The organism is Streptomyces sp. NPDC059828 (assembly GCF_042731955.1).
In the GTDB taxonomy this organism is placed as follows: domain Bacteria; phylum Actinomycetota; class Actinomycetes; order Streptomycetales; family Streptomycetaceae; genus Streptomyces.
In genome coordinates this window covers 1-43,774 of record NZ_JBHWIW010000062.1, presented here as the reverse complement: position 1 = coordinate 43,774, position 43,774 = coordinate 1, and the positions used below count along the sequence as shown (strand labels likewise).

32 protein-coding genes are annotated in these 43,774 nt (G+C 71.8%); 17 read left to right on the top strand and 15 right to left on the bottom strand.

Annotation, left to right across the window (positions count from 1 at the left end; genetic code table 11):
- Positions 1-220: 220 nt before the first annotated feature.
- The 4 genes from ACFV6V_RS28310 to ACFV6V_RS28295 form a co-directional block, all read right to left on the bottom strand.
- Positions 221-595, bottom strand: coding sequence for an RNA polymerase-binding protein RbpA (locus ACFV6V_RS28310; RefSeq protein ID WP_030757047.1), 375 nt, complete (start codon positions 593-595; stop codon positions 221-223).
- Between the two features lie 268 nt (positions 596-863).
- Positions 864-2,231 (bottom strand): MFS transporter, encoded by a 1,368-nt coding sequence (locus ACFV6V_RS28305; protein WP_385570456.1) that lies wholly within the window; start codon positions 2,229-2,231, stop codon positions 864-866.
- A 51-nt stretch (positions 2,232-2,282) separates the two neighbouring features.
- Complete coding sequence (locus ACFV6V_RS28300) at positions 2,283-3,056, bottom strand: glycerophosphodiester phosphodiesterase (protein WP_385570454.1); 774 nt, start codon at positions 3,054-3,056, stop codon at positions 2,283-2,285.
- Positions 3,053-3,796: a YitT family protein gene (locus ACFV6V_RS28295; protein ID WP_385570452.1), complete on the bottom strand. Its 744-nt coding sequence runs from the start codon at positions 3,794-3,796 to the stop codon at positions 3,053-3,055. Before ACFV6V_RS28295 ends, ACFV6V_RS28300 begins: the two co-directional genes overlap by 4 nt.
- A gap of 65 nt (positions 3,797-3,861) precedes the next feature.
- Here ACFV6V_RS28295 and ACFV6V_RS28290 point away from each other — a divergent pair, with 65 nt between their 5' ends.
- Positions 3,862-5,361: a PLP-dependent aminotransferase family protein gene (locus ACFV6V_RS28290; RefSeq protein ID WP_385570450.1), complete on the top strand. Its 1,500-nt coding sequence runs from the start codon at positions 3,862-3,864 to the stop codon at positions 5,359-5,361.
- A gap of 88 nt (positions 5,362-5,449) precedes the next feature.
- Here ACFV6V_RS28290 and ACFV6V_RS28285 read toward each other — a convergent pair whose 3' ends face one another.
- Together ACFV6V_RS28285 and ACFV6V_RS28280 are read right to left on the bottom strand one after the other, a co-directional pair.
- Positions 5,450-7,105 carry a hypothetical protein gene (locus ACFV6V_RS28285; protein ID WP_385570448.1) on the bottom strand — a complete coding sequence of 552 codons (1,656 nt, stop codon included), beginning with the start codon at positions 7,103-7,105 and terminating at the stop codon, positions 5,450-5,452.
- Between the two features lie 46 nt (positions 7,106-7,151).
- Positions 7,152-7,346, bottom strand: coding sequence for a hypothetical protein (locus ACFV6V_RS28280; protein WP_338675385.1), 195 nt, complete (start codon positions 7,344-7,346; stop codon positions 7,152-7,154).
- Positions 7,347-7,870: 524 nt separating this feature from the next.
- Between ACFV6V_RS28280 and ACFV6V_RS28275 the strand changes: the two genes are divergently transcribed.
- The 5 genes from ACFV6V_RS28275 (at position 7,871) to ACFV6V_RS28255 (ending at position 16,603) form a co-directional block, all read left to right on the top strand.
- Entirely contained in the window at positions 7,871-9,289 is a 1,419-nt protein-coding gene (locus ACFV6V_RS28275) for a HEAT repeat domain-containing protein (protein WP_385570445.1), read from the top strand.
- A gap of 192 nt (positions 9,290-9,481) precedes the next feature.
- Positions 9,482-10,597: a glycosyltransferase family 4 protein gene (locus tag ACFV6V_RS28270; protein WP_385570443.1), complete on the top strand. Its 1,116-nt coding sequence runs from the start codon at positions 9,482-9,484 to the stop codon at positions 10,595-10,597.
- Positions 10,594-11,778, top strand: a complete 1,185-nt coding sequence (locus tag ACFV6V_RS28265; protein ID WP_385570441.1) for a glycosyltransferase — start codon at positions 10,594-10,596, stop codon at positions 11,776-11,778. The genes ACFV6V_RS28270 and ACFV6V_RS28265 overlap by 4 nt, the downstream gene beginning before the upstream one ends.
- Before the next feature lie 236 nt (positions 11,779-12,014).
- Positions 12,015-12,941, top strand: coding sequence for an SGNH/GDSL hydrolase family protein (locus tag ACFV6V_RS28260; RefSeq protein WP_385570465.1), 927 nt, complete (start codon positions 12,015-12,017; stop codon positions 12,939-12,941).
- A complete protein-coding gene (locus ACFV6V_RS28255) occupies positions 12,938-16,603 on the top strand; it encodes a hydantoinase B/oxoprolinase family protein (protein WP_385570439.1) in 3,666 nt (1,221 codons plus the stop codon). Before ACFV6V_RS28260 ends, ACFV6V_RS28255 begins: the two co-directional genes overlap by 4 nt.
- On the opposite strand, the gene ACFV6V_RS28250 is transcribed toward ACFV6V_RS28255, so the two are convergent.
- The 3 genes from ACFV6V_RS28250 to ACFV6V_RS28240 are packed head-to-tail and all read right to left on the bottom strand — an operon-like array spanning position 16,588 to position 18,919.
- Entirely contained in the window at positions 16,588-17,487 is a 900-nt protein-coding gene (locus tag ACFV6V_RS28250) for a biotin-dependent carboxyltransferase family protein (protein ID WP_385570436.1), read from the bottom strand. The genes ACFV6V_RS28255 and ACFV6V_RS28250 overlap by 16 nt on opposite strands.
- On the bottom strand, positions 17,484-18,158 hold the full coding sequence (gene pxpB / locus ACFV6V_RS28245) for a 5-oxoprolinase subunit PxpB (RefSeq protein ID WP_385570434.1): 675 nt from the start codon (positions 18,156-18,158) through the stop codon (positions 17,484-17,486). Before pxpB ends, ACFV6V_RS28250 begins: the two co-directional genes overlap by 4 nt.
- Positions 18,155-18,919 carry a LamB/YcsF family protein gene (locus ACFV6V_RS28240; protein ID WP_385570432.1) on the bottom strand — a complete coding sequence of 255 codons (765 nt, stop codon included), beginning with the start codon at positions 18,917-18,919 and terminating at the stop codon, positions 18,155-18,157. Before ACFV6V_RS28240 ends, pxpB begins: the two co-directional genes overlap by 4 nt.
- A 227-nt stretch (positions 18,920-19,146) precedes the next feature.
- On the opposite strand from ACFV6V_RS28240, the gene ACFV6V_RS28235 reads away from it, so the two are divergent.
- The 3 genes from ACFV6V_RS28235 (at position 19,147) to ACFV6V_RS28225 (ending at position 26,886) form a co-directional block, all read left to right on the top strand.
- On the top strand, positions 19,147-20,673 hold the full coding sequence (locus tag ACFV6V_RS28235) for a hypothetical protein (protein ID WP_385570429.1): 1,527 nt from the start codon (positions 19,147-19,149) through the stop codon (positions 20,671-20,673).
- Between the two features lie 121 nt (positions 20,674-20,794).
- The gene (locus ACFV6V_RS28230) at positions 20,795-21,712 is read left to right on the top strand and encodes a hypothetical protein (protein ID WP_385570426.1); all 918 of its coding nucleotides are present in this window, start codon (positions 20,795-20,797) and stop codon (positions 21,710-21,712) included.
- 53 nt (positions 21,713-21,765) lie between these two features.
- A complete protein-coding gene (locus ACFV6V_RS28225; RefSeq protein WP_385570423.1) occupies positions 21,766-26,886 on the top strand; it encodes a hypothetical protein in 5,121 nt (1,706 codons plus the stop codon).
- Here the strand turns inward: ACFV6V_RS28225 and ACFV6V_RS28220 are convergent.
- Positions 26,877-27,296, bottom strand: coding sequence for a hypothetical protein (locus tag ACFV6V_RS28220; protein ID WP_385570421.1), 420 nt, complete (start codon positions 27,294-27,296; stop codon positions 26,877-26,879). The two genes, ACFV6V_RS28225 and ACFV6V_RS28220, sit on opposite strands and share 10 nt — an antisense overlap.
- A gap of 540 nt (positions 27,297-27,836) precedes the next feature.
- Between ACFV6V_RS28220 and ACFV6V_RS28215 the strand changes: the two genes are divergently transcribed.
- Genes ACFV6V_RS28215 through ACFV6V_RS28200 form a run of 4 tightly spaced genes read left to right on the top strand, consistent with a single transcriptional unit; the run spans position 27,837 to position 32,182 of the window.
- Positions 27,837-30,707 carry a nitrate- and nitrite sensing domain-containing protein gene (locus ACFV6V_RS28215; RefSeq protein ID WP_385570463.1) on the top strand — a complete coding sequence of 957 codons (2,871 nt, stop codon included), beginning with the start codon at positions 27,837-27,839 and terminating at the stop codon, positions 30,705-30,707.
- Positions 30,704-31,126, top strand: a complete 423-nt coding sequence (locus tag ACFV6V_RS28210) for a roadblock/LC7 domain-containing protein (protein WP_385570418.1) — start codon at positions 30,704-30,706, stop codon at positions 31,124-31,126. Before ACFV6V_RS28215 ends, ACFV6V_RS28210 begins: the two co-directional genes overlap by 4 nt.
- An 11-nt stretch (positions 31,127-31,137) precedes the next feature.
- Positions 31,138-31,590, top strand: a complete 453-nt coding sequence (locus tag ACFV6V_RS28205) for a DUF742 domain-containing protein (protein ID WP_385570416.1) — start codon at positions 31,138-31,140, stop codon at positions 31,588-31,590.
- Complete coding sequence (locus ACFV6V_RS28200) at positions 31,571-32,182, top strand: ATP/GTP-binding protein (RefSeq protein ID WP_361287807.1); 612 nt, start codon at positions 31,571-31,573, stop codon at positions 32,180-32,182. The genes ACFV6V_RS28205 and ACFV6V_RS28200 overlap by 20 nt, the downstream gene beginning before the upstream one ends.
- A gap of 74 nt (positions 32,183-32,256) precedes the next feature.
- On the opposite strand, the gene ACFV6V_RS28195 is transcribed toward ACFV6V_RS28200, so the two are convergent.
- Positions 32,257-33,447: a lipid-transfer protein gene (locus ACFV6V_RS28195; protein WP_385570461.1), complete on the bottom strand. Its 1,191-nt coding sequence runs from the start codon at positions 33,445-33,447 to the stop codon at positions 32,257-32,259.
- Positions 33,444-33,920 carry a Zn-ribbon domain-containing OB-fold protein gene (locus ACFV6V_RS28190; RefSeq protein WP_385570414.1) on the bottom strand — a complete coding sequence of 159 codons (477 nt, stop codon included), beginning with the start codon at positions 33,918-33,920 and terminating at the stop codon, positions 33,444-33,446. The genes ACFV6V_RS28195 and ACFV6V_RS28190 overlap by 4 nt, the downstream gene beginning before the upstream one ends.
- A 133-nt stretch (positions 33,921-34,053) precedes the next feature.
- On the opposite strand from ACFV6V_RS28190, the gene ACFV6V_RS28185 reads away from it, so the two are divergent.
- Positions 34,054-34,878: a M15 family metallopeptidase gene (locus ACFV6V_RS28185; RefSeq protein ID WP_385570411.1), complete on the top strand. Its 825-nt coding sequence runs from the start codon at positions 34,054-34,056 to the stop codon at positions 34,876-34,878.
- A gap of 56 nt (positions 34,879-34,934) precedes the next feature.
- Positions 34,935-35,474: an NUDIX domain-containing protein gene (locus tag ACFV6V_RS28180; RefSeq protein WP_385570459.1), complete on the top strand. Its 540-nt coding sequence runs from the start codon at positions 34,935-34,937 to the stop codon at positions 35,472-35,474.
- Here ACFV6V_RS28180 and ACFV6V_RS28175 read toward each other — a convergent pair.
- Positions 35,465-37,828: a TIM-barrel domain-containing protein gene (locus tag ACFV6V_RS28175; RefSeq protein ID WP_385570409.1), complete on the bottom strand. Its 2,364-nt coding sequence runs from the start codon at positions 37,826-37,828 to the stop codon at positions 35,465-35,467. The two genes, ACFV6V_RS28180 and ACFV6V_RS28175, sit on opposite strands and share 10 nt — an antisense overlap.
- 256 nt (positions 37,829-38,084) lie before the next feature.
- Here ACFV6V_RS28175 and ACFV6V_RS28170 point away from each other — a divergent pair, with 256 nt between their 5' ends.
- Positions 38,085-40,064, top strand: a complete 1,980-nt coding sequence (locus ACFV6V_RS28170; protein WP_385570408.1) for an acetoacetate--CoA ligase — start codon at positions 38,085-38,087, stop codon at positions 40,062-40,064.
- Between the two features lie 95 nt (positions 40,065-40,159).
- On the top strand, positions 40,160-41,104 hold the full coding sequence (locus ACFV6V_RS28165; RefSeq protein ID WP_385570405.1) for a hypothetical protein: 945 nt from the start codon (positions 40,160-40,162) through the stop codon (positions 41,102-41,104).
- A gap of 95 nt (positions 41,105-41,199) precedes the next feature.
- Here the strand turns inward: ACFV6V_RS28165 and ptsP are convergent, their stop codons facing one another.
- Together ptsP and ACFV6V_RS28155 are read right to left on the bottom strand one after the other, a co-directional pair.
- Positions 41,200-42,870 (bottom strand): phosphoenolpyruvate--protein phosphotransferase, encoded by a 1,671-nt coding sequence (gene ptsP, locus ACFV6V_RS28160; protein ID WP_385570403.1) that lies wholly within the window; start codon positions 42,868-42,870, stop codon positions 41,200-41,202.
- Between the two features lies 1 nt (position 42,871).
- Positions 42,872-43,321: a PTS glucose transporter subunit IIA gene (locus tag ACFV6V_RS28155; protein ID WP_385570401.1), complete on the bottom strand. Its 450-nt coding sequence runs from the start codon at positions 43,319-43,321 to the stop codon at positions 42,872-42,874.
- Positions 43,322-43,774 lie beyond the last annotated feature (453 nt).

Sequence of the window (43,774 nt, the reverse complement as noted above, 5' to 3'; positions counted from 1 at the left end):
GGTGAGGGCCTTCTGGCGCTCGGCGCAACCTGCGGCCCGTTTGGACCGCGTCAACCGGATGACCGCCGCCGCAGGCGCGCCGTCATGCGTCCGGCGGGCAGCCGGGTGCGCCGGGAGAGCCAAAAAGCCGCGGGCTGCGGCACACAAGACGTGTGCGGCAGCCCGCGGCTTTCGGTCGTACGTAGATCCGTACGTGGTGGTTGCGCGTGTACGCGAGTCCTTACGCGGACTTACGGCTGTCGCGCGGGTGCACCGCGATGTTCATGGCTCCGGAGCGCAGGACTGCCAGCCGCTCGGCCAGCACCTCCTCCAGCTCCTCGCGGGTACGCCGCTCCATGAGCATGTCCCAGTGCGTACGCGCAGGCTTGCCCTTCTTCTCCTCGGGGCCTTCCCCGTCCACCAGAAGTGCCTGGGCGCCGCACGCCTTGCATTCCCACTCCGGCGGAATTTCCGCCTCTACCGAGAACGGCATCTCGAATCGATGTCCGTTCTGGCATGCGTACTCCACCGCCTGGCGCGGGGCCAGATCGATGCCGCGGTCGGTCTCGTAGCTGGTCACCACGAGGCGCGTGCCGCGAAGAGCTCGCTCACTCATGAATCGTGCCTCCCGGGCTTGTCGCCCACAGGACAGGTGTCGCTGTCGTCGTCATCCGGTCAACGTCCGGTCGGCGGTAAAGATTCCCGCGCATGTCCGTTGCGGTCCATGCGTCGTTGCCCGTCGTGCCGCCCCTTGTTGTACCCACCAGTGCCCGGTTTGTCACATCTGGCAGAAAGTGTCACCCAGCGTCCTGAGGAATTCAGCGCGCAGTAACGGTCCGCCTGGCAGGCCAAAGGCGTACACTACCGGCCTTTCACTTCAACGTCTAAATCCGATGCGGCACCGGGTTCCCCGCTTCGGCCACGGCACGGCGTACCGGCACCCGGGCGAGCAGCACGAAACCGATCGCGAAGAAGATCACCAGCGAGATGATCGCATCGCGGTAACTGCCGGTGAGCTGGAACGCCAGGCCGAAGACCAGCGGGCCCAGCCAGCTGAGCCCACGGTCGCTCATCTCGTACGCCGAGAAGTATTCGGCCTCCTTGCCGCGCGGCACCAGGTGCGAGAAGAGCGAGCGCGACAGCGCCTGGGTGCCGCCGAGCACCAGGCCGATCGCTCCGGCGAGCGCGAAGAACCAGCCGGGGGTCTGCGCCGGCAGGAAGTAGCCGGCCCCGAGGATCAGCGTCCACACCGCCAGGGACGCGAGGATCGTGTGCTTGGCGCCGTACGTCCTGGCGAGGCGCCCCATGCCCAGCGCACCGGCCACCGCCAGCACCTGCACCAGCAGCACTGCCGTGATCAGCGTCGTCTGATCCAGGCGGAGCTCTTCCGAGCCGTAGATGGACGCCTGCGAGATCACGGTCTGCACGCCGTCGTTGTAGATGAGGTAGGCGAGCAGGAACGCCAGAGTCAGTGGATGCCGGCGCATGTCCCGCAGGGTCGCTATCAGCTGCCGCCAGCCGGCGCCCACCGCACCCTCGGCCGGAGCGTGCCCGTCGGGCGGTGTCAGGGCCCGGTCCCGCAGCCGTCGCAGCGGAATGAGCGTGAACGCGCCCCACCACAGCCCCGCCGTGGCGAGGCAGATGCGCACCGCGTCCGACTCGGAGAGACCGAAGGACTCATGCCCCGTGTACAGCGCCAGATCGGCGACCAGGACGAGCGCGCCGGATGTGTAGCCGAACGCCCAGCCCCGGGACGACACCGTGTCGCGCTCGTCGGGCTCGGCGATCTGCGGCAGATACGCGTTGTAGAGAACCATCGAGACCGACAGCGAGGCATTCGCCACGATCAGGAGGGCGGCGCCCAGGAGATAGCGGTCACCCCCCAGGAAGAACATCCCCGCCGTGGCCGTGGCTCCGGTGTACGCGGAGGCGGCGAGCAACGGCTTCTTGCGCCCCGTACGGTCCGCGACCGCACCCACCAGCGGCATCACCAGCACCGCGACCACCACGGACGCCGACACGGCGTAGGCGAAGAGCGATCCGGCCCGTACCGGAATGCCGAGCGGGTGGACGTAGCCCTCCGCGTCCGCCGCCGCCTTGGCCACAGCGGTGAGATAGGGCCCGAGGAAGACCGTCAGCACGCTCGTCGAATAGACGGAGCAGGCGAAGTCGTAGAAATACCAACCGCGCTGTTCACGCCGGCGGTCGCCGTTGCCTCTTCCGGCGGTCGGGTCCTCTGTCTCAAGGGCCACTGGGCACCCCCATGCTCGTGCTGATGGAGATGCGCCACGGCCCACGGCCGCTCAGTGCCAGACTCCTCGGTCGCTGAGTACCGTGCGCAGGGTCTCCAGATTGTCGGTCATGATGCCATCCACTCCCAGGTCCAGGAGGGTGGCCATCCGGTCTGCGTCATTGACGGTCCAGACATGTACCTGGAGTCCGCGGGCGTGGGCTTCCCGCACGAAGCGGCGGTCCACGATCCTGATGCCGCCCTGCGCCTCCGGGACCTGGGCGCAGACCGCGCCCGCACGCAGCGAGGCCGGGATTCCCAGGGAGCGCAGCCGCAGCCCCAGCACACCGCGCACCCCGAACGAGGTCGCCAGCCGGGGCCCCGCGAGCCGGTACGCCCGGGCCACCCGGCTCTCCGAGAACGAACCGACACAGACGCGGTCCCAGGCGTCCCTGCCGCGGATCAGGTCGACCAGCGGCTCCAGCGCCCCTTCGGCCTTGATGTCCACGTTCCAGCGGGCCTCGGGGAACTCGTCGAGCAGTTCCTCGAAGAGCGGCAGCGGCTCCTTGCCCGCGACCCTGGCCTGGCTCACCTCGCCCCAGGGCAGCTCAGCGATCCGGCCCCGGGCGTCCGTGACGCGGTCCAGGGTCGCGTCATGGAAGGCCACCAGCCTTCCATCGGCGGTCGTGTGCACATCCGTCTCGAAGTAGCGGTAGCCACTGGCCGCCGCCCGGCGGAACGCGGCGGCCGTGTTCTCGAGTCCGTCGGCGGTACCGCCGCGATGCGCGAACGGGATGGGGGACGGGTGGTCCAGGTACGGATGCCTGGGCTGCTGTAGGCGTGTCACCCGGGCAGTATGACCTGATCGGCGGCCCGCCCCGATGTCGGTTCGGCCACTGCACCCACCGTCCGGCTGCCGGGCTCCGTGGCCGCAATGGCGAACACCCTCAGGAAGACCTGGGCGAGTGGCCCGATGGACAGGGCGTAGGCCAGGGTGCCGATGCCGACCGAGCCGCCGAGCGCGAAGCCGGTGGCGACCACCGCGACCTCGATGGCCGTGCGGACGAGGCGGATCGACCGGCCTGTGAGCTGGTGCAGACCGGTCATCAGCCCGTCGCGCGGCCCGGGGCCGAAGCGAGCCGAGATGTAGAGACCGGTGGCGACACCGTTGAGGACGATCGCGGCCACCATCACCGGGATCCGCACCGCGAGGCCGTGCGCATCGGCGACGACGGCCAGGGTGCCGTCCATGGCGACCCCGACGACGAAGACGTTGGAGACCGTGCCGAGTCCGGGCTTCTGCCGCATCGGGATCCACAGCAGCAGCACGACGGCCCCGATGATGATCGAGACGACCCCCATGGTGAGACCGGTCAGCTCGGCCAGGCCCTGGTGCAGCACACCCCATGGCTCCAGACCGAGACCGCCGCGGACCAGAAGAGCGGAGCTCACGCCGTAGAGCGCGAGCCCTGCGTAGAGCTGGAGCAATCGCCGGGGGAGGCGCCTGCCTTTGAGGCGTGAGTGGCCTGTGGTGTCTGCGGTGCTGGTCAAGCTTCCCCCCGGGGTGGTGTGAGTGGACTGGCTCATGACACTCTGTGGCTGGGAAACCCAGGCCATCCATGGCCAATTCGACGAAGGTGGACTGACTTCCTATGGCGCAGTGGACTTCAGCGGTCGGATCGGCTCAGCTCGCGAGACAGCTCAGCGCCCAGCAGTCGCGTCCGGCAGGGCCCGGCACTCGCAAGCCACCCGCCTATCGCGCGCTCGCCGACGGCATCCGGCTGCTGGTCCTGGAAGGCCGGGTACCCGTGGCGGCCCGGCTCCCCGCCGAGCGCGAGCTCGCGCTGTCGCTCGCCGTGAGCCGTACGACGGTGGCGGCGGCGTATGAGGAGCTGCGCACGGAAGGGTTCCTCGAATCCCGCAGGGGCGCCGGCAGCTGGACCGCCGTACCCGCCGGCAATCCGTTGCCCGCGCGCGGCCTGGAACCACTGCCGCCCGAGTCCCTCGGCTCGATGATCGATCTGGGCTGTGCAGCACTGCCCGCGCCCGAGCCCTGGCTCACCCGGAGCGTCAGGGGAGCGCTCGAGGAACTGCCGCCGTACGCGCACACCCACGGCGACTATCCGGCCGGCCTGCCCGTGCTGCGTCAGACCATCGCGGACCGCTACACCGCACGCGGGATCCCGACGATGCCCGAGCAGATCATGGTCACCACGGGTGCGATGGGTGCGATGGACGCGATCTGCCATCTGTTCGCGGGCCGTGGGGAACGCATCGCCGTCGAGTCGCCGTCCTACGCGAACATCCTCCAGCTGATGCGCGAAGCCGGGGCCCGGCTGGTGCCGGTTGCCATGGGCGAGGGCCTGGCGGGCTGGGACATCACCCGCTGGCGCCAGGTGCTGCGGGACGCCGCGCCCCGGCTCGCCTACGTCGTCGCCGACTTCCACAACCCCACGGGGGCGCTGGCCGACGAGGACCAGCGACGCCGGCTCGTGGACGCGGCGCGCTCGGCGGGCACGGTGCTGGTCGTCGACGAGACCATGACCGAGCTCTGCCTCGACGCGGAGCTCGAGATGCCGAGGCCGGTCTGCGCCTTCGACGCGGCGGGCTCCACGGTGATCACGGTGGGTTCGGCGAGCAAGGCGTTCTGGGCGGGGATGCGCATCGGCTGGGTCAGGGCCGCTCCCGATGTGATCCGCTCGCTGGTTGCGGCCCGCGCCTACGCCGACCTCGGCACCCCGGTCCTCGAGCAGCTGGGCGTCAACTGGCTGATGCGGACCGGTGGCTGGGAGGAGGCGGTGGCCATCCGCCGCGCCCAGGCCAGGGAACACCGTGACGCCCTGGTCGCGGCCGTACGACGGGAGCTGCCGCACTGGGAGTTCGAGGTCCCCCAGGGAGGCATGACCCTCTGGGTGCGCGCGGGCGGCCTGTCCGGCTCCCGCCTTGCCGAGGTCGGTGAACGCGTGGGCGTCCGCGTTCCCTCGGGCCCCCGCTTCGGTGTCGACGGCGCCTTCGAGGGCTACGTCCGCCTGCCCTTCACGGTCGCCGGCCCGGTCGCCGACGAGGCCGCGGCCCGTCTCGCCGCAGCCGCCCGCCTGGTGGAAACCGGTGCCTCAACAGGCACAGAGCCCCCGAGGACCTTCGTGGCCTGAGCCCAGCGGCCCAGGGGCCCACCCCGTGGCGGCGGGGCTCCCGGCGCGGGGCACGCCCCGGAGCCCACCGCGCACCCGCAGAGCAGCGTCACCGCCCCGCCGAGGTCTCCACGGCCGGGACGGCCACCCCGGGCACGCCCACCTCGGAAACCTCGGATACCTCGGATACCTCGCGGTCCCCGGAAACCCCGGTAGCGGGGGACACCTCGGGATCCACCGGCACCCCGGACACCGAGTCCTCGCGCTCCGGCAGCAGCGCCAGCACCGCCCGCCGTTCCGCCTCCCCCGCGGCCTCGTCGAACGGATCCGGTGTCGCCGGGACCTGAAGCCGCAGCACCCCGCCCGTGCCCAGCCGTGCATATCCCCGGCCCGGGGGCACCTCGCCGGTCGGCGTCGTGTGGGGAGGCGCACCGAGCACCGACTCGATCAGCGCGGGTGCCATGGGTCCCAGGGCCACCCGGGCCCTGGTATGACCGAGCACCGCCTCGGACAGGGCCTCCTGGGCGCCGTCCGACTGCTCGGCCACGACCACCGTGACCGCTGCCGCCCGTCCGTGCCGCAGCGGCACCTCGAGCAACCGCTGCGGGTCCTGCCGCCCGTCCGCCGCCGCGAGATGGCCGAAGGTGCTCGGCCGGTCGACCAGGATCCACAGCGGCCTGCGGGTGTCCTCGGGGGCGGGGTGCCCCGCCTGGCGGGCCCGGTTCGCGGAGATGAGCCGTCGTTCGGTCTCGTGCGCGGCCCACTCCAGGCTCGCGAGCGCCCCTGACAGCCCGCATTCGACGGCCAGGACGCCGCTGCGTCCGGCCAGGCAGGTGTACTCGCCGGTGCCGCTGCCGTCGACGACCAGCACATCGCCGTGCGGCAGTGCCTGGAGCGCGATCGACCGCAGCAGTGTCGATGTACCGCTGCCGGGAAGACCCACGGCGAGCAGATGGGGCTCCGTCGAGCGCGGCCCGGTCCGCCACACCACCGGCGGCGCGTCGCTCGTGCCGTCCGCGTCCACCACCGGCACGGTGCGCGTCACAGCGCCCGCGTCGGTGAAGCCCAGCACCGTCTCACCGGGACCGGTGACGAACCGCTGAGCGGCGATCGTGGTGGGGAGCGGGGGCAGCACGCTCATCACGAGGTGGTTGTTCTCCTCGTCCCAGACGAAGAGGTATTCACGGCCGCGCCCCGACTTGGCGTGCAGCAGCTGTTCGATCCGGTCGCGCGCTTCAGGCTCGCCGTCGGGGAAGTACGCCGGGTAGCGCAGCTTCAGCCGGGTCAGCCGGCCGTCGCCGTCGAAGGAGTGGTCGCTGAACGCCGTCGACCACTCCCCGCCGTGGGCGAACAGCGGGCTGGGGTCCTCCGGGACCGCGAAGTACGGCACGAGCGCCTCGTAGAGGGCCTTCAGTCGCGTCAACTCCGCCTCGTCCGGCCCTGTCTTCACCGGCGTGCGCTGACGCCCCGTCCATCCGGCCACCCCCATCACCGTGATCAGACCGAGCAAGGGCCCGTACGGGAGGAGCACCACCACCATCAGGCAGGCAGCCGCCAGGAAAAGGGTGGGCCCACGCCGGTCCTTGGGCATGCCGGCCCACTTGCGCCGCCCGGCGACGGCCAGCAGCCGCAGACCACGGCTGACCGTGATGAGCGGATGGAGTACGTCGGTGGCGTTGTCGGCGGCCGTCCGCGCGAACTCTCGGCTGCGGGCGATCCGGTCGGCGCCGCCGAGCGGGATGCGGGGGAGTGGTCGCCGGGCCACGTGGTTCTCCTGCTTCTTGTGCTCTGGGTGCGGTCGGACGGGGGAGTCAGAATTTGATCCCGCCCAGGAGGCTGGCGAGGCTGGCGCCTCCCGCCGTGATGCTCGGCGCGATGGCCGTGCCCGCGAGATAGAAGCCGAAGAGTGCGGAAACCAGCATGTGGGACGCCTTCAGCCCGTCCTTCTTGAAAAAGAGGAAGACGATGATGCCCAGCAGTACGACGCCTGAGATGGACAGGATCATGAGGTGCTCTCCTGGTTGAGGGGACGGTCACCATGAGTTCTTCCAGCCTCACAGGAAGTATGTATGTGATAAAAGCTGCAAATGGGTGAAACTAGGGGTTTTTCACCCGCATGGCCCACGCCGGATCGTTGCCGGAGGCCCGTTGATCTTTGCCGTGCAACGGAGCCGCCATGCCGCGCCACGGGCAGTACCCTGGCGATTCACTCTTAAGGGGCCGATCCGGAGGCACAGACTCCATCCGTCGTGGTTACCGCGCGGATCCTGGGGAAGAGAGCCCCCTTGGAGCCGTTCCCCGACCGGTGAACGGGTGCTGAACACGCAGGTGAGAGCGTTGCCGTAAATGTGGTCGCGGTGGCGGAACGGCTGGGTCATCATGACGTCGGGCCCGCAAGGGGCCACCGACGAGAGGCAGAGGAAGATGGACTTCATCAAGCGGAAGACGACGGGCAGCCGATCATGTTGCCGCGCGGCCTAGGCGAACACACCCCCGGTTGCGTCGACAGCTTGATGTGAGGCACTTTCCCATGTTCGAACCAGTCATAGCGCCGAGTGGCACCCTCCTCGGCCTGCTCCAGAGAGGCCGCGGCGACGGCACCCTGCATGCACTCGCCGCGCCCCGCGCCGAGGCCCTCGAGGCCCTCAACCGCTGTGTGCTGAGCGACCCACGCCACGACTGGCAGGTGGAGAACCGCTCCCTCTACTACGCGCGCCTCTACCTGGATCTGGGCGGCGGCCTCGAAGCGATCGAAGCCCACCTCTTCCAGGCCGAAGACCACTTCGACACGGACGAGACAAGGACCGGGCTGGCCCTCGCGGTGCTCGGCCACCTGGCCTCGTACGGCAGGGACGACGCACTGACCCTGCTACGGCGCTACGCCGCCTCCGGGTCCAACTGGGCCTGGGCGCTGGACGAGCTCGCCCTGCGCGACGACGACAGCGGACTGCGCTTGCTCGCCGGCCCGGTGCTGGCCCGCTTCCCGGCCACTCCCGATGGCGACGCCGAGCTGGCCGCTGCCGTGCGTGATGCCTTCGAGCCCCGGCCGTGGCGGCTGTGGGCGGAGGATCCCCGGGAGGCCGTGGGCGCACGTGTGCGGGCCGCACAGGAGCACGGTTCCTTCGACCGTTGGCAGCGCCAGCTCAGGCCCACAGGGCCGCGCCCCGGCTGGAGCGTGCAGGCAGTCTTCGAGTGGGCGCAGGAAGGGGACGAGCGCGGCACCCCGCTCCATGTGCCGGCGTCCCGCTGCCTCGGCGCGGTCGCCGGACCCGACGACCGTGATGTGATCATCGAGACGGCGCGCAGCGGACCCGACGCGGCCCGCTGCACCGCCCTCCACTACCTGGCCGAGTCACGGGACCCCGCCGTGCTCGACCTCATCGAGGCCGCTGCGGTCGACACGTCCCGTACGGTCGCCGACGCCGCCGTCGCCGCCTTCGAGCGGATGTGCGGAGAGCCGGCCGTGGACCGTGCGCGCCGCTGGGTCCAGCGGCCCGACGCGCTCGGCGCCTCGGCCGCGGGTGTGCTGGCCTGCCGCGGCAGTGCCCAGGACGCCGGACTCGTCCTCGGCGCGCTCCGTGAGGCGGTCCGCGCCCAGGGACCCGACGCCCCCACGCTCTGGTCACTCGTCGACGGCGCGGGGCGGCTGGGCATCGAGGCCGCAGCCCCTGTGCTGCGCCATGTCTACCGCGAAACCGCCTCATCCCATCTGCGGGGCCAGACGGCGCGTGCCCTCGCCGCGACCGACCCCTCCTTCGCCACCGGCTTCGCCGTGGAATGCCTCTGGGACTGCGAGGAGACCACCAGGGAGATCGCCGCCCTGCACGCCGAGACAGGCGACGCTCGGGTGGCCGAGCGACTGCGCAGGCTCGCCGCCGACCCCGCGGAGGAGGCCGAAGTGCAGACAGCGGTCCGCAGCCGGATCGGGCTGGACATGCCACCGGTCTGAATCCGCGTGTCCGAGTAGCAGTACGGGGCCGCGGGTCCCGCCGAACACGCGGGGCGGGAGAGCGCCGGGCCGGCGGCCGGCCCCACCGACGGCGGGCCCTCCCCGGGGCGTGGGACAAACGCTCATGGGACGTTCCCCGCACGGAAAGATCCCCGTTGGCCGCACCACCCCCGGCCCGACGACAACACCCGTATGCGTGTCGTCATCGTGACCGAATCCTTCCCGCCCGATGTCAATGGTGTGGCGCACTGCGCCCTGCAGACCGCCCGGCACCTCGCCGCCCGCGGTCATGATCCGCTCGTTGTCGCCCCGGCCGTCGCCGGACCCGTCGGTGAGGCGCCGTGCCCGGTGGTGCGGGTGCCCTCGCTGCCGCTGCCGGGCTATCCGCAGGTCCGCGTGGCCCTGCCCAGCCGCAGGCTCGCCGCCGCCCTGACCGCGCACAGGGCCGATGTCGTCCATCTCGCCAGCCCCTTTGTGCTCGGGGTGCGCGGCATGGGCGTGGCGGCCAGGCTCGGCCTGCCCGCCGTCGCGGTCTACCAGACCGACCTCGCCGGTTATGCGCGTACGTACATGGGCGCCGGTGAGAACACCGCGTGGCGCCGCATCCGTACCGTCCACAGCGCGGCCGACCGGACCCTGGCCCCGTCCACCGCCGCGCTGCGCGATCTGGAGGAGCACGGAGTGCCCCGGGTACGGTTGTGGCCGCGCGGTGTGGACACCGTGCGGTTCCGGCCCGAGCTGCGCGACGAGACCCTGCGCCGTGAACTGGCCCCTAACGGCGAGACCATCGTCGGATACGTCGGCCGTCTCGCTCCCGAGAAGTGCGTCGAACTGCTTGCCGGTGCCTGCGGGCTGCCTGGCCTACGCGTCGTGGTGGTCGGCGACGGCCCGAGCGGGGCGTCCCTGCGCGAAGCACTCCCGGGCGCCGTGTTCATGGGCCGGCGCACCGGAGCGGACCTGGCCCGGATCTTCGCCTCGCTCGACGTGTTCGCGCACACGGGCCCGTACGAGACCTTCTGCCAGACCGTGCAGGAAGCCATGGCCAGCGGGGTACCGGTGATCGCTCCGGCCGCCGGCGGACCACTGGACCTCGTCGACCACGGCCGCACCGGACTGCTCGTACCGCCCCGCGACACGGGCGCGGTGACCCGGGCCGTGGCGGCACTCGTCGCGGACCCCGCGCGCCGCGAGGCGTACGGGCACGCGGGCCGGGCCACCGTCGAGGGCCGCACCTGGGCCGCGGTCGGCGACCAGCTCATCGGGCACTACGACGAGGTGCTGCGCGAACGTACGGCGGTGGCGGCGTGAACGACACCATCCGCGCGGGCGGCGGCGAAGGCCTGCGGATCGTCCGGCTCGCCAACTTCGTGACCCCCGCGTCGGGCGGGCTGAGGACCGCGCTGCGCGAGCTCGGCAAGCGCTATCTGGCGGCCGGACACGAGCCCGTGCTCGTCGTGCCCGGAGATGCGGAGAGCGACACCATGACCCCGCAGGGGCGGGTCATCACGCTCCCCGGGACCGTGCTGCCCGGCACCGGTGGCTATCGCGTACTCGCGGGCCGCTCCCGGCTCACCAGGCTCCTGGACGAGCTCGCGCCCGACCGCCTGGAGGTCTCCGACCGGACCACCCTGCGGTGGACCGGGGAGTGGGCGCGCCGCCGCCGGGTCCCGTCGCTGATGGTCTCCCACGAGACGGCGGACGGGGTGCTGCGCACCTGGGGCGTTCCGGGCACGCTCGCCGAGCGCACCGCGGACCGGCTCAACCGGCGCAGCGCCTGGTCCTACTCGCGGATCGTGTGCACGACCGAGTGGGCGGAACGGGAGTTCATCCGCATCGGCGCGCGCAATGTGGTGCGCGCACCGCTCGGAGTGGAGCTGGACCGCTGCCGGCCCGGCCGGCGCAGCACCGTGCTGCGCGCGCGCTATGCGGACGGCGCCGATGTCCTGCTGCTGATGTGTTCCCGGCTCTCCGTCGAGAAGCGTCCCGGGATGGCGCTGGATGCCCTCGCCACGCTGCGCGAGCGCGGCGTACGGGCCGCACTGGTCGTGGCCGGGGAGGGCCCGCTGTACAGCAGCCTGACGCGCCGCGCCCGGGAGTCGCGGCTTCCGGTCCACTTCCTCGGCCACGTCGCCGACCGTGAGGCTCTGGCGGATCTCCAGGCGGCGGCGGACATCTGCCTGGCCCCCGGGCCCGCGGAGACCTTCGGCCTGTCCGCGCTGGAGGCCCTGGCCTGTGGCACCCCCGTGGTCGCCAGCGCGTCCTCCGCTCTCCCCGAGATCATCGGCGACGCGGGCATCGCGGCGCCCGACCTGCCCGGCGCCTTCGCCGACGCGGTGCGGGAGCTGCTGTCACGCCCGGAGCCGGCGCGCCGCGAGGCGGCGCGCGCCCGGGCGGAACTCTTCGGCTGGGACCGTGCGGTCGCCGCCTTCCTCGCCGCCCTTGACGCCCACACCAGCCGAATACCCGGACATCCGGAGGTGACGGTATGACGGGAGACCGGAGCCCGCGGGCGGCCGCGCAGGCTCCTCCTGACGACCTGTCCGCCGCTGCCGCTGTGCTCGACGCCCCGTCATCGGGTGCGCCCCCGGCCGAGGCCACCGGGTCCGCCCCCGGCGCGGTCGGCGGCGGCGAGCACGCAGCCGTGCCGCTGACGAGGCTGCCGGGGGAGGCAGTGAGCCTCGCGGACCACGCCGTGGCCGTCATCGACGCCCGTGGCGAAACCACGCTGGCGGCCCACGAGGCCCCCACACCGCACGGCTCGGCCACAGCGTCGCGCCCCGGCCGCACGCTCGCGCGCCCGCTCCGCTTCGCCGCGCTCGGCGATTCGCTCACCGAAGGCGTCGGCGACCGGGTCGACGGAGCGTGGCGGGGCTGGGCCGCGCTGCTCGCCCAGGGGCTGGGAGGGCCCGGCGGACCCGCCGAGTTCCACAATTTCGCGGTCGGCGGGGCCCTGACCCGCGATGTCGACCAGCATCAGACACCCGGGGCCCTCGCCTGCGCACCCGACATAGCCTCCGTCGTCGTCGGGGTCAACGACACCCTGCGCCACACCTTCGACATCCATGACATCGCCGTGCGCCTGGACAGGGTGTGCGCCGCGCTCACGCCGTACGGCACCCGGATCCTGACGGCGTGCCTGCCCGATCCGGGGACGATGCTCGCACTGCCCGGACCTCTCGCGCGTCCGCTCGCCCGGCGTCAGCGGGCCGTGAACGCCGTGGTGCACGCCCTCTCCGAGCGTCACGGTGCCATCCATCTCCATATCGCGGACGCCGCCTGGGTCGAGGACCGCACCATGTGGAGCGCGGACCGGCTGCACCCCGGCGAACGCGGACACCGGATGATCGCCCGCCGGTTCCACGAGCTGCTGGCCGCCGAGGGACTCGCCCTCGGCGCGCCGCCCGGAGCAGAGCCCGAGCAGCCCGTGCCCGGGCCCGCCGCCAAGGCGCTGTGGCTCGCCACCGCGGGCAGCGCGTGGGTGGCGCGCCGGTGCACCGATCTGCTGCCGCAGCTCCTGGGCCTCGCCGGTACGGAGGTGCGCCACTGGGCCCGTGGCACCAGCGTCCGGCTCGACCATGTCGCGGAAACGGCCCTGACCTCCGCCCTCGCCTCCCTGTCCCCGGGCCCGCCGCTTGCCAGAATGGGGGAATGAGCGGGCGCTGGGAGTTCTGGATCGACCGTGGCGGGACGTTCACCGACATCGTCGGCAGACGTCCCGACGGGCACCTCGTCACCCGCAAACTCCTCTCCCACAGCCCCGAGCACCGTCGCGACGCCGCCGTAGCGGGCATCCGGCTGCTCCTGGGGCTCGGTCCCGGCGACCCCGTACCGGCCGACCGCATCGGCGCGGTCAAGATGGGCACCACCGTCGCCACCAACGCCCTGCTGGAGCGGCGTGGCGAGCCGACCGTCCTGCTCATCACCGAGGGATTCCGGGACGCGCTGCGCATCGCGTACCAGAACCGCCCCCGGATCTTCGACCGCCGCATCCTGCTCCCCGAAGCCGTGTACGACCGGGTCATCGAGGTCCCCGAGCGGATCGACGCACACGGCACCGTCGTCACTCCGCTCCGGCTCGACCCCGTCGTCCGGCAGCTCGAAGCAGCCCGCAGTGACGGCTTCACCTGCGCCGCCGTCGTCCTCATGCACGGCTACCGAAACCCCGCCCACGAGTCGGCCGTCGCCGACACCGCCCGCGGCCTCGGCTTCACCCAGGTCAGCTGCTCCCACGAGGTCAGCCCGCTGATCAAGCTGGTGCCCCGCGGTGACACCACTGTCGTGGACGCCTATCTCTCCCCGATCTTGCGTCGATACGTCGACGAGATCGCCACCGAACTCCGCGGCGTCCGGCTGATGTTCATGCAGTCCAACGGCGGACTGCGGGAGGCGGCGCACTTCCGGGGCAAGGACGCCGTGCTGTCCGGTCCCGCAGGCGGTGTCGTGGGCATGGCCCGTACCTCCGGGCAGGCCGGATTCGAGCGGGTCATCGGCTTCGACATGGGTGGCACCTCCACCGATGTGTCGCACTACGCCGGGGAGTTCGAGCGCGAGCTCGGCACCCAGGTCGCCGGGGTGCGGATGCGGTCCCCGATGATGAGCATCCACACCGTCGCGGCAGGCGGCGGCTCCGTCCTCCACTTCGACGGCCAGCGCTACCGCGTCGGCCCCGACTCGGCGGGCGCGGTCCCCGGCCCCGCCTGCTACCGGCGCGGCGGCCCGCTCACCATCACCGACGCCAATGTGATGCTCGGCCGCATCCAGCCCGCCCACTTCCCCGCAGTGTTCGGCCCCGGCGGCGACCAGCCGCTGGACGAGCGGGCCGTACGGGAACGCTTCACGGCGCTGGCCGTCGAAGTGCGCGAGGCGACCGGCACCGAGCGGACACCGGAGGAGGTCGCCGCGGGTTTCCTGGAGATCGCCGTGCTCGACATGGCGAACGCGGTCAAGAAGATCTCCGTGCAGCGCGGTCGCGACATCACCCGCTACGCACTGACCAGCTTCGGCGGCGCCGGTGGTCAGCACGCCTGTGCCGTGGCCGACGCCCTGGGCATCGACACCGTGATCGTGCCGCCGCTCGCCGGAGTGCTGTCCGCGTACGGCATCGGCCTCGCCGATGCGACCGCCATGCGGGAGCAGTCCGTGGAGGCCCCGCTGGACGAGCCCACCGCCGGCCGTGTCACGCGGCTCTGCGGCGAACTCGCGCACCGTACAAGGGTGGAGCTGCGCGGCGACGCCATCCCGGCCGAAGCGATCAGCACTCGCGCACGCGTGCTGATCCGCTACGCCGGTACGGACGCGGCGCTGCCGGTGCCGCTCGGCACGGCCCCCGCGATGCGTGAGGCGTTCGAGTCGGAGCACCGGGCGCGCTACGCCTTCACCATGGACAAGCCGCTCGTCGTGGAGGCGGTGTCGGTCGAGGCGGTGGGGACGGCGGGGGCCCATGGCACGGTGATCGCCGACGAGGCGGCCCGTACCGGCGGGGCTGCGGTACCCCGGGACACCGTGCGTATGTTCCTGGACGGCCGTCGCACCGGTACACCCCTGTACCGCAGGGACGACCTGTCCCCGGGGGACACCGTCGAAGGGCCGGCGATCATCGCCGAGGCCGACGCCACCACGGTGCTCGACCCCGGCTGGCAGTGCGCCGTGGGCGAGCAGGGGCATCTGCTGCTCACCCGCGTCCGGCCCCGTCCCGCCCGCGCCGCCGCCGGGACCGATGTCGACCCGGTGCTGCTGGAGGTGTTCAACAACCTCTTCATGGCCATCGCCGAACAGATGGGTGTGCGCCTGGAGAACACCGCCCACTCCGTCAACATCAAGGAGCGTCTCGACTTCTCCTGCGCGCTCTTCGACGCCGACGGCAACCTCATCGCCAACGCCCCGCACATCCCGGTGCACCTGGGCTCGATGGGCGAGTCGATCAAGGAGGTGCTGCGCCGGAATCAGGGCAGGCTCCGGCCGGGGGATGTCTACGCGATCAACGACCCGTATCACGGAGGCACCCATCTGCCCGATGTGACGGTCGTGACCCCGGTCTTCGCGGACCATGGTGGCAGTGGCAGTGGCAGTGGCAGTGGCAGTGGCAGTGGCAGTGGCAGTGGCACGGACGGGCGGAGTCCCGAGCTGCTCTTCCTGGTGGCCTCCCGGGGGCACCACGCCGAGATCGGCGGTATCACCCCCGGCTCCATGCCCGCCTTCAGCCGCACCATCCACGAAGAGGGTGTCCTCTTCGACAACTGGCTGCTCGTACGTGACGGAAGACTGCGCGAAGCGGAGACCAGGGGCCTGCTCACCGGCGCCTCCCACCCCTCCCGCGACCCGGACACCAATCTCGCCGACCTGCGGGCCCAGATCGCCGCCAACGAGAAGGGCATCAGCGAACTCACCCGCATCGTCGACGAGTTCACGCTCGATGTGGTCCAGGCGTATATGCGGCACGTACGGGACAACGCCGAGGAGTCGGTGCGCCGTATCGTCGCCGGGCTCAGCGACGGCTCCTACCGCTACGAGACCGACGGGGGCGCGGTGATCGAGGTCGCGCTGACCGTGGACCGCCGGGCCCGCAGAGCGGTCATCGACTTCACCGGCACCTCACGTCAGCAGCCCGGGAACTTCAACGCCCCCACATCCGTGGTGATGGCCGCTGTGCTCTATGTGTTCCGTACCCTCGTCGCCGACGACATCCCGCTGAACAGCGGCTGCCTCGAACCCCTGGAAGTGAGGGTGCCCGAAGGCTCGATGCTCGCGCCGGAGTACCCCGCCGCGACCGTGGCGGGGAACGTCGAGACCTCACAGGCCGTCACCGGGGCGCTGTACGCCGCACTCGGAGTGCAGGCCGAGGGCTCCGGAACCATGAACAACGTCACCTTCGGCAATGACCGTGTGCAGTACTACGAGACCGTGGCGAGCGGTTCCGGCGCGGGTGACGGCTTCGACGGTGCCGACGCCGTGCAGACCCATATGACCAACTCCCGGCTCACCGACCCGGAGGTGCTGGAGTGGCGCTATCCGGTGCGGGTCGACGCCTTCGCGATCCGCGCGGGCAGCGGGGGCGCGGGGCGCTGGCACGGCGGCTGCGGGGTGGTGCGCCGCATCCGCTTCCTGGAACCCATGACGGTCGCGCTGCTGACCGGCCACCGCCGTGTCGCGCCTTACGGGATGGCGGGCGGAGAGCCGGCGGAGCGGGGCGCCAACGCCGTGGAGCGCGCGGACGGCACCGTGGAGGAGCTGCGAGGAGTGGACTCGGTGGAGGTCGGCGCCGGCGATGTCCTCGTGGTACGGACACCGGGCGGCGGCGGCTACGGTACGGCCTGACCGCCCGGACGCCCCCTGACAGGGCGCCCCGCGACAAAACGCACCGGCGTTCCCGGCGCGGCCTGAGCCGCCGCTCCGAGATCCGCCTCATGGACCACCGCGACCACCGGATAGCCACCGGTCGTCGGATGATCGGCGAGGAACACCACAGGGCGTCCGTCCGGCGGCACCTGGACCGCGCCCAGGACCATGCCCTCGCTGGGCAGTTCGCCCGCCACGGCCCGCTCCAGCGGCGGGCCGTCGGTACGCAGGCCGATCCGGTTACTGGACGCCGACACCTTGTAGAGGGAGCGCGTCAGCGTCCGCAGCGCGGACGCGGTGAACCAGTCGTCACGGGGCCCGAACCGCACCCGCAGCACCAGTTCCGACGGCGGGGCCGGCCACGGGGCGCCGTCCAGCCGCGCAGGGTGCCCCGCCGGCGCCCCGAGCGGCAGCACCATGCCGTCGGCCAGCGGTGCGGGGCCGAGACCCGACAGCAGATCGGCTGCACGGCTGCCCAGCACCGGATCCACCGCGACGCCCCCGGCGAACGCCACATAACCGCGCACCCCCCGCCGAGCCGCGCCCACCTCCAGCAGGGCGCCGGCTCCGACCCGTACCGGAGCACCCCAGGCCACCGCCCGTCCGTCGACGCGCACCGGGCCGGGCGCCCCGCCCACGGCCACCGTCACCGCACAGTGCGGACGCACCGCGCACCCGGTGAGCGTGGTCTCCAGCGCGGCGGACTCCTCCGGATTGCCCACCAGTCGGTTGACCAGCCGCAGCGCGCCCGGGTCGAGCGCGCCCGAGCGCGGCACGCCGAGATGCGCGTACCCCGGCCGCCCCAGGTCCTGCACCGTGGTCAGGGCACCGGCCCGGACGACCGTCAGAGCCAGGTCGCTCACGCCGCTTCTCCCGTGGCCACCGGCACGAACCGCACGCGCGCCCCCGGAGACAGCAGGGCCGCGGGCTCACGCGCCGGGTCCCACAGCGAGAGGTCGGTCGTGCCGACGAGCTGCCAGCCACCGGGTGACGAGCGGGGATAGACCCCGGTGTACGTCCCGGCCAGCGCTACGGAGCCCGCGGGAACCGAGGTCCGTGGCGTGGTCCTGCGCGGCACCGCGAACCGCTCGCCGAGACCGGCCAGATAGCCGAAGCCAGGAGCGAAACCGCAGAACGCCACACGGAATTCGGCCTCCGAGTGGATCCGCGCGACCTCGTGCGGGCCGACCCCCCACACCGCCGCGACCTCGGCCAGATCCGGGCCGTCGTAGCGCACCGGGATCTCGACCACGGCGCCGGAACCCGCGGTGAGCGGCGGAACGGTCCACCGGGGCAGCTCCGCCGCGAGCCGATCGCGCGCGGCGGTTCCGCCGGTCCCGCCAGCGCCGTGGATCCCGCCGGTCCCGTCGATTCCGTCAATGAGTACGGTCCGCGCCGCGGGCACGATCTCCCGCACAGCGGGGAGCGCGCCCGCGGCCCGCCGCCGCAGCAGTTCGGCATGCAGCGCCGTCGCCTCGGCGTCGCAGCCCAGTTCCACCAGCAGCGCCCGGTCGCCGACGGGCAGCAGCCTCATACGAAGGCCTCCACACGGAGACCCGACGCCTCGAGCGCCCCGCGCACCCGGCGGGCCAGGGCGACCGCCCCCGGCGTGTCGCCGTGCAGACACAGCGACCGGGCGCGGACACCGACGGATGTGCCGCACAGCGAGGTGACGACCCCGGTCCTGGCCATGGCGACCGACCGTTCCACCACCGCCCCCGGGTCGGAGATGACGGCGCCCTCCTGGCGGCGTGGCACGAGGGTGCCCTGCGCCGTGTATGCGCGGTCCGCGAACGCCTCGGTGACGACGGGGAGTCCCGCCTTCTTCGCCGTCGCGTGCAGCCGCGACCCGGGGAGCCCCAGCACGGGCAGCCGTTCGCCGGTGAGCAGGACGCCCTCCACGACCGCCCCGGCCTGGCCCTCGTCGTGCACGACGCGGTTGTAGAGCGCCCCGTGCGGCTTGACGTACGCGACCCGCCCACCGGCCGCGCGCGCGAACACCGCCAGCGCGCCTATCTGGTAGGCGACCTCGGCGGCGAGCTCGTCCGCGGGGACGTCCATCGACCGCCTGCCGAAACCGGCGAGATCGCGGTATGAGACCTGGGCGCCGATCCGCACCCCGCGCTCGACCGCCAGCGCGCAGACCCGCCGCATGGTGGCCGCGTCCCCGGCGTGAAAGCCGCAGGCCACATTGGCGCTGGTCACGACGGAGAGCAGTTGCTCGTCGTCGGTGAGCCGCCACCGGCCGAAACCCTCGCCCAGGTCCGCGTTGAGATCGATCGAGGTCCGGGTCATGGGCGCGTCCGGCTTGTGTGGGTTGCTCTCATCCGTACCTCGCAGACAGGGAGGGGTGCCGTGGGGACGTGGGGTGGCGACGCAGGGATTGTCGAACGATCCCCGGCCGCCCGTCCACCGGCGTCCACCAGCTCGAACGGGTGCGGTCAAGAGCCCAGGACCCGGCCGGCGGGGTGGTTTCGGCGCTGTTTCGACCGTTGTCAGTGCGAGGACCTAGTCTGTGCACCGTGACTTCGCCTGCCTCGACGGAATTCGTTCCGCCCCAGCTCAGCGCGGGGCCGCGCCCCGCGCAGGGCCCGGCCGCCGACGAAGGGCTGGCGCGGCGGCTCCGCGCGCTCGCGTGCACCGCGCCCCTGCACGACCTCGACGTCCGCAAGGCGAATCTGGCGGGGGAGTACTCGGTCTACGCGATGGCCGAAGTCGCCCTCTCCGCCATCGACCTCGTCACGCTGAACATGGACTTCGACACCGGGGCCGACCATGACCAGATAGTGGCCAGGCTGCTTCCGCGGATCGCCGCGCAAGCCCCCCGGCGCCCGCAGGCGGAGCACGAACGTGTCGCGCGATGGGTGCTCGAGAACCTGATCAACGTCGGCAGCGTCGACCGGGGCTTTCGTGCCGTCTACGGCACTTTCGGCCCTGATGGCGTCTATGTCCGACGCGACTACGACTTCAAGCTCATCGAGGAAGTCCCCGGATACGGCGGCAGTGTCTACCTCCGCACGACGGACGAAGCGGTCAATGTGCTCGTCGGTGCCCTGGACACGGACGTCACCAGCGCGCAGATCGCGGCCGAGGTCAAGCTGGAGGTCCTGATCAACCGGGGCCGTCTCGCCGACGCCCAGCTCGCGGCCGAACAGGCCCGCTATCGCACGGTGCAGTACGCCGAGACGCTGCGCAGGACCCTCGAAGCGACTCGGCGCAATGTGCGCGCGGTCGACTGGCTCAATGACGTGCCCGACATGATCGCCGAGGCGCTCGACCATGTCGCCGACCGGTACCGCCACGAGAACGCGATCCTGACCAACATCCGCAAGGCACGGGATGAAGCCGAGGACCCCGAGCACAAGCGCCGCGCGGCCGAACTCGTCGACATAGTCAAGGACTGCATCCGGCGCCACACCCAGCTCCAGTCCCGGCTGCTGGAAGCGGGACCGCTGTTCCGGGCCGAACAGGACCGGCAGGCCTTCGCGACCCCCGCCGCACGGGCCGGGATCGATCTGTACGGACACCTGGTCGCCCCGCTGCTGCCGCTGCCGGTCGAGCACGCGACCCGTGTCACCGACGCGTTCTTCGCCCGGGGTACGGGACTGCGCACCCCGGCTTCGGTGCGCCTCGGCGACCTCGTCGATCTGCTGCTCACCCCTCCGGTCGAGCGCGAGCACCTCGGCGCGGAGATGCCCGAACCCGATCTGATCGCCACACCTGACGACAGCCGCTTCAGCGAGGAGCAGCTGGCGAGCGCGATGGAGCTGCTCGATCTGGAGCACGACGCGCCCCGCAGGCTCTCCGGTCTGCTCGCGGAGGCACGCCGCCGTGACCCGGACCTCCCCTATCTGGTCGCCCTCCTCGCCGTCCACGCGGCGAGCCCCCCGGTCGGCACGGCCTACCGCCAGGGCGAACAGCGGCTGCTGTTCGCCGTCGACGACGGTGCCGCGCTGGACGACCCCGAATTCGGTGGCGCGGACCTGATCGTGGGCACCGCCCTGCTGGACGCGGCCGGTATGGCGGCGGACCGTTCGGAGGCGGCATGAGGGCCACTGTCCGCCCGCAGAGCGGGGCTGGATCTCACACACGGCCCGGCCCGCTCCGCGCCGGGGACCCGCACCACAACGTCAAGATCATCAAGCGCGAGAGCCACAGGGAGCAGCAGTCGTGAGCGACCAGCACGCGGAGCACACCGCCGCGTGGAGCGAGCAGCCGGGAGCAGCGCCGCAGGGCCCACCGGCCGGGCCGATGTCCGTGGCGGCCGCCGTCACGCCCGCGGACGCGGCGGACGCCGCGCGTCTCGTCTCCTTCGGGCTCCAGCCCAAACTGCTGCCCGCGCGTGACGCCGAATACGCGGACCTGCTGCGCCGCTATCGCGAAGAGCCCGCCTTCGGGCGCCTTGCCGATGCCATCGCCACCGGACTCGGGCTGGTCGTCCTCGAAGTGTCCCCGCGCGCGGGGATGGCCGTGACCGCGGGAGAGGACTCCGTCTTCGCCGTCCGCATGGGTGACTACGCCCGCCGGGCCTCCACCGACTCAGCCGACCGCTTTCTGCACGGCCTCGCCCATCTCGCCGTCGCGGCCATGGCGTTCCCGCGCCCCGAAGACCTTGCCGACGACGGCTATATCGGCCGGATCACGATCAATGGCGTCGACGCCTTCGTCCGTCAGGCCTGCCGCCGACTGGAAGCACGAGCCGAAGAGCTGGGCGAGAACACCGACCCCACCTCGGACGCCCCCGGACTGGAAGCGGCCTGGCGGATCTACGCCCGGCGCAGCGCGACCGGGGCCACCAAGGACGCGCGGCGGCTCGCCGGGTCCACCACGGGCATCGTCGGCAAGGCCGTCGCCTTCCTCACGGACTCCGGCTTCCTCCAGCGCACCGGTGACGACGCCGGAGGCGCCTACCGCACCACCGCTCGCTACCAGCTGCAGGTCCGCGACATGGCGGGCAGCGCCGCCATGGCCGAGCTGCTCGAGCTCGGCGTCGTCCCCGTCACCGACGGCACCGCCACGCTCGTGCCCGCGCCCGACGCCGACGACCTGGAGCTGGCCGCCGACGCCGGCCTGCCCTTCCATGCCTGACCAGCCCTCCTGAGCACTCCGAGCATTCCGAGAAACGACGAGAGCCCTCCGCCATGTACGAGTTGTCCCGGGTCCGCCTCTACTCCATCGGGCCTGCCGGTGCTCGCTACGCCGACACCGTTCTGGACCTGCGAGGGGTCGGCGAGCCGGTGCCCAACCCGGCCCCCACGCAGGCCGAGTTCTTCGAGGAGGAACCAGTCGGCCCACCACGCCGCCCCGCCCCCGCGGGTGTCCTCTTCCTGGAGAACGGCGGCGGCAAGTCGGTACTGCTCAAGCTGATCTTCTCGGTGATGCTGCCGGGCCACCGCAACACCCTGGGTGGTGCCAGCTCCGGTGTGCTGCGCAAGTTCCTGCTCGCGGACGACTGCGGCCATGTCGCCCTGGAGTGGCAGCACACCCTCACCGGTGAGCTGGTCGTCGTCGGCAAGGTCAGCGAGTGGCGCGGACGCCAGGTCTCCAACGACCCGCGGAAGTTCGCCGAGGCCTGGTACTCCTTCCGGCCGGGACCGGGGCTCAGCCTCGACTCCCTGCCCGTGGCCGAGGCCACCACGGTCCGCCCGCCGGCCGAGGGAGTATCGACCGCCCGTGGCCGCCGCCGCACCATGAAGGGCTTCAGGGACGCGATCACCGAGGCGGGCAAGGCGTACCCGCATCTCGAAGTGTCCTGGGAGGAGATCCACGACCGCTGGAACGAGCACCTCGGGGACATCGGCCTTGACCCCGAGCTCTTCCGGTACCAGCGGGAGATGAACGCCGACGAGGGTGAGGCTGCCGGTCTCTTCGCGGTCAAGAAGGACTCCGACTTCACGGATCTGCTGCTGCGCGCCGTCACCGATACACGCGACACTGACGGGCTCGCCGACCTGGTCAGCGGGTTCGGCAACAAGCTGGGACGGCGCGCCGAGCTCACCGCGGAGCGCGACTTCACGGCGGGTTCGGCGGACCTGCTCGGGCGGATCGTGGAGGCGGCCGAAGCACGGGGCCGCGCCCGGGACATCCACGCCGGCGCCGAGCGCCGCACCCGCGCCCTCGCCCGCAGGCTCTCCGCCCGCGCCGGCACCGAGCGCGCCCGCACGGCGGAGCTCGCCCGCCAGGTCACAGCCGCGGCCCACACCGTCACGGAGGCGGAGCAGGAGCGCGGCCGCAGCGCCCTGATCGCCGCCGAACTGGCATACCGGCACGCGTCGCTGGCGCTCACCGTGGCCGAGAAGGGTGCCGCCGCGCAGCGCCGCGAGCTGACCGACGCACGCACCCTGCACGCTGCCTGGCAGGCGGCGGAGGCCGTGCTGCGGCACCGCGCCGCCGCGGACCGCTCGGCACGGGTGGCCGCCGCCATCCGTGAGGCCGAGCGTGACGCCGCCCCCGCCCTGGCCGCCCGTGGCAGGGCCGCGGCCGACCTCGTCCGTGCTCTCCACACCGCCGCCGAAGACGGCGAGCGCCTCGCCAACGAGGGCGAGGAGCGCTCCGCCACCCTCCAGGAGGCGGGTGAGACCGCCCACCGTGACGCCACGGCCGCCGCCACCGAGGCCCAGCGCGCCCGCAGCGAGTCAGGCCACCTGCGTCAGCGCCTCACCGAGGTCGAGCAGGAGATGGCGGAGGCCGTCCGTGCGGGCTGGCTGGACGACACGGCCCCAGACGCCGATCCCGCCCGTGCCGCGCTCGCCGCGAGCGACGCGGAGAAGACCGCGGTCGCGGCATGGGACATGGCCCGCGAAAGCGCCAGGACCGCCGCCGACCGTGCCCGCGAGGCCGCCGCCACGGAAGCCCGGGCCGAATTGGCCGCCGCCCGTGCCGCGGACGCGGCCCAGGCCGCCGACCGCGCCCACACTTCGGAGCGCCGGGCTGCCGCCTCCATCGCCGAATCCGAACGCCTGGCGGAACTGCTCAGCCTGCCCCCGGCTCCCGCGACGGCCCCCGTCCCTGGCCCCCGGCGCGCCGACGGCGCCCCAGGAGACATGACCGGTCCGTCGTCGCCTGCCCCGGGACCCGCCGCCGCAGGGCTCGCGGTCGACGGATCCGCCGACGCGGTCCCGGCGACCGGTGGCCCAGGCGCTGCCGCGGCGCCGGGCGCCGGTCCGGCACTGCCGGAGGGTGAGGCGGCCACGGACGCTGCTTCCGGGCCCGGTCATCCCGCCGGGGTCCACGATCCGTCGCCGGACGCCGGTGACGACACTGACACCACCCCTCATGGAGCGGGTGCCAACTCTCCGGCGGCTGGCGCGCGAAGCCCCGAGGGCCCCGCCTCCGGCAGGGGCCCCGGCGCATCCGGGCGGTCCGCGCCGGGCCAGGGCGGCCTCACGGCCGGGCACACGAGTGCCCGCGACGGCGCCGGGCCCGATCGGCGCGAGGCGCGATCGGCACCGCCGCGGGCCGCAGAAGGCCCGCTCACCGCCGAGGAGCTGGACCGGTACGCGGACGAACTGCGTGTGCTGCTCGAGCAGAGCGTCACCACGGCCGAGCGGCAACTCTTCGACCTCAGGACCGCCGCCGCGGACGACGCGCGTATCCTCGGCGCGCTCGGCGACGGAGGGCTGCTGCCCCCGGGCCCCGACGTTCTGGCGACCGTCGAGTTCCTCGGCGAGCACGGTGTCCCGGCTCTGCCGGGCTGGCGCTATCTCGCCCAGGCCGTCGACCCCGCCGACCACTCCGCGGTGCTCTCCGCGCGCCCGGAGCTGGTGGACGGCGTCGTGATCACCGAGCCCCTCTCCTACGCACGGGCCCGCGAGGCGCTCTCCGGAGCCGCACTGCTGCCGCGTTCCGCCGTCGCGGTCGGCACCGCCGCCGCGCTGCTCGCGCCCGTACCCGGGCCCGGTGCGGAAGGAGACGGCCAGGTGTTCCTCGTGCCGCCGAACCCGGCCATGCACGACGAGCACGCGGCGGACGAGGAGCGCCAGGCACTGCGCGCCCGGGCGGCGGCCCGGGACGAGGAGATCCGCGAGCTGGCGGGTCGCCTCGCGGAGGACCGGGCGCTCGCCGCGCGTATCGCGTCCTGGCGTGCGGACTGCCCGGCCGGGATGCTCGCCGATCTCGATGAGGCCGCACAGCAGGCCAGGCAGACCGCCGAAGCGGCCGAGCAGACGCTCGCCGAGGCCCGTGCCGCACGGGCCGAGGCGGACGGCGCCGCCGGCGAGACCGCAGCCCTACGCGATGAGCGTCAGGAGACAGCACAGCGCGCCCGCCGGGCCGCCGACGCCCTCGCCGGGCTGGCGTTCCGGCTGCGGGAGCGGGCCGGCTGGCAGGCGAAGCTGCGTGAACTCGCGGATGACGCCGCCGAATCCGAGGCCAGGGCTGCCACGTGCCTGGATCGGGCCCGGGCCTCGGACGAGGACCGCAGAGCCGCGCAGCGCGCCGCCGACGACGCCCGGCGCACCGCACGGGCCCTGCGTGCCGAGCGCGCCGAGATCGCCGGTGCCCCCGAGCCGCTCCCCGAGGTGGACCCCGAGGCGCCACGCATCCCGTTGCCTGACCTGCGTGAGGCATACCGCGCCGCGTCCCAGCTGTACGAGAAGGTCGGCGTCGGCGCCGATCTGCGGGCCGAGCAGGCCCGCGCCGAGAGCGACGAGAGCGCGGCGCTGGGCGAGCTCGATCGCCTCACCAACAAGGTCCGTACGCGTGCCGCCCAGCTCCTGGAAGGTACCGACGGAGCCGACGGACCCTCCCGGCAGGCCGCCGCGGCCCGCGCCGAGGCACTGGTGCAGATGCTGGAATCCCGGGCTTCCGAGGCGAGCGAGAGAATCGGGCGGCTGCGCGGCGAAGCCGAACGCCTGGCCCCGGGCGACGGCGACGCGCACACCGCACTGCCCGACGAGCTGTTGCCCGCCGACGCCGAGCATGCCCAGATCCTGCTCCGCGCCGCGACGGCCGAACTCGCCGCCCACACCGAGGCGCTGGACACCGCGCGCGCCCGGCACACCGAACTGCTGCGCGCCCACCGCGCCGCCGAGGACGCCGCCGGCGGATTCGACGAGACCGCGGCGCTGTTGCGCGATCTGCTCCGGGACCACACGGAGGAGGAGCAGGAGGACCCGGAGCCCTACCCGGGCGGTCTGGAGGAGGCTCGGCACTCCGCCGCCGAGGCCCGTCGCTCGCTGCGCGGCTGCGCATCCGATCTGGCGGCCGCCGAGTCCGCCGTACGGGAAGCGAGTGATGTGCTCGTACGGCACGCCAACTCCACCCGCTACGAGGCCGTCCGCACCCCGGCGCGTCAGCAGATCCGTGAACTACCCGCTTCGTCCCTGCCCGAGCATGCCGCCAAGTGGGCGGAGGCGTTCGCCCCGCGGCTGCGGGTCCTCACCGACGAGCTCGTCCAGCTGGAGCGCAACCGCGACTCCATCGTGGACCGGCTGCGCGGTCTGGTGGAGTCCGCCCTCACCACGCTCCGTTCGGCGCAGCGGCTGTCCCGGCTGCCCGAAGGCCTCGGTGAGTGGTCCGGCCAGGAGTTCCTCCGTATCCGCTTCGACGAGCCGGACCAGGCGACGCTCGTCGAGCGGCTCGGCGAGGTCATCGACGAGGCCACCCGTGCGGCGGTGCGCAAGAACTCCGACCTGCGCCGGGACGGGATGTCCCTGCTGCTGCGGGGTGTTCAGGCGGCACTTCAGCCGAAGGGCGTGGCCGTGGAGATCCTCAAGCCGGACGCGGTGCTCCGCGCCGAGCGCGTACCAGTCGGGCAGATGGGGGATGTCTTCTCGGGCGGTCAGCTGCTGACCGCGGCGATCGCGCTCTACTGCACCATGGCCGCCCTGCGCAGCAACGACCGCGGCCGGGACAAGCACCGGCACGCCGGCACCCTGTTCCTGGACAACCCCATCGGCAGGGCCAACGCCACCTATCTGCTGGAGCTGCAGCGCGCTGTCTCTGACGCGCTCGGAGTCCAGCTGCTGTACACCACGGGCCTGTTCGACACGACCGCACTCGCCGAGTTCCCCCTGGTCATCCGGCTGCGCAATGACGCGGACCTGCGCGCGGGGCTGAAGTACATCAGCGTCGAGGAGCATCTGCGGCCCGGGCTGCCGCAGCAGCGCACCGAGGGCGAGACCGTGCACGGCGAGATCACGGCCACCCGTATGTTCCGGCGCACGCCCGACCAGCGGGCGGACGCCGGCCGGCCGGTGGACGCGCAGCCGCGACGGGACACCGGCCGGCCGGGACGGGAGGCCGAGGCCGGTCAGGCCTGAGACAGCCTGCCGCCCGCGCCACCGCGTCGTCGTATCCGTGCGGCGACACGCGCGGCGGCCCGGGCCGCCCGCCTGGTCTGACGGCGCTCACGCCGTAGTTGACGGGCCGTGCTGCTCGGTACGGAGACCACTCCGTACCGCTGGTTCCACACCTGCCGGGTGACCCAGACGTCCAGCACGGCCCACGTGGCCACGACCGTGCTGCCCACGCTGCTCAGCACCAGCGGGAAGGCCAGCCACGAGCCCGTGACGCTGAACAGGAACGCCGTCACCGCCTGGGTCACCGTCACCGCCGTCACGATCACGGCGCGCACGGCCGCGATCCGCACCGGTTCCGGCATCCGCCTGCGTCCCACCGGCTGTTCGACCCAGATGCTCCGCGGCGCACCCGAACCATCGGTCATACTCATCGTTCGCGCTCACTCCCCACCGCTGTCCGACTACAGGGGTGGCTGCCCGGATCCAGCCCGGTTAGACAGGGGCTTACGCACCCTTTGCTCCAGGCACACACCGCCCGGCAATCCCCCACAACTCCTGTTCCCCATACGGACAGACGAACGATGCGTCGGGAAGATTCCCCAGAGAGGGGAGAATTCCCGCCATGCCGGGGAGTAGCGGAATATTGCGTTCTACCTGGTGTCCTCGGCCACATCCGAGCAGCCCAACTCCTCGAATACCAGGACAAGCCATGATCAACACACCGTCACGCGGCCGAAAAACCTCCGGACGAGTCTTCGAGTTGTCACTCTGTCAGTAGTAGGCTCACGCCGTTTCGTGACGCAGACATACGTGCGGGAACGCGTTCGGTTCCTGGCGCGGACATCTCCAGGCGAACGCTGAAGAACGCCGACGGACGCGTGCGCACACGGACGGCAACGGCGTACGCAGACGCACGCGGACACAAGCAGCACCACCACCCGCCCACCGTGGGCGCTGATCTGGGGGAGGCCATGCGCTTTCGCGGGACATCCATCCGCAGGAAGATCGTGGCGTTGCTGCTGGTGCCGCTCATGTCGCTCACCGCGCTCTGGGTGTTCGCGACCGTCATCACCGGCCAGGAGGCCAAGCAGCTCCTGGATATGAGCCACATCATCGACGAGGTCGGCACCCCGGTCGAGGACACCGTCCGCGCTCTCCAGAACGAACGCCGTCTGACTCTGGTCTATCTGGCCGACCCCCGCGCTTCCAACAGCCCATCGACCCTGCGCCGCCACCGCGCGGCCACCGATGACGCCGTGACGGCGCTGCGTGAAAGCGCACAGGACTCCGGCGTACGCGACGTGATACGACCCGAGGTGGCCAGGCGGCTGGACTCGCTGCTCGGCGCACTCGACGGACTCGGCTCGCTGCGGCGCAACGTGGAGCAGAGCACCATCACCCGGGCCCAGGCCCTCGACTTCTACAACCGTGTGGTCGATCCCTGCTACACCTTCCTCACCTCGCTCCACGCCCTCGAGGACGTGGAGCTGGAGAAGGAGGGCCGTGCCCTCGTGGGTGTGGCGCGCGCCCGCGAACTACTCTCCCGCGAGGACGCACTGGTGACCTCCGCGCTGATCACCGGCAAGATCACCGCCAAGGAGATCCGCACCACCTCCGACCTGGCCGCCAACCGCTCACTGCTCTACGGGATCAATCTCGAGTTCCTCCCGTCGTCCGAGCGTGACATCCTCGCGCGGTACTGGGGCAGCTCGAACACTCAACCCCTGCGGGATGCCGAGGAACGGCTCATCGCCGACGGGCCCGCCAAGAACCCCCGGGCCGTCGACGCACAACGCTGGGAGGAACTGAGCAGCCCGGTGCTCGGTGATCTGGCACACCTGAACACCGAGGCGGCCGAGCGGTACCAGCAGCGGGTCGAGCCCGCCGCCTACAGCGTGCTCCTCAAGGCGGGTATCGCCGGTGTGCTCGGCTTCCTCGCCCTGTTGATCTCCATCGTCGTCTCCGTCCGCATCGGCCGCGATCTGGTGCGCTCGCTGTCCAGGCTCCGCAAGGAGGCCCACGAGGTCTCCGGAATCCGCCTGCCCAGCGTCATGCGCCGCCTCGCCGCGGGCGAGAGCATCGACGTCGAGACCGAGGCACCTCGCCTTGAGTACGAGAGAGGCGAGAAGGGCGAGAAACCCAGCAAGGGCGAGAAGCACGGGAAGAGCAGCAAGGACGAGATCCGCCAGGTCGGTCAGGCTCTGAACACCCTTCAGCGGGCGGCTGTCGAAGCCGCGGTCAAGCAGGCCGACATGCGCCGCGGCGTCTCCGAGGTCTTCGTCAACCTCGCCCGCCGCAACCAGGTGCTGCTGCACCGCCAGCTCACCCTGCTCGACACCATGGAACGACGTACGGAGGACACGGAGGAGCTCGCGGACCTCTTCCGGCTCGACCACCTCACGACGCGTATGCGCCGGCACGCCGAGGGCCTGGTGATCCTCTCCGGAGCCGCGCCCTCCCGGCAGTGGCGCAAGCCGATCCAGCTCATGGACGTGGTCAGGGCCGCGGTCGCCGAAGTCGAGGACTACGAGCGGGTCGAAGTCCGCAGGCTGCCGAGGATCGGTGTGGCCGGCCCCGCCGTCGCCGACCTCACCCACCTCATCGCCGAACTGCTGGAGAACGCGACGGTCTTCTCGCCGCCACACACCGGAGTCCAGGTGCACGGCGAGCGCGTGGCCAACGGCTTCACCCTGGAGATCCACGACCGGGGGCTCGGCATGACCCCGGAGGCACTGCTCGACGCGAACCTCCGGCTCGCGGAGACCCCGGAGTTCGAGCTCTCCGACACCGACCGACTCGGGCTGTTCGTGGTCAGCCGGCTCGCCCAACGGCAGAACGTGCGGGTCTCGCTCCAGCCGTCGCCGTACGGCGGGACCACGGCGGTGGTCTTCATTCCGGCCGCGCTCCTCACCGATGCCCCCGAGACCGAGGGCACCGGCTTCCGCCTGGACCGCAGGGGCGAGCGCCAGGGCAGGGACACGGACCGGAGCAACGGTCGCCAGGGTGTGGACGGCGGCAGGGTCACGGCCCTCGCGCAGATCCCGACGGGGCGCACCGGCCCCAAGGTGCTCGATGGACCCGTCGAACTCGAAGCACCGGTCGGTACCCTGGGCTTCGAGGACCGCCCGGTCATCGACACCCTTGAGGTGAACACCGGCAACGGCACGGGCATCGGCAGTGGTGACATCGACGACACCGAGAGCGAACGCGGCGGTCTGTTCCGCGCACGCGACTTCGTGCGGCCGTCATCCGCCGATGAGCAGCACCAGCAGGCCACCGAGCAGCTCCCGTCGCGGCACCGCGGTCCGGGCCGGCATGCGACGGGCCCCACCCAGCTGCCCCGGCGCAAGCCCCCGACCCTCGTCGCCGACCATGGACGCAGGGTGGACGAGCCCGGTCGTACGCATTCTCCGTTCGCACGGTCCACGGACGCGACGAAGAGTCCGGCCACGGACCGGACGTCGCGCCTTGACCCCGGCTGGGAACAGCGGTCCTCGCCCCCGCCCCCGCAGCAGTCCTCGTCCCCGGGTCGGCTGTCACCCCCGTCCCCGGCGACGGGTCAGGACACGACGGCACTCGGTGGTCTTCCGCGTCGCGTACGCCAGGCCAGCCTCGCCCCGCAGCTTCGCCGCGACACCGAGGGCGGCGGCACCACCACCGGGCCCCGGACCGGAGCGTCCGGCGAGGCGCCGGACATCGAACGGGACGCCGAAGAAGTACGCGACCGCATGGCCTCGTTGCAACGTGGCTGGCAGCGCGGACGTCGCCAGAACGCCGAAGACACCAGTACCGGCTCCGGCGATCCAGCACAGGGAACCACACCGGAGGGGAACGGTCGATGACCGCACCGAACGACATCACCAGGAGCGGGCAGCTCAACTGGCTCTTGGACGAGCTGGTCGACCGCGTCGGCTCGATCCGCAAGGCGCTCGTCCTCTCCGGCGACGGCCTCGCGACCGGTTCGTCCAAGGACCTCACCCGTGAGGACGGCGAGCACCTCGCGGCCGTCGCCTCCGGATTCCACAGCCTCGCCAAGGGCGTCGGGCGCCACTTCGACGCCGGAGCGGTCCGGCAGACCGTCGTCGAACTCGACGACGCCTTCCTTTTCGTCACGGCGGCAGGCGACGGCAGCTGTCTCGCCGTGCTGTCCGACGCTGATTCCGACGTCGGGCTGGTCGCCTACGAGATGACGCTGATGGTCAAGCGCGTGGGCGTCCACCTCGCCACGGCACCAAGGAGCGGACTGACCTCCGGAGGGTGAGTGGAAATGAGATGAACGACGCCGGACAGCACATTCAGGAGCTCGGGGACTCCCGGGTCACCGCGGAAATCCCGGAACCGCGGCAGCCGCACCACTGGTTCGACGACGACGCCGGACCCGTGGTGCGCCCGTACGCGATGACCCGGGGCCGTACCAGCAGCACGGCCCGGCACCAGCTCGATCTGATCGCGCTGGTCGTCCCCGAGCCGGACGGGGCGGGCGAGCCGGGCACGGACCAGATGCTGTCGCCCGAGCACGTCGAGATCATCGAACGCAGTAGCACCATTCCCCAGTCGATCGCCGAGCTCGCTGCCACACTCGATCTGCCCGTCCAGGTGGTCAGAGTCCTCGTCGGCGATCTCGTCGAGCACGCACTGGTCCATGTAACCCGTCCCGTTCCACCGGCCGAGCTGCCGGACGTGAGCATTCTCCGCGAGGTGATCAATGGTCTTCGGGCGCTCTAGCCGTGAAGAAGTACGGCGACCGGTCGAGCCGGTGACCCTCAAGCTCCTGGTGGCGGGTGGCTTCGGGGTCGGCAAGACGACTCTCGTCGGCGCGGTCAGCGAGATCAAGCCGCTGCGCACCGAGGAGACCCTGAGCGAGGCGGGCCGTCCCGTCGACGATCTGGACGGGGTGGAGTCCAAGACCACCACCACCGTCGCCATGGACTTCGGCCGGATCACCCTGCGCGAAGACCTGGTGCTCTATCTCTTCGGCACACCCGGCCAGGACCGTTTCTGGTTCCTCTGGGACGAGCTGGCCCAGGGAGCGCTCGGTGCCGTCGTGCTCGCCGACACCCGCCGCCTCGAGGACTCGTTCGCCGCCATCGACTACTTCGAGCGCCGGGGGATCCCGTTCACCGTCGGCATCAACTGCTTCGAGGGCGCCGACCGCTTCCCCGCGGAGAGCGTACGGGGGGCACTGGACCTCGATCCGGAGGTACCGCTGATGATGTGCGACGCGCGTGACCGCGAGTCGGTGAAGGCGGTGCTCGTGTCGGTGGTCGAGCACGCCCTGGTCTGGTCCACACGCCAGCATGAGGCCGCCGCGACATGAGCGACACGGCCCGCATCCCGGCGCTTCGCCACGGGTAGGGGTCCTGCACGTGCTGACGGCCGGGTCGCGGAGGGTCAGCGTACGGCGACCACCGCCGAACCGTGCCCGAACAGCCCTTGGTTCGCGGTGATCCCGGCCCGCGCCCTGGCCACCTGCCGGTCGCCCGCCTCACCCCGCAACTGCCAGGTCAGCTCGCAGACCTGGGCGATCGCCTGGGCGGGCACCGCCTCGCCGAAGGACGCGAGGCCCCCGCTCGGGTTCACCGGTACGCGCCCACCGATGGCCGTGGCACCCTCCCGCACCAGCTTTGCGCCCTCTCCGGCCGCGCACAGCCCGAGGTCCTCGTACCACTCCAGTTCTAGCGCGGTCGACAGGTCGTACACCTCGGCGAGCGACAGGTCGTCGGGTCCGATCCCCGCCTCGTCGTACGCGGCGCGGGCGATCGAGGCGCGAAAGCCCAGCGCGGGCGGGTCGGCCGCCACCGCCGAGTCGGTGGCGATGTCGGGCAGGTCGAGTACGGTCCTGGGGTACACGGGCGTCACGGTCGAGACGGCGCGGATCCGCACCGGATCGGCGACCCCGTGCCGACGGGCGAAGTCGAGGCTCGACAGAACGAGCGCCGCTCCTCCGTCGGAAGTGGCGCAGATGTCCAGCAGCCGCAGCGGATCGGCGACGACGGCCGACGCCGCGACCTCCTCCGCGCTCACCGCCGCCCGGTAGCGGGCCAGCGGATTGAGCGCTCCCGCCGCCGCGTTCTTCACTTTGACCTGCGCGAAGTCCTCCGGCGTGTCGCCGTACAACGCCATGCGGCGGCGGGCGAACAACGCGAAGTACGCCGGATTCGTGGCTCCCAGCACCCTGAAGCGCAGCCAGTCCGGATCATCCGGCCGGTCTCCGCCGGCCGGGGCGAAGAACCCCTTGGGGGCGGAGTCGGCCCCCACGACCAGTGCCACGTCAGCGAGCCCCGCCAGGATCTGGGCCCGGGCCGTGCCGATGGCCTGGGCACCGGAAGCGCAGGCGGCGTACACACTGGTCACCCGGGCTCCCTGCCAGCCCAGTGCCCGGGCGAACGTGGCTCCCGCGACATAGCCCGGGTAGCCGCCCCGCACGGTGTCCGCCCCGACCACCGACTGGATCTGCCGCCAGTCCAGGCCCGCGTCCGCCAGGGCGGCCCGGGCCGCGACGCTCCCGTACTCGACGAAGCCGCGGCCCCATTTGCCCCACGGGTGCATACCGGCCCCGAGGACCGCGATGTCGGCCGTCACCGCGCATCCACCGGGCGCCACCACCAGGTCGTCCATACGGTCCGCTCGTCCTCGTTCAGGATCCCGGGCACCACTTCGACCGCCATCCCCACAGCCAGATCCGCGACCGTCACCCCGGGTGCCGCCTGGCCGAGTACGACCATGCGTTCCGCCTCGAGTTCGACCGCGACGAGTGTGTACGGCCGCCACTCCACGGCCGGATCGGATACATACGGCGCGGGCGGTCGGTAGCGCCCGTCCGTGAAGGACCAGACCCGGCCGCTCTTGGAGAGGGGCACCTCCACCAGTTCGCCGCCCCGGCAGCCCGGATTGCGGCACGCGGTGTCCTCGCGGGGGAAGAACACCGAAGAGCAGGCCGCGCATCGGGTGCCCAGCAGCCGGAACGAGCGTTCGTCGTCCTCGCCGGCCGTGTCGCGGCCGTCGCCGACGCCGGTGAACCATCCGGACACCACCGGTGTACGTGTGCGTGCCAAGGCAGGCTCCTCCCTGTGGACGTCCCGTTCCTGTTTACTTTCTGATGGGGCGTCAGAAGTCTGTCATGGAACGCCGTCCGCGGACAGGGCCCGGATCCTGGTCCGGAGCCGCCGTTCCTGATAGACGGTGCGCATGAAAGGACCTGCCCCCACCCTGCTCCCTGCCCTCGCGCCCACCGCGGCAGCCCTGCTCACCCTTGCCGCCGCGCCCCCGCCGGAAGCCCCTGAATCCCGAGCACCCCGGGCGTTCGCCGCGCTGGGCATGGTCGATCCGACGATCATCCAGGAGCTGCGCTACACGACGGCGCACAACTTCATCGGCGAACCCGTCGACGGCTACCGGCAGCCCCTGTGCATCCTGACCCGCCCCGCCGCCGATGCGCTGCGCACCGCCCAACGCCGACTGCTTCGCCGCGGCTACTCCCTCAAGGTCTACGACTGCTACCGGCCCCAACGCGCCGTCGACCACTTCGTACGGTGGGCCGAAGATCTCACCGACGAACGGATGAAGCGGGAGTTCTATCCCCGCGTCGACAAGTCGCGGCTGTTCGAGGACGGATACATCGCGGGGAAGTCCGGGCACAGCCGCGGCAGCACGGTTGACCTCACCCTTGTGAAGCTGCCCGCGAGGAAGACCCGCCCCTACGCCCCCGGCGAGAAGCTGACGCCGTGCTACGCACCCCGCAGCGCACGCTTCCCCGACAACTCCCTCGACATGGGCACCGGATTCGACTGCTTCGACACCCTGTCGCACACCGACGACCCGCGTGTCCAGGGCAGCCGGCGCGCCCACCGGCTGCTCCTCAAGGAAACCCTGGCCGAAGCGGGATTCGTCAATCTGCCCGAGGAGTGGTGGCACTTCACCTTCAGACCCGAACAGTTCCCGGACACCTATTATGACTTCCCCGTGTCATGGAGCTCCCTGATCGGCCTGAAGACCCCGACTCGCCGGCCGTGACGCCCGCCCCGCGTTACAGTCCGCAGGTGACCGAGTCCCGTGAGCACCAGGCCCCCATGTCCCGCACCGCGCACGGCAGCGCGGTCGCCCCCGTGCGGGACTCCCACTGCTCGAGCTGTGGTGCCCGCTACCCGCAGGGCACCACCACATGGCCCCGCACCTGCGCCCGCTGCGGTGACGTCGTCTACCGCAACCCTCTTCCCGTGGCGGTCGCCCTCCTCCCGGCGACCACGGCACACGGAACCGGGCTCGTCGTCATCACCCGGACCATCGAACCCCGCTGCGGAGAGATCGCCCTGCCGGGCGGCTTCATCGACCACGGCGAGGAATGGCAGCACGCCGTCGTCCGCGAACTCCGCGAAGAGACCGGCATCGAAGCCGACGGCCGGCAGGTCCGGCTGGCCGACGCGCTCAGCTCGCCAGGTGGCCATCTGCTCCTGTTCGGGCTGCTCCCCGAGCGCCCTGCGGACCGGCTCCCGAGCTCGGCCCCGACGGACGAGACCGAGGGCTGGCACCTGCTGCACAAGCCCACCGAACTCGCGTTCCCGCTGCACACGCTGGCCGTGCGCCGCTGGTTCGCCGGCGCCTACTCGTAGGTGGGGAGCCCACCCCTCAGCCGCACCGGCCGGCCCGCACTCACCGCACCCTGCGCCGTCACCCGCTCCACCACTACCCGGTCACCGGCCAGCCGCGAGGTGTACCGCTCGACCTCGGGCCGCCCCGACACTCCGGCACAGTCCCCGACCACCAGCCCCCCACCGGTACGCCCGGCCACCGGAGCCCACACCTCCAGCTCGACGCCGCCGTCCTCACCCCGCACCGGAACCACCGCACCCGCCCGCGCCAGCACCGGAATCCGCGACAGCGGCGCGTCCAGCAGCACCTGACCCGGCCCTTCGTGCGCCTGCCCGGTCACCGTGTCGTACCACATCCCGCGCGGCAGCCGCACCGCTCGCCGGTCGGCACCCCGCTCCAGCACCGGCGCGACCAGCAGCGCGTCGCCCAGCAGAAACGCGTCCCCGCAGTCCCGCAGGGCGCGATCACGCGGGGCGTTCCACCACAGGGGCCGTACGTACGGCGCACCGGTCAGTCGGGCCACCTGCGCCAGGGTGACGAAGTACGGGTGAAGCCGCTCCCGTTCGAGCAGCGCCGCCCGTGCATGCCCGAGCACCTCGGGGCCGAACTCCCAGGGTTCCCTGCGGCCCGCGTCGATCGCCGCATGCGTACGGAACAACGGCAGATACGCACCGAGCTGAAACCAGCGCAGGTACAGCTCTGGTGACGGGCTGCCGTCGAAACCGCCCACGTCAGGACCCGAATACGGCACCCCGCACAGTCCCAGCCCGATGACCAGCGAGAGCGAGGCGCGCAGCCCCGGCCAGCCCGTCGACACATCCCCGGACCACGTCCCGCCGTACCGCTGCATTCCCGCCCAGCCGGAGCGGGAGAACAGGAAGGGCCGCTCAGCGGGCCTCAGCCGCCGCAGCCCCTCGTACCCCGCCCGCGCCATCGCGAGCCCGTACACGTTGTGGGCCTCGCGGTGGTCGCCACCATGCCCCTCCAGCGAGTGTCTGGCGGACCGGGGCAGTGTCATATCACCGAAGGGTGTGAACGACACGGGCTCGTTCATGTCGTGCCACACCCCCGCGAAGCCCTGCGCCAGACGCTCCTCGTAGAGCCCGCCCCACCACTCGCGTACCCCCGGATCCGTGAAGTCCGGATACACGCACTCACCCGGCCACACCACACCCCGAACCCGCCGGCCCCGGGCGTCCCGCACGAACGCGTCGGCCGCCGACCCGGTCTCGTACACCGCGCTCCCGGGCTCCGCCTTCACCGCCGGATCGACGATCGACACCAGCCGCACCCCGTCCTCGGCCAGGTCCCCCGCAAGACCCGGCAGATCAGGGAAGCGCTCCTTGTCGACGGTGAAGACCCGATGGCCGTCGTAGTGGTCGATGTCGAGGTGCAGCGCGGACAGCGGAAGCCCCCGCTCCCGGTAGCCCGCCACTACCCGGCGCACCTCCCGCTCACTGCCGAAACCCCAGCGCGCGTGCTGCGGGCCGAGCGCCCACGACGGAGGAAGCGCGGGCGCGCCCGTGAGCGCCGTCCAAGTACGCAGCAGACGCGCCGGCGTGCCCACCACCACCCAGCAGCGCAGCGGACCGCCGCTCACCCGTACCTCCACCGTGCCCGGCCGGTCGTGCCCGGAGCCCGCTCCCTCCTCACCCTCGCGCAGCGCCACGCGGCCGTCCCAGGTGTTGTCGTAGAACGCCAGATGCGCGCCCGCGTCCGCGACGACCAGTTGCACCGGCATCGTGATGTACAGCGGATCGTCACCGGGACCGAAACTGCCCCGCGGGTCCGTGTTCCACAGCCGGTAGGTGCCGTCCCGCAGCCGCGGCCCCGACGAGCGTCCGCCCAGTCCGAAGTACCGCGCGTCCGCGCACACCTCGGCACGCTGCAACCAGCGCGCAGGCCCCCCGTCCACCGGCTCCCACCAGCGCGGCGGCAGATCCCTGCGCAGCACCACTCCACCCGGGGTGCGCACCTCGACGGCCCCGTGGCGCGTCACCGCCACGGTCACCCGCTGCGACACCACCCGCCAGCCGCCATCCATGTCGGGCTCCAGCTCCGCGCGCGGATCGGCCTCCGGCGGGGGACCGGCCAACGCGTACGACGGCTCCGGCTCCGCACCGTCCCAGCCCCAGAACACACTGCCGCCCACCGCCACCCGCACCCGCAGCCGGGAGCGCGCGAACCGTACGACCCCGCCTCCCGGCAGCGGCTCCGCACCGACGACCATGCCCGGCACCCGCGCCCGCTCGGCACCCCGCGGCGGCAGACCCCACGCGTCCGTACGCCTGCGGCGCCACGCCGAACGAACCGCCCGCAGGCCCTGCACCGTGCCGAACACCTTCACCGAGCGCACCAGCTCACGACCGTCCATGCCGCTCACCCTGCCATCCACCAGGGCATTGGCGAGGATGGTTCAACTCCCGTTCACCCGCGGCGGGAGCACTGCGGAAGCGCACCACGACCCCGCTCGGCACGGCCCGGCCATGGGCGGGGAGCCCTGGTGCGGAAGACGATCACATGGCATCGTCCTGTCAGCATCAGCCGCGTCGCGCGCACACCCATGCCCGTGCGCGGGACACACGCCCACCACGCGTACAGCGAGAGACACAGCCGCCGGGAGCCGCCCCATGACCGCAAGCCCTGCCCCGCTCTGGCAGCCCGACGCCGACCGCGTCGCCGCCGCCCGGATCACCCGGTTCCAGGCCTGGGCCGCGGAGCGGTACGGAGCCCCGGCCGAAGGCGGCTACGCGGCACTGCACCGCTGGTCCGTCGACGCACTGGAGACCTTCTGGCAGGCGGTGGCCGACTGGTTCGACGTACGGTTCTCCACCCCGTACGAGCAGGTCCTCGGGGACCGCGCCATGCCCGGCGCGCAGTGGTTCACGGGCGCCACCCTCAACTACGCCGAGCACGCGCTGCGCGCCGCCGAAGATCCCGCCCGCGCCCAGGAACCGGCCCTGATCCACGTGGACGAGACCCACGAGGCGACACCGGTCAGCTGGTCCGAGCTCCGCCGCCAGGTCGGGGCGCTCGCCGCGGAACTGCGCGCCCTCGGCGTGCGGCCCGGCGACCGCGTCAGCGGCTACCTGCCCAACATCCCGGAGGCGGTGACCGCACTGCTCGCCGCCGCCGCCGTCGGCGCGGTCTGGACCTCCTGCGCCCCCGACTTCGGCGCCCGCAGCGTCCTCGACCGCTTTCAGCAGGTCGAGCCGGTCGTCCTGTTCACGGTGGACGGCTACCGCTACGGCGGCAAGGAACACGACCGCCGCGACACCGTCGCCGAACTGCGCCGAGAGCTCCCCACCCTGCGCGCCGTCGTCCACATCCCCCTGCTCGGCACCGCCGCCCCCGAAGGCGCCCTCTCCTGGGCGGACCTGATCTCCCCGGACGCTGAATCCGCCGAACCGGTCTTCGAGCAGGTGCCGTTCGACCACCCGCTCTGGGTCCTCTACTCCTCCGGCACCACCGGCCTCCCCAAGGCCATCGTCCAGTCCCAGGGCGGCATCCTCCTCGAACACTTCAAACAGCTCGGCCTGCACTGCGACCTCGGCCCCGAGGACCGCTTCTTCTGGTACACGTCGACCGGCTGGATGATGTGGAACTTCCTCGTCTCCGGCCTGCTCACCGGTACCACCGTCATCCTGTACGACGGCAGCCCCGGCTACCCCGGGACCGGCGCCCAGTGGGCCATCGCGGAACGCACCGGCGCCACCCTCTTCGGCACATCCGCCGCCTACGTGATGGCCTGCCGCAAGGCCGGAGTGCACCCCGGCCGCGATCACGACCTCTCCCACGTGAAGTGCGTCGCCACCACCGGCTCCCCGCTGCCCCCCGACGGCTTCCGCTGGCTCCACGACGAGGTGCGCGAAGACCTGTGGATCGCCTCCGTCAGCGGCGGCACCGACGTGTGCAGCTGCTTCGCAGGCGCCGTACCCACCCTGCCCGTCCACATCGGCGAACTCCAGGCAGCCTGCCTCGGCACCGACCTCCAGGCCTGGGACCCGCAGGGCAAGCCCCTGACCGGCGAGGTCGGCGAACTCGTCGTCACCAACCCCATGCCCTCCATGCCGATCCACTTCTGGAACGACCCGGACGGCAGCCGCTACCGCGACAGCTACTTCGAGATGTTCCCCGGCGTCTGGCGGCACGGCGACTGGATCACCATCACCGACCACGGCTCGGTGGTCATCCACGGCCGTTCCGACTCCACCCTCAACCGCCAGGGCGTCCGTATGGGCTCCTCCGACATCTACGAAGCCGTCGAACGGCTCCCAGAGATCCGCGAGTCCCTCGTCATCGGCCTCGAAGAGCCGAACGGCGGCTACTGGATGCCGCTCTTCGTCCACCTCGCCCCCGGCGCCGCCCTCGACGACGACCTGCGTGAACGGGTCAAGCGCACCATCCGGGAACAGCTCTCCCCACGCCACGTCCCCGACGACATCATCGAGGTCCCCGCCATCCCGCACACCCTCACCGGCAAGCGGATCGAAGTCCCGGTCAAGCGCCTGCTCCAGGGCACGCCCCTGGCCAAGGCGGTCAACCCCGGCTCGGTGGACGACATCGAACTGCTGCGGTTCTACGAGGAGCTTGCCCGCACACGCGGCTGACCACCGGTTTCGCCCCACCCCGCCCTGTTTGTCAGTGCTCGCAGTTACGGTGAGTGAGCACTGATCAACAGGGCTCACGGGGACCAGGGGGAACCATGACCAGCACCGGACACCACAAGGCACCGAAACGCCGCAATGGCCACACCAACAGGCGGCGCCCACCACGGCAGTCACCGCGGCGCGCCCTGCGTCGGGACGTACCGGCCACCGTCGGCGTGCTCGTCGACGAGCGGGACTTCACCGCCATGCGGTGCTACCGCAGCTTCACCTTCTCCGACCATCCCGGCTATCTGCACCAGGTCGAAGCCCTCCTCAGAGCACTCTCCCGGCAAGGCGGCCACACCTCCGTCGCGCTGTTCGACCCGGAGGACTTCGCCCACTACTGCACCGAGATCGGACTCGACCCGGACAGCTCCGCCAGCCGCAGCCGGTACACGGCGGAGATCGCCGCCGCAGGACCCACCGTGGCCTACACGGGCCAGCCCATCGACCACCTCGTGCCACTGCTCGTCAGCCGCTCGGTCCGGCAGGCCACCTGGGACTACGCGAGCTCCCTGCTCAACGACCTGGGCACCTGCGCCGACTGCGGAGAGGACATCGGGCGCGCCGCCTTCGACCGGGCCTCGGAGCTCCTGCTGAGACTCATCGAGTGCGCAGGCCCGGGGGCGCACCATCTCGTGTGCAGTGTGCCCGTCAACGGCGAACAGCTCCTGGCCGCCCTGGACGCCGTGAACGGCAGCGGGAGCACAGCCACACTCGACTCATCCGAAGGCGCGGAGTTCGTGGCCGTGCTAGCAGCGGGCCTCGCACTCGAAGGCCCTGGCGGAGTGGTGTTGCGGACCTGCACCGACGACGCCCCCGACCAGCTCAGGGGCTGGCGCCTCCAGAACGGACGGATGCTCCCGCTGACCGAGGGCGAGGTGTTCACCGCCTATTGCACGGACGCCGATACCGGCGAGCCCATCGGTCCGGACCCGGGTGCCGAATACCGCGCGGGATTCGATCTCGGCGATCCACCCCGCCCCAGCCCGCACGCCTGAGAGAAGAAGGTCCGGACTGTACGAAGGCGCGCAGAACGGCGTCAGGGGCTTCCCGCCATGACGGGAAGCCCCTGGACACCAGCGAAGAAGCCAGGCTACTCGCCGGAGAGCACTCCCTGGGCCGCCGCCCGAGCCTCATCGGCACCGTCAGCGGCACGGGCGGCCGCTGCCGCACGCTCACACTGCGCCAGCGTGTACTTCGCCAGCGCCGCACGCACGTAGGGGATCGACGCCGCACCCATCGACAGGGAGGTGACACCGAGACCGGTCAGCGCACAGGCCAGCAGTGGATCCGCCGCCGCCTCGCCACACACACCGCAGCCCTTGCCCTCAGCCCGGGCCGCCTCCGCCGCCACCGCGACCAGGTCGAGCAGTGCGGGCTGCCACGGATCCTGCAGCCGTGACACCGCACCCACCTGACGATCCGCGGCGAAGGTGTACTGCGCCAGATCGTTGGTGCCCAGAGACAGGAACTCCACTTCCTGAAGCACCGACCTCGCCCGCAAGGCAGCCGAGGGGACCTCCACCATCACGCCGAATTTCGCCTTCAGCCCAGCCTCACGGCACGCCTGGGCGAACGCCCTTGCGTCACTGCGGTCCGCCACCATCGGAGCCATCACCTCCAGGTACACCGGCAGGCCCTCGGCGGCCTTCGACAGGGCCGTCAGCTGGGTCCGCAGCACTTCCGGATGATCAAGCAACGCACGCAGCCCGCGCACCCCAAGCGCCGGATTCGGCTCGTCGGACGGCGTCAGGAAGTCGAGCGGCTTGTCCGCGCCGGCATCCAGCACCCGCACGACCACCCGCCGCTCCGGGAACGCCTCCAGCACCTGCCGGTACACCTCGACCTGTTTCGCCTCGGACGGCGCTCGGGAGCTGTCTTCCAGGAACAGGAACTCCGTACGGAACAGCCCGATCCCCTCGGCCCCGGCCGCGACAGCCGCAGGTACATCGACGGGTCCGCCGATATTGGCGAGCAGCGGCACCTTGTGTCCGTCGGATGTCGCACCCGGCCCCGACACCGCCTCCATCGCCGTCCTGCGCTCCGCCGCCATCCGCGCCAGCTCCGCGCGCTCCTCGCCATCGGGCTCCACGAACACCTCGCCCGTACTGCCGTCGACCGCGATGACCGTCTCCTCGCCCAGCTCGCAGGCCCCCGGCAGCGCCACCACGGCCGGCACCCCCAGAGCCCGCGCCAGAATCGCACTGTGGCTCGTCGGGCCGCCTTCCTCGGTGACGAACCCCAGCACCAGGCCCGGGTCGAGCAGCGCCGTGTCGGCCGGCGCGAGATCCCGGGCGATCAGCACATACGGCTCGTCGCTGTCCGGCACACCCGGCATGGGCACACCCAGCAGCCGCGCCACGATGCGGTTGCGCACGTCATCGAGATCCGCCACCCGACCCGCCAGATACTCGCCTGCCCCCGCCAGGAGTGCCCGGTAGGAGGCGAACGCGTCGTACACCGCGCGCTCGGCCGTGCTCCCGACCGCGATCCGCCGCTCCACGTCGGCCATCAGCTCCGGATCCTGAGCCATCAGGGCCTGCGCCTCGAGCACATGCTGGGCCTCGCCGCCGGCAAGATGACCCCGCGCGTTGAGATCGGCCGCCACCGCGTCGACGGCCTGACGGGCACGACCCTGCTCCCGCTTGGCGTCCCCTGCCGGGATCTGCTTGGCCGGCGGCTCCAGCACGGCCGTCCCCATGTGCCGTACCTGCCCGATCGCCACCCCATGGCTCACACCGAGGCCCCGCAGCGTTGTCTTCATGTCAGCTCCAGCTGAACAACTCGTCGCCGATCTTCACATCCCCATCCTCGCGGAGACCGGCCAGCGATCCGGCAGCGCCCTCGAGCGCGACCACCGGACAGATGGGTGACTTCCCGGCCTCTTCGACGGCTCGGGGGTTCCAGCGGACGATCGCCTGGCCGCGGGTCACCGTGTCGCCCTTGTTGATGAGGAGCTCGAAGCCCGCGCCATTGAGCTGCACGGTGTCGATGCCGAGATGGATGAGGACTCCGTGTCCCTCAGGGTCCACGACGACGAAGGCGTGCGGGTGGAGGGAGACGACGACGCCGTCCACGGGGGACACGGCCTCCGAGAGCTCACGTGGGGGATCGATCGCCGTTCCGGGACCGACCATCGCTCCCGAGAACACCGGATCGGGCACTGCGGCAAGTCCGATCGCGCGACCGGGCAGCGGCGACGTCACGACTGTCATGGGGAGCCTCCCGAACTGGACGGCGTGCTGTTCAGAGCGTATGCCACCGGAACTTCAGGTTCCGCCTGAGCGCCCGCAGTTGACGGACACCGGCACCCGCCAGGGACGATTTGCCTCACCCGCGGACGACATGTACTGTCGTAGATCTGCCTGGCCGCGAGCGCCACTGCGACGCGTAGGTCGGCAGCACCTCATCAAGCTTGATCTTCTTATCTCATCAAAACCGCGGCTCTGTCCTGTGCACACTCATGTGCGCATGAATGCGAGCGAAGTGGGGTTGGTCAGAGGGCAGAGAAAAGACTGGTAGGGTTTGAACGCCGGAAAGGGAATTCGCGAAAGCGGAGGAACGGCCCGGAAACCCGCTCCAGCGGGTGGCGGAAACGGAAATCGGATCTGCTAAGCTGGAAACACGAAGGGAAGCGCCCGGAGGAAAGCCCGAGAGGGTGAGTACGA

Bases quoted from the DNA above. Each gene is read 5' to 3' on its own strand.
- ACFV6V_RS28310 (WP_030757047.1), bottom strand. From the start codon at position 595: ATGAGTGAGCGAGCTCTTCGCGGCACGCGCCTCGTGGTGACCAGCTAC.
- ACFV6V_RS28295 (WP_385570452.1), bottom strand. From the start codon at position 3,796: ATGAGCCAGTCCACTCACACCACCCCGGGGGGAAGCTTGACCAGCACC.
- ACFV6V_RS28290 (WP_385570450.1), top strand. From the start codon at position 3,862: ATGGCGCAGTGGACTTCAGCGGTCGGATCGGCTCAGCTCGCGAGACAG.
- ACFV6V_RS28280 (WP_338675385.1), bottom strand. From the start codon at position 7,346: ATGATCCTGTCCATCTCAGGCGTCGTACTGCTGGGCATCATCGTCTTC.
- ACFV6V_RS28275 (WP_385570445.1), top strand. From the start codon at position 7,871: ATGTTCGAACCAGTCATAGCGCCGAGTGGCACCCTCCTCGGCCTGCTC.
- ACFV6V_RS28270 (WP_385570443.1), top strand. From the start codon at position 9,482: ATGCGTGTCGTCATCGTGACCGAATCCTTCCCGCCCGATGTCAATGGT.
- ACFV6V_RS28255 (WP_385570439.1), top strand. From the start codon at position 12,938: ATGAGCGGGCGCTGGGAGTTCTGGATCGACCGTGGCGGGACGTTCACC.
- pxpB (WP_385570434.1), bottom strand. From the start codon at position 18,158: ATGAGGCTGCTGCCCGTCGGCGACCGGGCGCTGCTGGTGGAACTGGGC.
- ACFV6V_RS28240 (WP_385570432.1), bottom strand. From the start codon at position 18,919: ATGACCCGGACCTCGATCGATCTCAACGCGGACCTGGGCGAGGGTTTC.
- ACFV6V_RS28225 (WP_385570423.1), top strand. From the start codon at position 21,766: ATGTACGAGTTGTCCCGGGTCCGCCTCTACTCCATCGGGCCTGCCGGT.
- ACFV6V_RS28220 (WP_385570421.1), bottom strand. From the start codon at position 27,296: ATGAGTATGACCGATGGTTCGGGTGCGCCGCGGAGCATCTGGGTCGAA.
- ACFV6V_RS28215 (WP_385570463.1), top strand. From the start codon at position 27,837: ATGCGCTTTCGCGGGACATCCATCCGCAGGAAGATCGTGGCGTTGCTG.
- ACFV6V_RS28210 (WP_385570418.1), top strand. From the start codon at position 30,704: ATGACCGCACCGAACGACATCACCAGGAGCGGGCAGCTCAACTGGCTC.
- ACFV6V_RS28205 (WP_385570416.1), top strand. From the start codon at position 31,138: ATGAACGACGCCGGACAGCACATTCAGGAGCTCGGGGACTCCCGGGTC.
- ACFV6V_RS28200 (WP_361287807.1), top strand. From the start codon at position 31,571: ATGGTCTTCGGGCGCTCTAGCCGTGAAGAAGTACGGCGACCGGTCGAG.
- ACFV6V_RS28185 (WP_385570411.1), top strand. From the start codon at position 34,054: ATGAAAGGACCTGCCCCCACCCTGCTCCCTGCCCTCGCGCCCACCGCG.
- ACFV6V_RS28180 (WP_385570459.1), top strand. From the start codon at position 34,935: ATGTCCCGCACCGCGCACGGCAGCGCGGTCGCCCCCGTGCGGGACTCC.
- ACFV6V_RS28175 (WP_385570409.1), bottom strand. From the start codon at position 37,828: ATGGACGGTCGTGAGCTGGTGCGCTCGGTGAAGGTGTTCGGCACGGTG.
- ACFV6V_RS28170 (WP_385570408.1), top strand. From the start codon at position 38,085: ATGACCGCAAGCCCTGCCCCGCTCTGGCAGCCCGACGCCGACCGCGTC.
- ACFV6V_RS28165 (WP_385570405.1), top strand. From the start codon at position 40,160: ATGACCAGCACCGGACACCACAAGGCACCGAAACGCCGCAATGGCCAC.
- ptsP (WP_385570403.1), bottom strand. From the start codon at position 42,870: ATGAAGACAACGCTGCGGGGCCTCGGTGTGAGCCATGGGGTGGCGATC.
- ACFV6V_RS28155 (WP_385570401.1), bottom strand. From the start codon at position 43,321: ATGACAGTCGTGACGTCGCCGCTGCCCGGTCGCGCGATCGGACTTGCC.